The organism is Thioalkalivibrio sp. ALE23, assembly GCF_000378545.1.
In the GTDB taxonomy this organism is placed as follows: domain Bacteria; phylum Pseudomonadota; class Gammaproteobacteria; order Ectothiorhodospirales; family Ectothiorhodospiraceae; genus Thioalkalivibrio.
In genome coordinates this window covers 683,972-729,963 of record NZ_KB900031.1, presented here as the reverse complement: position 1 = coordinate 729,963, position 45,992 = coordinate 683,972, and the positions used below count along the sequence as shown (strand labels likewise).

48 protein-coding genes and 1 tRNA gene (1 of these 49 cut by a window edge) are annotated in these 45,992 nt (G+C 68.3%); 30 read left to right on the top strand and 19 right to left on the bottom strand.

Annotated elements, in window-relative coordinates; all coding sequences use genetic code 11:
* From F573_RS14760 to F573_RS0103640, 4 genes are all read right to left on the bottom strand, one after another.
* The coding region (locus F573_RS14760) for a helix-turn-helix domain-containing protein (RefSeq protein ID WP_155986640.1) at window positions 1-146 on the bottom strand (146 nt) is incomplete at its 3' end.
* Between the two features lie 132 nt (window positions 147-278).
* Entirely contained in the window at window positions 279-1,034 is a 756-nt protein-coding gene (locus F573_RS0103650) for a sulfotransferase family 2 domain-containing protein (RefSeq protein WP_019021493.1), read from the bottom strand.
* A 17-nt stretch (window positions 1,035-1,051) separates the two neighbouring features.
* Window positions 1,052-2,161 (bottom strand): glycosyltransferase family 9 protein, encoded by a 1,110-nt coding sequence (locus F573_RS0103645; protein ID WP_019021492.1) that lies wholly within the window; start codon window positions 2,159-2,161, stop codon window positions 1,052-1,054.
* On the bottom strand, window positions 2,151-3,182 hold the full coding sequence (locus F573_RS0103640; RefSeq protein ID WP_019021491.1) for a lysophospholipid acyltransferase family protein: 1,032 nt from the start codon (window positions 3,180-3,182) through the stop codon (window positions 2,151-2,153). Before F573_RS0103640 ends, F573_RS0103645 begins: the two co-directional genes overlap by 11 nt.
* A gap of 140 nt (window positions 3,183-3,322) precedes the next feature.
* Here F573_RS0103640 and F573_RS0103635 point away from each other — a divergent pair, with 140 nt between their 5' ends.
* Genes F573_RS0103635 through F573_RS0103625 form a run of 3 tightly spaced genes read left to right on the top strand, consistent with a single transcriptional unit; the run spans window position 3,323 to window position 5,747 of the window.
* Window positions 3,323-3,898 carry an SIS domain-containing protein gene (locus tag F573_RS0103635; RefSeq protein ID WP_019021490.1) on the top strand — a complete coding sequence of 192 codons (576 nt, stop codon included), beginning with the start codon at window positions 3,323-3,325 and terminating at the stop codon, window positions 3,896-3,898.
* Entirely contained in the window at window positions 3,895-4,467 is a 573-nt protein-coding gene (gene gmhB / locus F573_RS0103630) for a D-glycero-beta-D-manno-heptose 1,7-bisphosphate 7-phosphatase (protein ID WP_019021489.1), read from the top strand. Before F573_RS0103635 ends, gmhB begins: the two co-directional genes overlap by 4 nt.
* On the top strand, window positions 4,467-5,747 hold the full coding sequence (locus F573_RS0103625; RefSeq protein ID WP_019021488.1) for a 3-deoxy-D-manno-octulosonic acid transferase: 1,281 nt from the start codon (window positions 4,467-4,469) through the stop codon (window positions 5,745-5,747). The genes gmhB and F573_RS0103625 overlap by 1 nt, the downstream gene beginning before the upstream one ends.
* Window positions 5,748-5,993: 246 nt before the next feature.
* On the opposite strand, the gene msbA is transcribed toward F573_RS0103625, so the two are convergent.
* The gene (gene msbA / locus F573_RS0103620) at window positions 5,994-7,787 is read right to left on the bottom strand and encodes a lipid A export permease/ATP-binding protein MsbA (protein ID WP_019021487.1); all 1,794 of its coding nucleotides are present in this window, start codon (window positions 7,785-7,787) and stop codon (window positions 5,994-5,996) included.
* Window positions 7,788-7,892: 105 nt separating this feature from the next.
* Window positions 7,893-8,390 carry a SprT-like domain-containing protein gene (locus F573_RS0103615; RefSeq protein ID WP_018869792.1) on the bottom strand — a complete coding sequence of 166 codons (498 nt, stop codon included), beginning with the start codon at window positions 8,388-8,390 and terminating at the stop codon, window positions 7,893-7,895.
* A 140-nt stretch (window positions 8,391-8,530) separates the two neighbouring features.
* Between F573_RS0103615 and F573_RS0103610 the strand changes: the two genes are divergently transcribed.
* Window positions 8,531-8,977 carry a hypothetical protein gene (locus F573_RS0103610; protein ID WP_018869793.1) on the top strand — a complete coding sequence of 149 codons (447 nt, stop codon included), beginning with the start codon at window positions 8,531-8,533 and terminating at the stop codon, window positions 8,975-8,977.
* Window positions 8,978-9,045: 68 nt separating this feature from the next.
* On the opposite strand, the gene rnd is transcribed toward F573_RS0103610, so the two are convergent.
* From rnd to F573_RS0103585, 5 genes are all read right to left on the bottom strand, one after another.
* A complete protein-coding gene (gene rnd / locus F573_RS0103605) occupies window positions 9,046-10,206 on the bottom strand; it encodes a ribonuclease D (RefSeq protein WP_018869794.1) in 1,161 nt (386 codons plus the stop codon).
* Window positions 10,199-10,504 carry a DUF1244 domain-containing protein gene (locus tag F573_RS0103600; RefSeq protein ID WP_018869795.1) on the bottom strand — a complete coding sequence of 102 codons (306 nt, stop codon included), beginning with the start codon at window positions 10,502-10,504 and terminating at the stop codon, window positions 10,199-10,201. The genes rnd and F573_RS0103600 overlap by 8 nt, the downstream gene beginning before the upstream one ends.
* Window positions 10,505-10,585: 81 nt before the next feature.
* Window positions 10,586-11,077: a rod shape-determining protein MreD gene (mreD, locus tag F573_RS0103595; RefSeq protein WP_018869796.1), complete on the bottom strand. Its 492-nt coding sequence runs from the start codon at window positions 11,075-11,077 to the stop codon at window positions 10,586-10,588.
* Window positions 11,074-11,937: a rod shape-determining protein MreC gene (mreC, locus tag F573_RS0103590; protein ID WP_255349427.1), complete on the bottom strand. Its 864-nt coding sequence runs from the start codon at window positions 11,935-11,937 to the stop codon at window positions 11,074-11,076. Before mreC ends, mreD begins: the two co-directional genes overlap by 4 nt.
* A gap of 81 nt (window positions 11,938-12,018) precedes the next feature.
* Window positions 12,019-13,065: a rod shape-determining protein gene (locus tag F573_RS0103585; protein WP_018869798.1), complete on the bottom strand. Its 1,047-nt coding sequence runs from the start codon at window positions 13,063-13,065 to the stop codon at window positions 12,019-12,021.
* A 153-nt stretch (window positions 13,066-13,218) separates the two neighbouring features.
* Here F573_RS0103585 and gatC point away from each other — a divergent pair, with 153 nt between their 5' ends.
* The 4 genes from gatC to hslO all read left to right on the top strand — a co-directional run bounded on the left by gatC (window position 13,219) and on the right by hslO (window position 17,410).
* On the top strand, window positions 13,219-13,506 hold the full coding sequence (gene gatC / locus F573_RS0103580) for an Asp-tRNA(Asn)/Glu-tRNA(Gln) amidotransferase subunit GatC (protein ID WP_018869799.1): 288 nt from the start codon (window positions 13,219-13,221) through the stop codon (window positions 13,504-13,506).
* Between the two features lie 78 nt (window positions 13,507-13,584).
* Window positions 13,585-15,039, top strand: a complete 1,455-nt coding sequence (gene gatA / locus F573_RS0103575; RefSeq protein WP_018869800.1) for an Asp-tRNA(Asn)/Glu-tRNA(Gln) amidotransferase subunit GatA — start codon at window positions 13,585-13,587, stop codon at window positions 15,037-15,039.
* 11 nt (window positions 15,040-15,050) lie between these two features.
* A complete protein-coding gene (gatB, locus tag F573_RS0103570) occupies window positions 15,051-16,487 on the top strand; it encodes an Asp-tRNA(Asn)/Glu-tRNA(Gln) amidotransferase subunit GatB (RefSeq protein WP_019021486.1) in 1,437 nt (478 codons plus the stop codon).
* Entirely contained in the window at window positions 16,484-17,410 is a 927-nt protein-coding gene (gene hslO / locus F573_RS0103565) for an Hsp33 family molecular chaperone HslO (protein WP_019021485.1), read from the top strand. The genes gatB and hslO overlap by 4 nt, the downstream gene beginning before the upstream one ends.
* A 134-nt stretch (window positions 17,411-17,544) precedes the next feature.
* Here the strand turns inward: hslO and F573_RS0103560 are convergent, their stop codons facing one another.
* A complete protein-coding gene (locus F573_RS0103560) occupies window positions 17,545-18,291 on the bottom strand; it encodes a molybdopterin-synthase adenylyltransferase MoeB (RefSeq protein ID WP_019021484.1) in 747 nt (248 codons plus the stop codon).
* Window positions 18,292-18,448: 157 nt separating this feature from the next.
* Here F573_RS0103560 and F573_RS0103555 point away from each other — a divergent pair, with 157 nt between their 5' ends.
* Window positions 18,449-18,895, top strand: coding sequence for a hypothetical protein (locus F573_RS0103555; protein WP_019021483.1), 447 nt, complete (start codon window positions 18,449-18,451; stop codon window positions 18,893-18,895).
* A gap of 84 nt (window positions 18,896-18,979) precedes the next feature.
* Here the strand turns inward: F573_RS0103555 and prmC are convergent, their stop codons facing one another.
* The 3 genes from prmC to hemA are packed head-to-tail and all read right to left on the bottom strand — an operon-like array spanning window position 18,980 to window position 22,289.
* Window positions 18,980-19,846, bottom strand: coding sequence for a peptide chain release factor N(5)-glutamine methyltransferase (prmC, locus tag F573_RS0103550; protein ID WP_019021482.1), 867 nt, complete (start codon window positions 19,844-19,846; stop codon window positions 18,980-18,982).
* Complete coding sequence (gene prfA, locus F573_RS0103545; protein WP_019021481.1) at window positions 19,846-20,931, bottom strand: peptide chain release factor 1; 1,086 nt, start codon at window positions 20,929-20,931, stop codon at window positions 19,846-19,848. Before prfA ends, prmC begins: the two co-directional genes overlap by 1 nt.
* On the bottom strand, window positions 20,928-22,289 hold the full coding sequence (gene hemA / locus F573_RS0103540) for a glutamyl-tRNA reductase (protein WP_019021480.1): 1,362 nt from the start codon (window positions 22,287-22,289) through the stop codon (window positions 20,928-20,930). Before hemA ends, prfA begins: the two co-directional genes overlap by 4 nt.
* 157 nt (window positions 22,290-22,446) lie before the next feature.
* Between hemA and F573_RS0103535 the strand changes: the two genes are divergently transcribed.
* The 9 genes from F573_RS0103535 (at window position 22,447) to grxD (ending at window position 29,835) form a co-directional block, all read left to right on the top strand.
* Window positions 22,447-24,168 carry a tetratricopeptide repeat protein gene (locus F573_RS0103535; RefSeq protein ID WP_019021479.1) on the top strand — a complete coding sequence of 574 codons (1,722 nt, stop codon included), beginning with the start codon at window positions 22,447-22,449 and terminating at the stop codon, window positions 24,166-24,168.
* Window positions 24,169-24,173: 5 nt separating this feature from the next.
* The gene (lolB, locus tag F573_RS0103530; protein ID WP_196800557.1) at window positions 24,174-24,797 is read left to right on the top strand and encodes a lipoprotein insertase outer membrane protein LolB; all 624 of its coding nucleotides are present in this window, start codon (window positions 24,174-24,176) and stop codon (window positions 24,795-24,797) included.
* Window positions 24,797-25,672: a 4-(cytidine 5'-diphospho)-2-C-methyl-D-erythritol kinase gene (gene ispE / locus F573_RS14605; RefSeq protein ID WP_026300785.1), complete on the top strand. Its 876-nt coding sequence runs from the start codon at window positions 24,797-24,799 to the stop codon at window positions 25,670-25,672. Before lolB ends, ispE begins: the two co-directional genes overlap by 1 nt.
* A tRNA-Gln gene (locus F573_RS0103520) sits at window positions 25,663-25,737 on the top strand. The genes ispE and F573_RS0103520 overlap by 10 nt, the downstream gene beginning before the upstream one ends.
* A 121-nt stretch (window positions 25,738-25,858) precedes the next feature.
* Window positions 25,859-26,815 carry a ribose-phosphate diphosphokinase gene (locus F573_RS0103515; RefSeq protein ID WP_018869810.1) on the top strand — a complete coding sequence of 319 codons (957 nt, stop codon included), beginning with the start codon at window positions 25,859-25,861 and terminating at the stop codon, window positions 26,813-26,815.
* Window positions 26,816-26,944: 129 nt separating this feature from the next.
* A complete protein-coding gene (locus F573_RS0103510; RefSeq protein WP_019021477.1) occupies window positions 26,945-27,643 on the top strand; it encodes a 50S ribosomal protein L25/general stress protein Ctc in 699 nt (232 codons plus the stop codon).
* Window positions 27,644-27,666: 23 nt separating this feature from the next.
* Window positions 27,667-28,263 (top strand): aminoacyl-tRNA hydrolase, encoded by a 597-nt coding sequence (gene pth, locus F573_RS0103505; RefSeq protein ID WP_019021476.1) that lies wholly within the window; start codon window positions 27,667-27,669, stop codon window positions 28,261-28,263.
* Window positions 28,264-28,305: 42 nt separating this feature from the next.
* A complete protein-coding gene (gene ychF, locus F573_RS0103500; protein WP_019021475.1) occupies window positions 28,306-29,400 on the top strand; it encodes a redox-regulated ATPase YchF in 1,095 nt (364 codons plus the stop codon).
* 96 nt (window positions 29,401-29,496) lie between these two features.
* The gene (gene grxD / locus F573_RS0103495; protein ID WP_018869814.1) at window positions 29,497-29,835 is read left to right on the top strand and encodes a Grx4 family monothiol glutaredoxin; all 339 of its coding nucleotides are present in this window, start codon (window positions 29,497-29,499) and stop codon (window positions 29,833-29,835) included.
* A 63-nt stretch (window positions 29,836-29,898) separates the two neighbouring features.
* Here the strand turns inward: grxD and rnt are convergent, their stop codons facing one another.
* The gene (rnt, locus tag F573_RS0103490; RefSeq protein WP_018869815.1) at window positions 29,899-30,585 is read right to left on the bottom strand and encodes a ribonuclease T; all 687 of its coding nucleotides are present in this window, start codon (window positions 30,583-30,585) and stop codon (window positions 29,899-29,901) included.
* A gap of 229 nt (window positions 30,586-30,814) precedes the next feature.
* On the opposite strand from rnt, the gene aceE reads away from it, so the two are divergent.
* The 12 genes from aceE (at window position 30,815) to F573_RS0103430 (ending at window position 44,440) form a co-directional block, all read left to right on the top strand.
* Window positions 30,815-33,478: a pyruvate dehydrogenase (acetyl-transferring), homodimeric type gene (gene aceE / locus F573_RS0103485; protein WP_019021474.1), complete on the top strand. Its 2,664-nt coding sequence runs from the start codon at window positions 30,815-30,817 to the stop codon at window positions 33,476-33,478.
* 27 nt (window positions 33,479-33,505) lie between these two features.
* A complete protein-coding gene (gene aceF / locus F573_RS0103480) occupies window positions 33,506-34,870 on the top strand; it encodes a dihydrolipoyllysine-residue acetyltransferase (RefSeq protein WP_019021473.1) in 1,365 nt (454 codons plus the stop codon).
* A 16-nt stretch (window positions 34,871-34,886) separates the two neighbouring features.
* Complete coding sequence (lpdA, locus tag F573_RS0103475; RefSeq protein ID WP_019021472.1) at window positions 34,887-36,668, top strand: dihydrolipoyl dehydrogenase; 1,782 nt, start codon at window positions 34,887-34,889, stop codon at window positions 36,666-36,668.
* A 30-nt stretch (window positions 36,669-36,698) separates the two neighbouring features.
* On the top strand, window positions 36,699-37,691 hold the full coding sequence (locus tag F573_RS0103470; RefSeq protein ID WP_019021471.1) for an OmpA family protein: 993 nt from the start codon (window positions 36,699-36,701) through the stop codon (window positions 37,689-37,691).
* Between the two features lie 86 nt (window positions 37,692-37,777).
* The gene (locus F573_RS0103465; protein ID WP_019021470.1) at window positions 37,778-39,001 is read left to right on the top strand and encodes an argininosuccinate synthase; all 1,224 of its coding nucleotides are present in this window, start codon (window positions 37,778-37,780) and stop codon (window positions 38,999-39,001) included.
* Window positions 39,002-39,044: 43 nt separating this feature from the next.
* On the top strand, window positions 39,045-39,812 hold the full coding sequence (locus F573_RS0103460) for a VacJ family lipoprotein (RefSeq protein WP_019021469.1): 768 nt from the start codon (window positions 39,045-39,047) through the stop codon (window positions 39,810-39,812).
* On the top strand, window positions 39,809-40,327 hold the full coding sequence (locus F573_RS0103455; protein ID WP_019021468.1) for a hypothetical protein: 519 nt from the start codon (window positions 39,809-39,811) through the stop codon (window positions 40,325-40,327). Before F573_RS0103460 ends, F573_RS0103455 begins: the two co-directional genes overlap by 4 nt.
* Window positions 40,324-41,724 (top strand): UDP-N-acetylmuramate:L-alanyl-gamma-D-glutamyl-meso-diaminopimelate ligase, encoded by a 1,401-nt coding sequence (gene mpl / locus F573_RS0103450; RefSeq protein WP_019021467.1) that lies wholly within the window; start codon window positions 40,324-40,326, stop codon window positions 41,722-41,724. Before F573_RS0103455 ends, mpl begins: the two co-directional genes overlap by 4 nt.
* The gene (locus tag F573_RS0103445; protein WP_018869824.1) at window positions 41,721-42,356 is read left to right on the top strand and encodes a flavin prenyltransferase UbiX; all 636 of its coding nucleotides are present in this window, start codon (window positions 41,721-41,723) and stop codon (window positions 42,354-42,356) included. Before mpl ends, F573_RS0103445 begins: the two co-directional genes overlap by 4 nt.
* Window positions 42,353-42,955 (top strand): LON peptidase substrate-binding domain-containing protein, encoded by a 603-nt coding sequence (locus F573_RS0103440; protein ID WP_019021466.1) that lies wholly within the window; start codon window positions 42,353-42,355, stop codon window positions 42,953-42,955. The genes F573_RS0103445 and F573_RS0103440 overlap by 4 nt, the downstream gene beginning before the upstream one ends.
* A gap of 56 nt (window positions 42,956-43,011) precedes the next feature.
* Window positions 43,012-43,404 carry a thioredoxin gene (trxA, locus tag F573_RS0103435; RefSeq protein WP_018869826.1) on the top strand — a complete coding sequence of 131 codons (393 nt, stop codon included), beginning with the start codon at window positions 43,012-43,014 and terminating at the stop codon, window positions 43,402-43,404.
* 103 nt (window positions 43,405-43,507) lie between these two features.
* Window positions 43,508-44,440: an AEC family transporter gene (locus F573_RS0103430; RefSeq protein ID WP_019021465.1), complete on the top strand. Its 933-nt coding sequence runs from the start codon at window positions 43,508-43,510 to the stop codon at window positions 44,438-44,440.
* Window positions 44,441-44,443: 3 nt separating this feature from the next.
* Here the strand turns inward: F573_RS0103430 and F573_RS0103425 are convergent, their stop codons facing one another.
* The 3 genes in view from F573_RS0103425 to rapZ are tightly spaced (at most 4 nt apart) and all read right to left on the bottom strand, a layout consistent with a single transcriptional unit that may run on beyond the window.
* Complete coding sequence (locus F573_RS0103425; RefSeq protein WP_019021464.1) at window positions 44,444-44,716, bottom strand: HPr family phosphocarrier protein; 273 nt, start codon at window positions 44,714-44,716, stop codon at window positions 44,444-44,446.
* On the bottom strand, window positions 44,688-45,113 hold the full coding sequence (locus tag F573_RS0103420) for a PTS sugar transporter subunit IIA (RefSeq protein ID WP_018869829.1): 426 nt from the start codon (window positions 45,111-45,113) through the stop codon (window positions 44,688-44,690). The genes F573_RS0103425 and F573_RS0103420 overlap by 29 nt, the downstream gene beginning before the upstream one ends.
* A gap of 4 nt (window positions 45,114-45,117) precedes the next feature.
* Window positions 45,118-45,992: the 3' portion of an RNase adapter RapZ gene (rapZ, locus tag F573_RS0103415; protein WP_019021463.1), read on the bottom strand. 13 nt of this gene lie beyond the right edge of the window; the window shows 875 of its 888 coding nt (coding positions 14-888); the start codon falls outside the window, past its right edge — the gene reads right to left on this strand; it ends in the stop codon at window positions 45,118-45,120.

Genomic DNA, 45,992 nt, shown 5'->3' with positions numbered 1-45,992 from the left:
CCATCGCCGTTGCGCTTCAGCTCGCGACTGATCGTGCCCGGGCTGCGGCCCAGCGTCCGCGCAATCGCCCCCTGCGAGCGCCCCAGCCCGCGCAACGCACTGATCTGATATCGTTCTTCCTGGGTCAGCTGCCTGTAGTGCCTCATCGGTACGCCTGAATGGGTTTGGGGTGAGAGCCACCCATTCTACGGCGGCAGCTGGCCCACCCCTTCCGGGTTCAGGCGTTGCAGTTATTCTATGAATTCAGGTGTCGGTATATCCGTGCGGTCCGCCTCCCCTTAGGAAGATGGAAATGAGGTGTCGTCGTACTCCAGCTGGTCAAAGTCAACGCGGTAGATGCGGCGAACGATCTGAACGGCTTCGGTTGTATAGAATTCGTTGAGCTGTGAGGCTGCGCGCGTGGCTTTGTCCTTGTCCGAGGCGTAGGTCGCATGCAGGGCAGAGGGTAAGGGCTGGTTGGTGCGTTCCTGAAGTAGATGTCGGAGATCGTCCGCGAAATGTTCGAAACGGATGACCGTGTCATATAGGGTCGGCGGGAGTGCCATTAGTTTGATTTGCAGGTCCCAGTGGGGGTCTTTGGTTAGGCCGCCTTCATCGAGCCAGCGTAAGAAGGAGTCGAACCCCTCGGGTGTCAGGTCAAACTGACCATGGCGGTGTCTGAACCGTTCGTGGCGGAACTTTTCGAGGAATGCGGACAGGACTCGGGTATATGGGTTCCGTTTGACCGTGATGATTGAGTATTTTTCGAGATTTCGGTGGGCGCGCGCCTGGTTTTTGCAACCGAGGATGGGTGTGGTTTTTTTTATGGTCTTGTGATGAGGTGTCTGACCTGTCTCGAGTTCGGTCAGGATTCCGAGCGTGGTGGTGTTGGCATTCTTCTTGACCCGGTTGAAAAGGATCCCGGTCTTCGGGAAGACGGCAATGCGTTTCAAGCCAGCCGGGTTGACCCTGCGCCATCCGTATTTCTGACACATGGGCAGGTATGCGTGGGTGAGGACCTGCAGGTTCTCGATATTCCGCGTTACGAACGACATCCCTGAATGGTGTCGGCTCAGGGAGCGCTTGGCAAGATTTGGCTCGGACGGTTCGCCAGCAGGGCATCCAGGCGCTCGGTGACCTCGGCCACCGTGATGCGCTCCATCACGTCGGGTTCGCGCACGCGCCGGCCCCAGCGCAGGTCTTCGGGCGGCTTGCCGAACGCGGCCCGGCAGGCCTCGGGGTACTGGTTGACCACCCATTGCCGGCTGCAATAGGGGCCGGTGCGGTCGGGGTTCGAGCCGGCGTACAGGCCGATCACCGGGGTGCCGGTTGCGTTGGCCATGTGGGCGGGGCCGGAGTCGGGCGAGACCAGCACCTGCGCGCGTTCGAGCACGGCCAGCAGCTGCTTGAGGTCGGTCCGGCCGACCAGGTTGGTGACGGGGTGGCGGCATTGCGCGGCGATGGCCTCGCCGTATTCGCGCTCGAGCTGCGTGGGGCCGCCGGTCAGCACGATGCCCATGCCGTGGCGTTCGGCGGCGTGGTCGGCCACCGCCGCGTAGCGTTCGGGTGCCCAGTTGCGGAAATTGCGAAAGCGGGCGCTGGAGCACGGGTTGATGGCGAGCCAGGGTCGGTCCGCGGGCAGGTGCTCTTCGGCCCAGGCCCGGGCCTCCCGCGGCACCGGGATGTCCCAGCGCAGGATGCGTTCGCGCACGCCCAGTGCCTCGGCGAAGCCGAAGAAGCCGTCGAGCACGTGTTCTCGCGGGCGGTGGGCGATGCGGTGGCGGGTGAACAGCCACTGGAAGTCGCGCGCGCGCTGGCGGTCGAAGCCCAGGCGCAGACGCGCGGGGACCTGCAGGCCCAGCAGGCTGGCGCGCAGCGAGACCTGCATCTGCAGCAGCACGTCAAACCGGCGGCCGCGCAGGGCGCGGCGCAGGTCGCCGTAGGCGCGGCGGCCGCGGTTCTTGTCCACGACCACGAACTCGACCCCGGGCAGTCCTTCCAGCAGCCGGTGTTCCAGCCGCCCGATGATCCAGGTGATGCGGGTCTGCGGCCAGGCGGCCTGCAGGCTGCGCACCACCGGGACGACGTGGGTGCAGTCACCCAGGGCCGACAGCCGCAGCAGGCACAGCTCGTCCGGCGGGGCCTCGATCAGCGGGCGGTCGGCCGAGTACTCAGGAGGCATCGTCCGGGCCCTGTTCGCGGGCGGCCTTCTTGCGCTTTTTCTTCAGGGCCTTCTTTTTCTTGTTCTTCTGCCAGGGCATGCGCCCGATATGCTTGGTGTGCAGGCCCGGGTACGGGTCGGGTGCATCCTCGGGCTGGGTCTTGAACCGCCGATGGGCCCAGAAATACTGCTGCGGTGCGTGCCGGACGGCGTCTTCCAGCACCGCGTTCATGCGTGCGGCGTCGCGGGCGCGATCCTCGCTCGGGTAGTCCTCCAGCGGTGGCCCCACCACGAACTCGTAGCCGTCACCGGCGTCGTTCACGTAATAGAACATCGGCAGTACGCGCGCCCGACCCATGCGCGCCAGGCGCGACAGGCCGGTGGTGGTGGAGGCCTGCATGCCGAAGAACGGGGCGAACACCTGCTCGGTGCGCCGCATGTTCTGGTCGCCGGCGTACCAGATGGTCCCGCCCTTTTTCAGCTTGCGCAGGATCCCGCGGATGTCGTCCTTGGAGATCACGCGTTCCAGCTTGCGCTCGCGACCGGAGCGCAGGGCGCGTTCCAGCACCGGCTTCTTGTCCATCGGCTTGTAGATCGCGGCCATGGGTACCTGCGCGCCGAACAGCCGACCGGCCATCTCGATGCAGGAGAAATGCCCGGACAGCAGGATCACCGGGTCACCGGCGTCGTGCGCCGCCTCCAGGTGCTCCATCCCGTGGAAGCGGCACGGCACGCGGTCCACCGCCGGTCCGCCGAACCAGCCCAGTGCCACCTCGGCCACCCCGCGACCGGTGTAGCCGAAGTTGGCGCGCACCCAGCGTTCGCGTTCTTGCGGGGCGAGGTCCGGGAAACACAGCTCGAGGTTGCGGCGCACCACGTAGCGCCGGTCCCGCGCCAGGTAGTAGAGCAGGTGGCCCAGCCCGGTGCCCAGACGGATCGCCAGGCGCCAGGGCAGGCGGGCGAGCAGCCACAGCAGGGCGACGGCCAGGGCCTGTCCCCAGTTGGCCGGATGCCAGGCTTGTTCGCGGCGTTGCGATGTCATCGTTGGTCGAAGTCGGGTGTCGGGTAGATAATGTTGCGCATTGTACATTCGGGACCGCCGGGACGGGGCGTCGCCGGTGGCCGTCTCCGGGGTCGCCCCCCGAAAGTGAGGAACGCGTGCAGGAAGGGATCGCAGCAGAGTTGCAGGCCGCCAGCCGGCTTTTCGGACAACTGGCCGAGGATGCGGAATTCCTCGGGGAGGTGGAGGCCGTCGCGCGGCGCTGGCTGGCCAGCCTGGATGCCGGCGGCCAGATCCTGCTTGCGGGTAACGGCGGCAGTGCGGCGGATGCCCAGCACATCGCGGCCGAGATCGTGTGCCGTTACCGCGTGGTGCGGCCGGGCGCGGCGGCGGTTGCGCTGACCACCGACACCTCGGTGCTGACGGCCATCGCCAACGACTTCGGTTACGAGCAAGTATTCGCGCGGCAGGTCGAGGCGCTGGGGCGCCCCGGCGACGTACTGGTCGGCTTCACCACCTCGGGCGAGTCCCCCAATGTGCTGCGCGCGCTGGAAACCGCCGGGCGCCAGGGCCTGACCACGGTCGCGCTGACCGGTGCGCGGGGGCTGCCCGCCGGTCCCACGGTGGACCATCTGCTGGCGGTGCCGGACGCCGCGACCGCACGGGTGCAGGAGGTGCACGGGCTGATCGGGCATCTGTTGTGCGCCGTGGTGGAAGATGCCCTGGTCGCCCGCGCGCAGGGCGACGCGGCGCCGTGAGCCGGCCGGCGCTGTTCCTCGACCGTGATGGCGTGATCAACGTGGATCACGCCTATGTGTACCGGCCCGAGGACTTCGATTTCATGCCCGGGATCTTCGAGCTGGTGGCCCGGGCCGGTGCCGCCGGCTACCCCGTGGTGGTGGTCACCAACCAGTCCGGCATCGGTCGCGGGTACTACGGCGAGGACGACTTCGAGCGGCTGACGCAGTGGATGCGGGCCCGTTTTGCCGAGCGCGGCGGACGTCTGGATGCGGTCTATCACTGCCCGCACCATCCGCGCGATGCGCTGGAGCCCTGGCGGCGCGACTGCCCGGACCGCAAGCCGGCCCAGGGCATGCTGTTGCGGGCGCGGGACGCGCTGGACGTGGATCTGGCGCATTCGGTGCTGGTGGGGGATCGTCCCTCCGACCTGGAGGCCGCGCGCCGTGCCGGGGTGGGAACGCGGCTGCTGTTCGCCCCGGAGACCCCGGATGCGGATCAGGCCGCCGCGCTGCAGGCGGATCCGCAGGCACGCCGGATCCGTTCCCTGCAGGAGGCGGCGGCGCTGCTGGAGACGGAACGCTCCTGATGCGGCGCGCCGGTTACGCGGTCCTGTCACGCCTGCTGGCGCCGGTCATGGGCGCGGTCCTGTGGCGGCGTGCCGTGCGCAACCACGTACCCGCGGCGCGCCGCCTGGAATGGTTGGGCCGGGGTGCCGCGCCGCCGTCGGGGGCATGGTGGGTGCATGCCGCCTCGGTGGGCGAGGTGGAGGCCGCCCTGCCGCTGATACGGGGGCTGCGCGAGCGATTCCCCCGGGTGTCCGTGCTGGTGACCACCACTACGCCCGAGGGTGCGGCGCGGATCACCGCGGCGGGCATCGAGAACGTCCACCACCGTTTTCTGCCGCTGGATCTCCCCGGCGCCGTGCGGCGCTTCGTGGCCGCGGCCCGACCGCGTGCCGGGGTGATCGTGGAGACCGAACTGTGGCCGCATCTGTTCGCGGCCTGCGAGCGCGCCCGGGTGCCTCTGGTGCTGGCCAGCGGTCGGCTCTCGGATCGTGCGTTTCGGCGTTATCAGGGCCGGCAGCCGCTGATCGGGGAGGTGCTGGGCGTGCCGCGGCGGATCCTCGCGCAGGATGCCGCTGCGGCGGAGCGCTTTCGCATCCTCGGCGCGCCGCCGTCGCGGGTCGAGGTGGGCGGCAACCTGAAGTTCGATCGCGATCCGCCTGCGGGCGCCGAGGGGGGCGCGGCACTGCGCGCCGCCCTGTGGTCCGCGGAGGTGCCGGTGTGGGCGGCGGTCAGTACCCGCGAGGGCGAGGACGAGGCCGTGCTGGCGGCCCATGCCGCCTTGCGCCGGCGCCATCCGGACGCGCGGCTGATCTGGGTGCCGCGTCACCCGCAGCGTTTCGATGCCGTGGCGCGGGCGGCCGCGGACGCGGGCCTGTCGGTGGCGCGACGCTCGCTGCTGGCGGACGCGCCCGGCCGCGCGGACCGCGAGGCCGACGTGCTGCTGGGGGATACCCTCGGCGAGATGGGGCTCTATCTCGCGGCGGCCGACGTGGCCTTCGTCGGTGGCAGTCTGGTGCCACTGGGCGGACAGAACCTGCTGGAGCCGGCGGCCCTGGGGCGACCGGTGCTCACCGGTGCGGACGTGTCGAATTTCGCCTCCGTCGCCCGCGCCCTGGATGCCGTGGATGCCCGCATCGAGGTCGCCGATGGCGACGCGCTGGGCGCGGCACTGGCCGAACTGTTCGACGCCCCGGAACGAGGGCGGCGCATGGCCGCGGCCGGCCAGGATGTGGTGGCCTCCGGGCGTGGCGCCGTGGCGCGGGTCCTGGACGTGCTGGAAGAGACGGCGGCGACCGGCTGATTGCGGGCCGGGGCCGCGCGGCTCCCTGGCACAGAACCTGCCGATCGGTTATGGCCGGATCGAGGGCGTCCACCGGCCATGTTCGCGTGCGAGCACGCTCCCACCTTTCTGTTCGCATCACCCCGCCCGTGGAAGCGTGCTCGCACGCGAACCGACAGGGCCCGGGTCACTCCCCGGAACCGCCGGATGACTCACTCTCCGGGCGCATCCGTTTGAATCGCAGCATCTCCGGTCACCGCCGGAAGATCACTCTTCGGGGCCGGCCTGTTCCTCCTCGCCGAACTGGCCCTTCTGCAGCGCGGCGTAATGCCCGCCGGCCTCCATCAGCTCGTTGTGCGTGCCGGATTCCACCACCCGGCCGTCGTCCAGCACCAGGATGCGGTCGGCGTCTTCCACCGTGGACAGGCGGTGCGCGATCACCAGGGTCGTGCGCCCGCGCATCAGCTGTTCCAGGGCGTCCTGGATCTTCTGCTCGGACTCCGAGTCCAGCGCCGAGGTGGCCTCGTCGAGGATCAGTATGGGTGCGTCCTTGAGCAGGGCGCGGGCGATTGCCAGCCGTTGCCGCTGCCCGCCGGAGAGCATCACGCCGTTCTCGCCCACCACGGTGTCGAAGCCGTCGGGCAGGTCGTCGATGAACTCCAGGGCGTTGGCCGCGCGCGCAGCCTCGTGCAGCTCCTCGGCGGAGGGTTCGCGCGCCAGGCCGTAGCCGATGTTGTTGGCCACGGTGTCATTGAACAGCACCACCTGCTGGCTGACCAGCGCCATCTGCCCGCGCAGGTCGCGCAGTGGATATTCCCGCACCGGGTGTCCGTCCAGGCGCACCTCGCCGTGCTCGGGCTCGTAGAAGCGCGGGACCAGGCTTGCCAGGGTGCTCTTGCCGCTGCCGGAACGTCCGACCAGGGCCACGGTCTGCCCGGGCCGGATCTCCAGCGAGATGTCGCGCAGCACCCAGTCCTCGGTCTGGGGATAGCGGAACCAGACATGGTCGACCTCGATATGTCCCTCGGCCCGTTCCAGGCGGCGTTCGCCGTGATCCGGCTCCGGGGCGGTATCCAGTACCTCGAACACGCTCTCGCCCGCGGCCAGCGCCTTCTGGATCTCCGAGTTGACCTTGACCACCCGCTTGAGCGGCGGAAGCAGCAGGAGCATGGCCGCGATGAACGAAATCATGCCCCCGGGGGTGATGGTTTCCATCACCATGTCCATGGTGGCGAGATAAACGATGATCGCGAGCGCGATGACCGCACCGAACTGTGACAGGGGCTGGCTGGCGGCCTCCACCGTCTTGTAACGCATGAACTGGCGGTGGTGGCGGTCATTGATCTTGCGAAAGCGGTCGGATTCATAGTCCTCGGCGCCAAAGATCTTGACTTCCGAATGTCCGCGGATGCTGTCCTCCGCAACCTGGGCATAATCCCCCACCGAACGCTGCATGCGCCGGCTGAACTTGCGAAAACGCTTGTTGGCCCCGCTGATGACCAGGGCCACCGCCGGCGCCAGCCCGAACACGATCAGCATCAGCCAGCCACTGAGCCAGGTCATGTACATCAGCAGGAACAGGATGGTGAAACTGTCCTTGACCAGGATCAGGATCGCCTTGGAGGCCGCGGCACTGATCTGATTGACGTTATAGGTCAGCTTGGCCAGCAGGGTGCCGGAGGAATGGCGGTCAAAGAACCCCGCCGGAAGTCGCAGATACTGATCGAATACCGCCTGCCGGATGTCCTTGACCACTTTGCGCCCGACCCAGGCCACGGTGTACTGCGCGGCAAAGGTGGTGAACGCATAGAAGAAAAAGATCCCGACCAGCCCCAGCGGGACCCAGATGCGGGCATCGGGGTCCTGTTCGATGAACGTGCCATCCACCAGCGGCTGGATGATCCAGGCGAAGGCGGCCTGTCCGGCGGCGGCCAGGATCATCGAGATGATCGCCACGATCCCCATGCGCCAGTAGGGCTTGATGAACTCGAAGATGCGGAGGAACAGGCGCCAGGATTCGCCGGCGCTGGGGTGGGTGGCGTCGAGGGCTTTTCTCTTCATGCGATTGCGGGGTCCTGGTCGGAACGCCGGCTGCGGGATTGGCTGCGAAACCGGGCAGGCATGATAACAGACTGCCGCGGCACGGCTGCGGAGTCCGTGGGCTCGTTATTCGGCCGGGCGCAGCCAGCCCCCGCAATGCCGGCACTGGTAGCGATACCCCTTTTTCTGGATCAGGGCATGTCGTTGCGGACTGAGCGCGTGGTGGGTGCAGTCGCAGATATAAGCATAGGTTCGTTGCCGGCGTGCGGGTGTGAGCGGGGTGGCATGCCGCACCCGCGGTGCCACCCCCAGGTGATGCATGATGGCCTGCCATTCCGCGCCGTGCGGACGGACCCGGCGTCCGCGATAAAGGACATGGACCGCGGCGTGGGCGACTTCGTGTGCAATGGTTTCCGGGAAATGCGTATTCCAGTCGCGTACAAAAGCCTCGGGATTGAAACGGATGGCTGGATGGCCGCGGTGGACCCGGAACTGACCGGCGGCGCGGCCGCGCAGATCAAAAAGAACCGCCGGGGTGGAAGACGCCGGGTGGCCGGTGGCCTCGATATAAAAGGAACGCGTGCGTCGGCAAATGCGGTCGCGGGTTTCAGGGTCGAGATTCATGCGATGTTTTGGTTTTGCGCCGGGTTTCGTGGCATATTTGTCAAAAGATGGATCGAACGCAACATTTTGTGCCTGTGGCCCGCTCCGGTATGTAAGTCCTCCGGAGCGGGCAGAGAACGAAACGAACAATGGAGAAAAGTATGACCGTGGATGACAAGAAGGCCTCCGAACTCTCGGCCGAGGAACTTTATGCCCTGGCGCGCGAACGCGAGCGCGAGGAAGAGGAACGCAAGGAAGCCGAGCGCAAGGAAAAACGCGAGGCGCTGAAAGAAAAGCGCCGCGAAATGCTCGCCCGGCACAAGGCCGAACTGCGCGAAATCGATCGCCAGATCGAGGAACTGGGCGGGCGCGTCGGGGGCAGGCGGAAGGCCTCGTCCGCACGCGGCGGGCGTCGCGGCGGCGGTGGTTCCATCAGCCAGAAGCTGTGCGACATCGTGGCCTCTCAGCCCGAAATGAGCGTGAAGGACATCAAGGCCGAGGCCGAGAAGGCCGGGCTGGATACCCGCAACATCAGCCAGACGCTGGCCTACCTCAAGCGTCAGGGTCGTCTGACGTCGCCGCGTCGCGGCGTTTACAAGGCCGCCTGAGAAAGGGGCACCCGGGAGCGGGCGGTCCGCCCCTCCCCCTCCCGTCCCGCGGGGGAAAGCCGACGGCCTCATCCGGCCGTGGATTTCAGCTCGAGTCCGTTTGCGGGGTCGCGTGACAACGCGGTTTCGCCGTTCAGCCAGCGCTGGATCTCGGCGCCCGCCACGTGATGGCGCCAGCCGCTGCCGAGGCGGCTGTCTTGCGGGCGTCCGCGCACCAGTTCCACAACATCCTTGCGCTGGGCGATGGCCGCGGGCGTGATCTCCTGCCGGCGGGCGAGTTCGCGCAGCAGGGCCATGGCCATGTCGGCGAGCACCTCGTCGGCCTCGGACAGCGGCTTCTGCTTCGGCAATGCCGGCCATTCCGACTGCGGACGTTCGCGTCCTGCCCGAATCGCCTCCAGCAGGCCCTGTACCCGGTCGTCGTTCATGCCCGAGGGGAAACCGCGCAGCCCGCGCAGTTGTGCGGTCCCTGCGGGTGCCCGGCGGGCGATCTCCAGCAGCAGGTCATCGCTCAGGACCCACTTGCGCGGCCGGTCGCTGCTCTGCGCCGTGCGTTCGCGCCAGGCGGCCACGGTCTGGAGTACGGAGAGTTCGCGCGGTTTCAGACGCTTGTGGCCGGAGACCCGGCGCCAGGCTGCTTCCGGATCGGCGCGGTAGGCCTCGGGATCGGCGAGGGCATCCATCTCCGGCTGCAGCCATTCCAGGCGCCCGCTGCTTTCCAGGTCCGCGTGCATCTGCTGGTACAGGGCCGCGAGATAGCGCACATCGTCGGCAGCATATGCCAGCTGTTCCGAATCCAGCGGACGGCGCGACCAGTCGGTGCGGGTCTGGCTCTTGTCCAGTTCGTGGTCCAGCACCGCGCGGACCAGATTGGCATAGCCGACCTGATCGCCGTGACCGAGCATCGCCGCGGCAATCTGGGTGTCGAAGGCCGGTGCGGGTACGTCGCCGGTCTCGCGCAGCAGGATTTCCATGTCCTGCCAGGCGGAGTGAAACACCTTGGTGACGGAACGGTCGTGCAGCAGCGGGGCCAGCCGTTTTACGTCCAGCGCCAGCGGGTCGATGCTGGCGATGTGCTCCGGGGTGGCCGCCTGGATCAGGCAGAGCTTCGGGTAGTAGGTCTTTTCGCGCAGGAACTCGGTGTCCAGCGCGATCCACGGGGCACCCCGGACGGCCTGCAGGAATGCCTGCAGTGCCTCCGGGGTATCGATCAGGCCATGATCATGCATGGTCGTCGTCGGGGCGGTTCTGTGCGAATGCCTCCAGCTGCTCGTTGCTGGCCGGTTTCTGATACCGCTCCTTCCACTCGGCGTAGGGCATGCCGTAGACGATCTCGCGGGCGGCCTCGTAGTCAATGGACTCGCCGCGTTCCTCGGCGGCCGCGACATACCATTTGGACAGGCAGTTGCGGCAGAAACCGGCGAGGTTCATCAGATCGATGTTCTGCACGTCCTTGCGCTCGTCCAGATGCTGCAGCAGCCGCCGGAAAACCGCGGCCTCGATCTCGGTCTGCTTGTTCGGGTCCATGGGGCCTCCGAAGGGGTCACGACTGAATGGCCGGGAGAGTATGCCGCAGCCGGCCTTCCGGGTGCGATGGCCACGGGTGGATCAGGTCAGGTGCAGCAGCCAGCGCTTGCGCACGTCGCGCAGCAGCACGAAGATCAGCGGCCATATCAGAGCGCTGCTGAGCACGGGCGCCCAGTACCACGGGGTGCCCGGCGGCAGGCCGGCCAGGCCCTGCGGCCACAGGGCGGTGAGCTTGTACAGGGCGATCAGGCCGGTGACCACGATCATCTGCTGCCACAGCGGATAGACCCGCAGGCGTGAATGCAGCTGGATGGTGAGGTAGGCCACCAGGGCCATCGCAACGGCATTCTGGCCCAGCAGCTGGCCCTGCAGGACATCGAGCAGCAGACCGGCGCCGAAAGCCGTGAACACCCCGACCCGCTGGGGGAAGGCCATGGCCCAGTAGATCAGGACCAGCGCTACCCATTCGGGTCGCAGCAGCGCGAGGCCCGCGGGCAGGGGCACGATCGCCAGCGCGAGGGCCGCCAGCAGGCTCAGCGGGATCGGCCAGGGAACGCCCGTGCCGCCACTCATGGCGCCGGCGCGGATTCGGTTGCGCTTTCGGCGGGCAGCGGCGTGGGGATCGCGTTGCGTTCGCGGTCCTGCATCCACAGCAGCAGCACCTCGCGCGAGCGGTCCAGCGCGGCCAGCGGTTCCGCCTCAATGGCGAGAAAGGGCTCGCCCGGCGGGCGTTCCACCGAGGTGACGCGCGCGACCGGGTAATCCGCAGGAAAACGACCGCCCAGCCCCGAGGTCAGCAGCAGGTCACCCTCCTCGATGTCTTCCTGTGGCGGGACGTGGCGCATGTGCAGGCGCTGGGGGTTGCCGGTGCCGACGACGATGCCGCGCAGGCCGGTGCGGGCGCTGACTACCGGCAGGGCATGTCCGGGGTCGGAGATCAGCAGGGCCGTGGCGCTGGAGTATTCGGCGGAGAGGATCTGACCGACAACGCCGTCGGCGTCGATCACCGGTTGTCCGGCATACACCGCATCGCGCTGTCCCTTGTCGAGCACGATCTGCTGGCGGAAGGGGTCCAGGTCCACCGCAAGGATCTGCGCGACCTGGACCTCCTCGTCCGCCTGACGGGCGGTGTTGAGCAGGGCGCGCAGGCGGTCGTTCTCCGCTTGCAACGCCTCGAAACGCAGCTGGCGGGCGCGCAACTCGCTGTTCTCGCGCCGCAGGATGCGGTTCTCCACCACCAGATCCTCGCGGCTGGAGAACGATTCCAGCACCCGTGAGCCCGCGCGGATGGGCGCATCCACCGCGACCTGGATCGGGTAGGCCACGGTCGCGAGCACGCTGCGCACCGTCTGCAGTTCGTTCAGGCGGTGGTCGAGCACCATCAGCGCGATCCCCAGCAGGACCACGAACAGCAGACGCAGCGTGGGCGAGATGCCCAGTCTGAACAGCGGCTTGCTTATAACCGAACCTCCGGAACGCGGGGCGACTCCCGGGGACGAGCCCGGGACCGGAGTTTACTCCATGGAGAGGAAGTCGACCCGCTTCTCGTCGAGCATTTCCAGGACCCGGCCGCCTCCGCGGGCGACGCAGGTGAGGGGGTCGTCGGCCACGACTACCGGAATGCCGGTCTCCTCCATCAGGAGACGGTCGATCTGCTGCAGCATCGCCCCGCCGCCGGTCAGCACGATGCCGCGTTCCGCGACATCGGAACCCAGCTCCGGCGGGGTCTGTTCCAGCGCCGTGCGCACGGCCGAGACGATCCCGTACAGCGGATCCTGCAGGGCCTCGAGGATCTCGTTGGAATTCAGGGTGAACGAGCGCGGCACGCCCTCGGACAGGTTGCGGCCCTTGACCTCGATCTCCAGCAGCTCCTTGCCCGGATAGGCCGAACCCACCGCATGCTTGATGCGTTCAGCCGTGGCCTCGCCGATCAGGACGCCGTAGTTGCGGCGCACGTAGGCCATGATGGCCTCGTCGAAGGTGTCGCCGCCGATGCGCACCGACTCGGAATAGACGATCCCGTTCATCGAAAGCACGGCGACCTCGGAGGTGCCGCCGCCGATGTCCAGCACCATGGAGCCGACCGCCTCGTCCAGCGGGATGCCGGCACCGATCGCCGCGGCCACCGGTTCCTGCAGCAGGTAGACCTTGCGCGCCCCGGCGCCAAAGGCGGATTCGCGGATCGCGCGGCGCTCCACCTGGGTGGCGCCGCAGGGCACGCAGACCAGCACCCGCGGGCTGGGGCGGAAGATCCGCCGTTCGTGCACCTTCTTGATGAAGTACTGCAGCATCTTCTCGGTGGTGGTGAAGTCGGCGATCACGCCGTCCTTCATCGGCCGGATGGTCACCACGTGCTCCGGTGTGCGCCCGAGCATCTTCTTGGCCTCGATGCCGACGGCCTCGATCGAACGCGGTCCCCCGGGGCCCCGGTCCTGACGAATGGCCACGACGGAGGGTTCGTTGAGCACGATGCCCTGGCCGCGCATGTAGATCAGCGTATTGGCCGTGCCGAGGTCGATGGAGATGTCGTTGGAGAACAGCCCCAGGAGGCGTTTGAGCATGGGGTACGAACCTGCTTGCATGGTCGGCGGGAAAGCCACGGACTCTAGCAACCGCCCCGGGTTTGGGCAAGGTCGGGGTTGTGGTAAGTTTGCGCTCCGTCTCAGCGTATCCCTGAGTGTTTCGTTATCGCCCGCAGCGAGGGTCCGCAAGCCATGTCCGTAGACACCGAACACGTCCAGCGCATCGCCGAGCTTTCGCGTCTGGCGATGGATGACGACCAGGCCCGCGAGTTTGCCGGCGGGCTGAGTGACATCTTCGACTTCGTCGAGCAGCTCGACGGCGCCGACATCGAGGGGGTGGAGCCGATGGCCCATCCGATGGACGCGGCCCAGCGCATGCGCCCGGACGCGGTCACCGAGCCCGACCGGCGCGACGACTACCAGGCCATTGCCCCGGCGGTGGAAGGGGGGCTCTACCTGGTGCCGCGCGTCATTGAATGACGCGTCATCCGCCGAATCGCCTGCGGCGCGCCCTGTGCGCCGCTTTCAGCCACGCTTGAAGGAAAGAGTCCCGAGTCCATGACCCAGGAAACCCTCTCCGACTGGGTACGCAAGCTGCGCGCCCGAGAGATCAGCTCGCGCGAGCTCACCCGCCTGTACCTGGACCGCATCGAGCGTCTGGATGCGGATCTCAACAGCTTCGTCACCGTGACCGCCGATTCCGCGCTGGAGCAGGCGGACGCCGCCGATGCGCGTCTGGCGAAAGGCGAGGAGGCTCCGCTGCTGGGCGTGCCGGTGGCGCAGAAGGACATCTTCTGCACCCGCGGCGTGCGCACCGCCTGTGGCTCGCGCATGCTGGACCCGTTCGTCTCGCCCTACGACGCCACGGTGGTCGAGCGCATGCACGCCGCCGGCGCGGTGATGCTGGGCAAGACCAACATGGACGAGTTCGCCATGGGTTCGTCCAACGAAACCAGTTTCTACGGTCCGGTGCACAACCCCTGGGACACCGCGCGGGTCCCGGGCGGCTCCTCGGGCGGTTCCGCGGCCGCGGTGGGCGCGCGTCTGGTGCCCGGCGCGACCGGTACCGACACCGGCGGTTCCATCCGCCAGCCGGCCGCGTTCTGCGGCATCACCGGGCTCAAGCCGACCTACGGCCGGGTCTCGCGCTACGGCATGATTGCCTTCGCCTCCAGCCTGGATCAGGGCGGGCCGATGGCGGCCTCGGCCGAGGACTGCGGGCACATGCTCAATGCCATGGCCGGGTTCGACGAGCGCGACTCGACCAGCCTCGAACGCCCGGCCGAGGACTTCACCGCAGCGCTGGACGCCGACCTCACCGGGCTGCGCATCGGTCTGCCGCAGGAGTTCTTCGGCGAAGGCCTGGATGACGGCATCCGCGCCGTACTGGACGAGGCGATCCGGGTGCTGCGCGAACGAGGCGCCGAGATCCGCGAGGTCAGCCTGCCCAACAGCCACCTGTCGGTGCCGGCCTACTACGTGGTGGCCCCGGCCGAGGCCTCGTCCAACCTGTCGCGCTTCGACGGCGTGCGCTACGGCTATCGCTGCGAGGATCCGCAGGACCTGCTGGACCTGTACACGCGTTCGCGCGGCGAGGGCTTCGGCGCGGAGGTGAAGCGGCGCATCATGGTGGGTACCCATGTGCTGTCCGCCGGCTACTACGACGCCTACTATCTCAAGGCGCAGAAGGTCCGCCGGGTGATCGCCGACGACTTCCGCCGGGTGTTCGCCGACGTCGATCTGCTGCTGGGCCCGACCACGCCGGAACTGCCGTTCGAGCTGGGGGCCAAGAGCGCCGACCCGGTCAAGATGTACCTCTCGGATATCTACACCATCGCCGCCAATCTGGCGGGGCTGCCGGCGATGTCGCTGCCGGCGGGCGAGGTGCAGGGGCTGCCGGTCGGGCTGCAGCTGATCGGCAACTATTTCGACGAGGCGCGCATGATCGGCGTCGCACACCAGTTTCAGCAGGAGACCGACTGGCACGCCCGCGTGCCGTCGGCCTTTGCCTGAGGGGTCGCAGCATGGAATGGGAAACCGTCATCGGGCTGGAGATTCACGCCCAGCTCAATACCGTCTCCAAGATCTTTTCCGGGGCGCCCACCGCCTACGGCGCCGAGCCCAACCGTCAGGCCTGCCCGGTGGACCTGGGCATGCCCGGCGTGCTGCCGGTGCTCAACCGCGGGGTGGTCGAGCGCGCGGTGATGCTGGGCCTGGCGATCGACGCCGAGGTGGCCGGCCGCTCGGTCTTTGCACGAAAGAACTACTTCTACCCGGACCTGCCCAAGGGCTACCAGATCTCGCAGTTCGAGCTGCCGATCGTAGCCAGCGGGCATCTGGACATCGAGCTGGAGGACGGCACCACCAAGCGCGTCGGCGTGACCCGTGCGCACCTCGAGGAAGACGCCGGCAAGAGCCTGCACGAAGGCTTCGAGGCGATGACCGGCATCGATCTCAACCGCGCCGGCACCCCGCTGGTGGAGATCGTCTCCGAGCCGGACCTGCGTTCGGCGAAGGAGGCGGTCGCCTACATGAAGAAGCTGCACTCGCTGGTGCGCTACCTCGACATCTGTGACGGCAACATGCAGGAGGGCAGTTTCCGCTGCGACGCCAACGTCTCCGTTCGCCCGAAGGGGCAGGCGGAGTTCGGTACCCGCGCGGAGCTGAAGAACCTCAACTCCTTCCGCTTCGTCGAGCGTGCGATCAACTTCGAGATCGAACGCCAGATCGACGTGATCGAGGGTGGCGGCCGCGTGGTGCAGGAGACCCGGCTGTACGATCCGGACCGCGACGAGACGCGTTCGATGCGGACCAAGGAAGAGGCCAACGACTACCGCTACTTCCCCGATCCGGACCTGCTGCCGGTGGAGGTCGATCAGGGCTTCATCGAGGAGATCCGCGGTCGCCTGCCGGAGCTGCCCGACGCCAAGCGCGAGCGTTTCGTGCGCGAGTACGAACTGCCGGAATACGATGCCGGCGTGCTCACCGCGACCCGCGAGATGGGGGATTTCTACGAAGCGGTGGTGCGGGGCTGCAATGCGCCCAAGCTGGCCGCCAACTGGGTGATGGGCGAGTTCTCCGCCGCGCTCAACCGCTCCGAGGTGGAGCTCGCCGAGGCCCCGGTGGATGCCGGGGCGCTGGCCGGGCTGCTGGCGCGCATCCAGGACGAGACCATCTCCGGCAAGATCGCCAAGGAGGTGTTCGAGGCGATGTGGAACGGCGAGGGCGATGCCGACAGCGTGATCGAGGCCAAGGGGCTCAAGCAGATCACCGACACCGGCGCGATCGACGCCATCATCGACGAGGTGATCGCGAACAATCCCAAGCAGCTCGAGCAGTACAAGGGCGGCAAGGACAAGCTGTTCGGCTTCTTCGTCGGCCAGGTGATGAAGGCCACCCAGGGCAAGGCCAACCCCGCCCAGGTCAACGAGCGGCTGAAGGAACGCCTGGATCAGGCATGAGTGAGGCGGGCATGGGCGCGGCATCCGCGCGCGAAGCCGATACCCTGCACCGCTTCATGCTGGAAAACACCGGGGTGCGCGGCGAATGGGTGCACCTCGACCGGGCATGGCAGGCGGTGCTGGAGCGCCACCCCTACCCGCCGGTGGTGCGCGACCTGCTGGGACAGGCCTGTGCCGCGGTCACCCTGGTCGCCGCCACGCTCAAGTTCAAGGGCTCCCTGATCCTGCAAGTCACGGGTTCCGGGCCGCTGCACATGCTGGTGGCACAGGCCGACGGGCAGGGCCATCTGCGCGGCGTGGCCCGTTATCACGAGACCCCGCCGGAGGACGGCACGCTGGACGCGATCCTGGGCGAGGACGCGCGGGTGATGATGACCCTGGACCCCGGGGACGGCGGCGAGCGCTATCAGGGCGTGGTGGAGCTGCGCGGGCAGACCCTGGCCGACGCCCTGGACGGGTATTTCGAACAGTCCGAGCAGCTCCCCACGCGGGTCTGGCTGGCCGCCGACGGCCAGCGCGCCGCGGGCATGCTGCTGCAGGGGCTGCCGGATGACAGCGGGCAGCCGCTGTCGCGCGACAGCGAGGACTGGAACCGCGCGACCACCCTGGCCGAAACCACCACGGCGGCCGAACTGCTGCAGCTGGACGCCGGCTCGCTGCTGGGCCGGCTGTTCGCCGAGGAACGCGTGCGCCTGTTCGACGGCTCCACGGTGGAATTCCACTGCCACTGTTCGCGTGAGCGCGTGGCCACCACCCTGCAGAGCCTCGGGGTGGACGAGATCCGCTCGATCCTGGCCGAACAGGACCGCATCGAAGTCACCTGCGAGTTCTGCAACGCGCAGTACGTGTTCGATGCGGTGGATGCCGAGGCCCTGTGCCGCCCCGACAGCGCGCGGCCGCCGGGGTCCGATACCTCGCAATAGGGCCGCATCGGCCAGGGGGCTGGCCTCCTACGGGGGATCTCCGCAGACCGGGTAAATCCCTGTGGGAGGCCGGCCCTCCGGCCGATCGGGCGTCCGGGCTGTCTCCGGCGCCGAATCGGCCAGGGGCTGGCCTCCTACGGGGGATCTCCGCAGACCGGGCAGGCCGGGTCGCGCTGCAGGCCGATCTCGCGGAACTGCATGTGCAGGCCGTCGATCAGCAGCAGGCGGCCCGCCAGGGTCGGCAGGCCGGCCAGCAGCTTGAGGGCCTCGGTCGCCTGCAGGCTCCCGACCACTCCCGGCAGGCTCGCCAGCACCCCGCTGGTCGCGCAGGTGTCCTCGTCCGCCCCTTCGTCGCCGTACAGGCAGTGGTAGCAGGCCGCCTGCGGGTCGCGGAAATCGAAGGTGGTGAGCTGGCCCTCGAAGCGGATCACCGCGCCGGAGACCAGCGGCGTGCCGGCGGCCACCGCCGCGCGGTTGATCGCGCCACGCGCGGCGAAATGGTCGGTGCCGTCCAGCACCACGTCGGCCCCGGCGAACAGCGCGCGCATCGCGTCGGCGTTCAGCCGTTCGGCCCGGGTCTCCACCTGGCAGGCGCTGTTCAACGCCGCGAGGCGCCGCGCACCGGAGGCGACCTTGTCCGCGCCCACGTCGGCCTCGCCGTGCAGGATCTGGCGCTGCAGGTTGCTGGTCTCGACGTGATCCGGGTCCACCAGGGTCAGCCGGCCGACCCCGGCCGCCGCCAGGTAGGCCGCTACCGGCGAACCCAGCCCGCCCACGCCCATCACCACCGCATGCGCCCGGCGCAGGCTTTCCTGGCCCTCGACCCCGATACCGGGCAGCATGATCTGGCGTGCGTAGCGCAGGAGCTCGTCGTCATTCATGGGTGGATTGTAACTCCGTCACATGGCCGCGCGGACCGCGTGCCGGAACTGCGGCGGACTTCACGCAACGCGGCAGGCGGTTCAAGGGGGGTTCAGTCGGGAGAGCTAGTCTGGTTCCCGGCAATCCGGCCAGAAGAGAAAGGGAAGGAGGCGTCCCATGAACCCCGAACAAAAATCCATCCTGCAGCGTCTGACCGCCGTGGTCGTGCCCGCCGCACTGCTCGCCTTTGTGGTCGTGGCACCGGCCCAGGCCGCGACACCGGTCAAGGGGGCATCCGGCGGGGCCACGCTGCAGTTCTCGGTCGAGGGCCTGCAGGAGGTCCGCCATGATCGGCGCTCGGGCAAACGCGGTTACAAGCACAAGCGCGGGCATCCCGGGAGTCGTGGCCACAAGCACAAGCGCGGGCATCCGGGCGCGCGCGGTCACAAGCATTCCCGGCGCGGTCATTCGCGCGGGCGTGGACCCGGCCACCGCGGCGCGGAACGGCACTACCACCATCACTACTACGGTCGTTCGCACCGTTCGGGGCCGCGGGATCGTGGTGACCGGCGTCCCTCCGGCAGCATCCACCTCAAGCTGCCACTGCCGCTGCCGCGTCCGTGATGTGCCGTCGGGCCGCTCGCCGGTCCGGAGCATGGCACGCAGGGCCCCCGGTGCATGCGCCGGGGGCCTCGGCATGTCTGTCAGTCAGCGCCGGGCCCGCAGGCGGGCTCCGGTCACGCGGGGATGACCGGCGGTGTCCGGCCAGGTCGTGATGTCCGTCCACGGCCCGATCTCCAGTCGTGCCCGTACCGCCCGCTCCTGGTCGAATCCGTGTTCCAGCAGCAGCCAGCCGTCGTCCGTCAGGTGATCGGGTGCGGTGGCGATCAGTTCATGCAGGTCCGCCAGACCTGCTTGTGCGGCGACCAGCGCACCGCGTGGTTCGAAACGCAGGTCGCCGCGTTGCAGATGCGGGTCGTCGGGGGCGATGTACGGCGGATTGGAGACGATCAGGTCGAAGCGCGCGGAGGCTGCCAGCGGTTGCAGCCAGGCCCCGGCGAAGAAGCGGATGTCCAGATCCAGTTCGCGGGCGTTGGCGCGGGCGCGGGTCAGGGCGTCGAGGCTCGTGTCGCTGGCGAAGCCGTCGACCCCGGGCCGTTCGGCCTTGAGCGCAAGGATGATGGCCCCGGAGCCGGTGCCCGCGTCCAGCACCCGGGGGTGTTTTTCCGAAGCCGCGTCGATGGCCCCCAGCGCGGCCTCGACCAGCACCTCGGTCTCGGGGCGCGGGATCAGGCAGGCCGGGGAGACCCCCAGATCCAGGGTCCAGAAGCCGCGCCGGCCGAGGATGTGGGCGATCGGTTCGCCCTGCAGGCGGCGCCGGCACAACGCCTCGGCCGCGGCTGCCTGCGTGGGGCCGGGGGCATCGCCGCCGCGCGCGATGAGTTGCGCGGTGCTCAGGCCGGTGGCCATGCCGAGCAGCAGGCGTGCCTCCAGGCCGGCGGCCTCCACGCCGGCCTCCTGCAGCCGGTTGCGCAGGCTGGCCAGCAGGGCGTCCAGCGTGGCCGGGTGGTCCATCAGGCGTCGGCGAGGGAGGCGAGCTGTTCCGCCTGGTGCTCGTGGATCAGCGGGTCGATCACCGGGTCGAGGTCGCCGGCCATCACCTGCTCCAGCTTGTACAGCGTCAGATTAATGCGGTGGTCGGTGACCCGCCCCTGGGGGAAGTTGTAGGTGCGGATGCGTTCCGAGCGGTCGCCGCTGCCCACCAGACCCTTGCGCTCGGCGCTCTGGGCCTCGGCCTGCGCGGCGCGTTCGTCCTCGTACAGCCGCGCGGCGAGGAAGTTCATCGCGCGGGCGCGGTTCTTGTGCTGGGAGCGCTCTTCCTGGCATTCGACCACGATGCCGGTGGGCAGGTGGGTCAGGCGCACGGCGGAATCCGTCTTGTTCACGTGCTGGCCGCCGGCACCGGAGGAGCGGAAGGTGTCCACGCGCAGGTCGGCCGGGTTGATCTCCGGCATCTCGACCTCCTCCAGTTCCGGGAGGATCGCGACCGTGGCCGCCGAGGTGTGGATGCGGCCCTGGGATTCGGTCTCGGGGACGCGCTGCACGCGGTGGGCGCCGGATTCGAACTTCAGCCGCGAATAGGCCCCCTGGCCGGCGAGGCGGGCGATCACCTCGCGGTAGCCGCCGTGTTCGCCCTCGCTGGCCGACAGGATCTCCAGCTGCCAGTGGCGCTGTTCCGCGTAGCGGCTGTACATGCGCAGCAGATCGCCGGCGAACAGTGCGGCCTCGTCACCGCCGGTGCCGGCGCGGATCTCGAGGAACACGTTGGCGTCGTCGTGCGGATCCTTCGGGATCAGGTGGCGGTAGAGTTCGGCCTCCAGTTCCTCGTTGCGTGCACTGAGGGTCTCGATCTCGCCCTCGGCCATCGTGCGCAGTTCGGGGTCGTCGTCCTCCAGCATCGCGCGCGCTTCCTCCAGCGCGGCGCGGTTTTCGTTCCATGCCTTCCACGCCTCGGCCACCGGTTCCAGCTGGCTGTATTCCTGCGACAGCCGGCGCAGCTGCTCGGGGTCCTCGGCGGCATCGGGCGTGGCGAGCAGGCCGGCGATCTCGGCGTGGCGTTCGGCCAGGCCCTCCAGTTTGGCGCGAAAGGAATCCTTCACGCGTCGTCCCTGGTGTCGTCGGGTTCCGCGCCGTGGTCATGCCCCGGGGCATGACCGTGCTCAGGCCCTTGATCACGCCCGCGGTCATGTCCGGGGTCGTCCTCGCGTTCGGGCAGCTGGAACAGCTGATGCGCGGCCTCCAGCAGGCGGGCGTCGCCCTCGTGGGCCGCAGTGTTGAGACTCTTGCAGGGGTGGTGCATCAGCTTGTTGGTGAGGGTGTGCGCCAGCCAGGGCAGGACCTCGTCGGGCGAGCGCCCGGCGCGGATCATCGCCAGGCCGCGCTCCACGGTCTCGTCCTTCACCGTCTCCGCGCGTTCGCGCAGCTGACGGATGCTGTCGATGGAGTCGCGCGCGCGCAGCCAGCGCATGAACTCGCCGGCGCGCTGGTTGATGATCTCCTCGGCCTGTTCCGCGGCGGCCTGACGCGAGGCCATGTTGTCGTCGATCACTTCCTGGAGGTCGTCCACCGTGTACAGGTAGATGTCCTCCAGCTGGCCGACTTCGGGTTCGATGTCCCTCGGGACCGCGATGTCGACCATGAACATCGGCTTGCGGCGGCGCTTGCGCAGCGCACGCTCCACTGCCCCCTTGCCGAGGATCGGTACCGGCGCGGCGGTGGAGGAGATCACGATGTCGGCCTCCGGCAGGCGTTCGCCCAGATGGTCCAGGCCGATGGGCTCGCCGTCGAAGCGTTCGGCCACGCTGCGCGCGCGTTCCTCGGTCCGGTTGGCCACGATCACCCGGCCGATACCGAGGCCCCGCAGGTGCTGCAGGGCCAGTTCGATGGTCTCGCCGGCGCCCACCACCATCGCGGTCAGTGGCTTGAGGTCGCCGAAGATCTGCCGCCCCAGGGACACCGCGGCGAAGGCCACCGAGACCGCGCTCTGGCCGATCGCGGTCTCGGTGCGCACGTCCTTGGCGGTGGCGAAGGCGTGCTGGAACAGCCGCTCCAGCGACAGTCCGAGGGTGCCGGCGTCATGGGCGTACTGGTAGGCGGTCTTCATCTGGCCGAGGATCTGCGGTTCGCCCAGCACCATCGAATCCAGACCACTGGCGACCCGCAGGGTATGGCGTACCGCCGAGCCGTCGTGGTGCAGGTAGAGATAGGGCCGCAGTTCGGCGCGGTCGATCCCGTGGTAGCCGCCCAGCCAGTCCACCACTCGGTGTTCGCTGTCTTCCCCGCTCTCGCGGAAATAGACCTCGGTGCGGTTGCAGGTGGAGAGGATCGCACTCTCCGGCAGCCGCACGCCGGAGCGCAGCGAATGCAGCGCATCGTCCAGTTCGTGCTGGCTGACCGACAGCCGCTCGCGGATCTCGACCGGCGCCGTCTTGTGATTGATTCCGAGTGCGAAGAGCATAACCTGCGTATTGTGCCGCAAAACGTCCCCTGCGGGTCAGTAGTGTACGCGGTGAAAGGGTTCGGTACAGTGCGCAGGAATCCGGATGCCGGGCCCGAAGGAACCTGGCGCGGCCCGGTGCCGTCTCACTGAAAGCTGACATGCATGGAAAGCCTTTATGACCCGAACCCTGCTGGCCGCGGCCGTTGTCCTCCTTGTCAGCGGCTGTGCGCACCATTCGCTCGGTGCCGGCGAGCCGCTGGAAACCGACGCCCCGGAGATCGTGACCCTGCCCGAGAGCGGATTGCAGGAGGATCCGGAGGCGGCGCTGATGTTCAGCGTGCTTGCCGGCGAGATCGCCGTGCGTTCCGGGCAGACCGCCGATGCGGCGGCCTTCTACGGTGCGGCGGCGGCGCTGAGCCACGACCCGGAGATCGCCGAGCGGGCCACCCGCATTGCCCTGTTCGCGCGGGATCGTGAGCAGGCCCTGCGTTCCGGGGAGCGCTGGCTGGCCCTGTCGCCCGAACACATGGAGGCGGTACAGATCGTTGCGCTGCTGCGCATCGACGCCGGGCAGGTCGAGGCCGCCGCGCAGCTGCTGGATGAATTGATGCAGCGGCGCGCGCGGGAAGGTGCCAGTCCCTATTCATCGCTGGCCTCGCTGATGGTGCAGGCCGACAACCGGGACCACGCGCTGGAGACCCTGGACCACCTCGCCACGCGGCGGGCAGGGGATCGCGACACCTGGCGAGTGTATGCCGAACTTGCGCTGCGGTTCGACGCGACCGGGGCGGCCCTGCAGGCCACCGAGCGGGGTCTCGAGCAGCATCCCGACGCCATCAGCCTGTACCTGTTGCGGGCACAGGCCCTGGAGCGAGACGAACGCGGGGACGAGGCCCTGGCCCTGATGCGCGAGGCCGTCGCCGCCCACCCGGACAGTCGCGACGCCCGCATCGGTTACGCCCATGCGCTGACCGACCATGCCGACGACGACCGGGGCCCGGAGGAGATCGCGCGGCTGGCAGAGCTGGCCCCCGACGACCACGAGGCCCGCCTGACGCTGGCCCTGCTGAGCCTCGAGAGCGGCTGGAACGAGGCCGCGCGCGAGCAGCTGGAGGCCCTGGATGCCCGCGGCATGCGCGAGAACGAGGTGGCCTATTATCTGGGCCGTCTGCACGAACTGGAGGGGGATGCGGACCGGGCCAGGACATTCTTCGAGCGGGTCGGCGAGGGCGAGTTTCGCGCGGATGCGCGGCTGCGCCTGGCGGCCCTGACTCTGCGCGAAAACGGTGCCGGGGCGGCGCGCGCTGCGTTCGACGAACTGCAGACGCACGACGACGCCGACGTGGCGCGCGAGGCCTGGGTCGTGGAGGTCAACACCCTGCGCGAGGAAGAGGCCTACGAACGTGCGCTGGAACGCGCCAATGCGGCCCTGGATGCCTTCCCGGAGGAGAGCGACCTGCTGTATCTGCGCGGGCTGATCCACGAGCGCCTGGACCGGGTGGACGCGGCGCTGCAGGACTTCCGCACGATCCTTGACAACGAACCGGACGATGCCACGGCGATGAACGCGCTCGGGTACACCCTGGCCGACCGGACCGACCGCTACGAGGAGGCCTACGAGCTGATCACGCAGGCCCTCGAGCAGCGTCCCGATGACGCAGCCGTGGTCGACAGCTACGGCTGGGTGCTCTACAGGCTCGGGCGGCTGGACGAGGCCGAGGAACAGTTGCGGCGGGCCTGGAGCATGATGGAGGACGGCGAGATCGCCAGTAATCTGGCCGTCGTGTTGTGGGAGCAGGGCGAGCGCGACGAGGCGCGCGATCTGCTCGAGAAGGCGCTGGAGCGCGAACCCGGACACGAGCGGCTGCAGCGGGTCCGGCGCGAGCTGCTCGAATGAGTCGAATGAGGGGGTCGGGTGTGCGCGCGGCACTCGCGCTGATGACCGTAATGCTGCTCGCCGGGTGTGCCGCCCTGCCCGAGGTGGACCGGGGCGACGCCGCGCAAAGGGCCTTCGAGGAGCGCAGCGAGAGGCTCGCCGCCATCGAAACCTGGCGCCTGGTGGCCCGCCTGGGGCTGGATACCGAGCGTGAATACTGGTCCGCACAGCTCAACTGGCGGGTGCAGGGGGGTACGCATATCCTCGATCTGTCCGGTCCGATGGGACGGGGTGGCGGTCGATTGACCCTCGCCGAGGGGCAGCCGGCGCGGCTGGTGACGCGCGACGGCCAGCATCACAGCGCGCGCGATCCGGATGTCCTGGCGCAGCGTCTCACCGGCGATGCGATTCCGGTGTCGGGGATGGTCTACTGGGTACGCGGGCTCCCGGACCCGGCGCATGCCTACGAGCGCGAAGTGGATGCCGAAGGGCGTCCGATCCGCATCCGTCAGGCCGGCTGGGAAATCGAATACGGCGAGTACGAGGAATTCGACGGCGAGTCCCTGCCGGTGCGCATGGAGCTGCAGCGCGATGCGCTCACGCTGCGCGCCGTGATCCGCCAGTGGCAGATGGGAGACGGATCCGCCTGATGGACAAGCTCTTTGCGCAGATCTTCCCCGCGCCCGCGAAGATCAACCGCTTCCTGCACATCACCGGTCGGCGCACGGACGGCTACCACGAGCTGCAGACCGTGTTCCAGTTCATCGATCTGGAGGATCGGCTGCGCTTCGAGCCGCGCCCCGGCGGGGAGGTGGCGATGGCCTCCGCGGATGCGGTGGACGGGTCGGAAAACCTCTGCGTGCGCGCCGCCCGCATGGCCTTTGCGGCCGCCGGCCGGCACGAGGGGGTGACGATCCACCTCGACAAGCGCCTTCCGGTCGGTGGCGGGGTGGGCGGAGGCAGCTCCGACGCCGCCACCACCCTGGTTGCGCTGAATCATCTGTTCGAGCTTGGCCTGGACGAATCAACGCTGGCCGACCTCGGCCTGCGTCTCGGCGCGGATGTGCCGGTCTTCGTGCGCGGCCTTGCCGCATGGGCCGAAGGCGTGGGCGAAACCCTGGTCCCGGTGCGGCCCGACTGCCCCTGGGCGCTGCTGATCGACCCCGGTGTCCCGGTCGCCACCGGAACCATGTTCGGATCAGGAGAATTGACACGCGACTGTCCCACCGAGAGAATTTCGCACGCGGTCGACGGCGCGGCATTTGGAAACGTCTTCGAACCGGTGGTCCGGACGCGCTATCCGGACATCGCCCGGGCGCTGGACTGGCTGGGCTCGCAGACCGACCGGGCCCGCCTGAGCGGAACCGGCGGTTGCGTGTTCGGACTGTTTCGCGACCGCGCCGAGGCCGAGAGGGCACGCGAGGAGCAGCCGCTGCCCTGGAGCAGCCGGGTCACCCGGCTGCGCAACGAGTCGCCCCTGCGGGCGTGGTTGCCCGAGTCGGGCCGCCATTCTACTGGGCCGTAGCCAAGCGGTAAGGCAACGGGTTTTGATCCCGTCATGCGCAGGTTCGAATCCTGCCGGCCCAGCCATACAATCGCCCCGCGCCGAAGGCGAGGGGCCATATTCCCGAACCCCGGCCCCGGCCGGGGTTCCTTACTGGAGACCGCGCCATCCGGGCGCGGTTCCGCACCACCCAGACCGGGACAAGTCGTGGTCGACAAGAGTCGCATGATGATCTTCGCGGGGAACGCCAACCCGCGACTGGCACAGGGCGTTGCCGAGCACCTCGGCCTGCCGATGGGGAAGGTGACCGTCGGCCGGTTCAGTGACGGCGAGGTCCAGGTCGAGATCCTGGAAAACGTGCGCGGACGCGACGTCTTCCTGATTCAGCCCACCGGGCAGCCCACCAACGAGAACCTCATGGAGCTCGTGATCATGGTGGATGCCCTGCGCCGCGCTTCGGCCGGCCGCATTACCACGGTGATCCCGTATTTCGGCTATGCCCGGCAGGACCGCCGGGTGCGCTCGGCGCGGGTGCCGATCTCGGCCAAGGTCGTGGCCAACATGATCGAGGCGGTGGGCGCCGATCGCGTGCTGACGATCGACGTTCATGCCGATCAGGTCCAGGGTTTTTTCAACGTTCCGGTGGACAACATCTATGCCTCGCCGGTGCTGCTGGGCGATGTCTGGCGGCACGTCTCCGGCGACCTGACGGTGGTCTCGCCGGACGTCGGCGGGGTGGTGCGCGCCCGCGCCATCGCCAAGCGGCTGGACGATGCCGACCTGGCCATCATCGACAAGCGCCGTCCGCGCGCCAACGAATCCGAAGTGATGCACATCATCGGGGACGTGCGCGGCAAGTCCTGCATCATCATCGACGACCTGGTGGATACGGCCGGCACGCTGTGTCAGGCAGCGAAGGCGCTGAAGCAGCATGGCGCCTCCTCGGTCAGCGCCTATGCCACGCACCCCGTGCTTTCCGGCGCGGCGATTGATAACATAAACGGTTCGGCGCTGGACGAGCTGGTGGTGACCGACACCCTGGCCCTCCAGCCCAACGCGCAGGCCTGTCCGAAGATCCGGCAGCTTTCGGTCGCGGAGATGCTCGCGGAGACCATCCGCCGCATCAACCGCGAGGAGTCCGTGAGCTCGCTGTTCGTGGACTGAGCCCGGGCCGGCGGAACCCGGCCTGCGTCGCCGGCGGTCGCCGGCTGCCCCGAATCCGGGAGGAAGGGCCTCCCGCTTTACGCCTCACCTGGTCGCGGGTGGGGCGCGTTCATTCTGGAGAACGTCATCATGAGCATGAGTTTTACCCTTGAAGCCGAAAAGCGTGACGAACAGGGTTCGAGTGCGAGCCGCCGCCTGCGTCGCGCCGGCAAGCTGCCCGCCATCCTGTATGGCGGCGAAGATCCTGCCGTGCCGATCACGCTGGATCACAACGCGATGGTTCACAACCTGAAGGAAGACGCGTTCTATTCGCACATCCTGACGGTCAAGCTGGGCGGCCAGTCGCAGAAGGCCATCCTGCGGGACGTGCAGCGCCATCCGTTCAAGCCCACCATCTACCACGTGGACCTGCTGCGCGTGAGCGCCAACCAGCCGATCCGCGTGAACGTGCCCATCCACTTCCTCAACGAGGAGACCTGCAAGGGCGTGAAGCCCGGCGGCGGCATGATCAACCGTCAGGTCAACGAGATCGAGGTCGAGTGCCTGCCGGACGATCTGCCGGAGTCGATCGACATCGACATGACCGACGTCGACGTGGGCGAGACGCTGCACCTGTCCGAGCTGAAGGGCAATCTGCCGCAGGGTGTCGAGATGGTCGCGCTGATGCAGGGCGACGAATACGACTACGCGGTCGTGACCGTGCAGCTGCCGCGTTCCGCCAAGGGTGGCGGTGGTGGTGGCGCGGCTGCCGCCGAGGGCGCCGAAGGCGAGGAAGGTGGTGACGAGGCCGCGGGCGAGGAAGCCGGCGGCGAGGAAGACAACGGCTGAACGCCGCGGTCACGACCTCCCGCATGACCAGCCGACCTGCGCCGATTCGCCTGGTGGTCGGGCTGGGCAACCCGGGCCCGCGTTACGCCGAAACCCGGCATAACGCGGGCTTCTGGTTTGTGGATGCCCTGGCCCGTGATCATGGTGCCCGTTTCCGTCCGGAGAACCGCTTCGATGGCGAGGCCGCCCGGCTGACCCTCCCCGAAGGTGATGCCTGGTTGCTCAAGCCAATGTCCTTCATGAACAAGAGCGGCCTGCCGGTGCGCAAATGCGCCGATTTCTATCGCATCGCTCCGGAGGAGATCCTGGTCGTCCACGACGAGCTGGATCTCGAGCCCGGCGTGGTCCGCCTGAAGCATGGCGGAGGGCATGGCGGGCACAACGGTCTGCGCGACCTGCACCGGCACCTGGGCGGCCCCGCCTACTGCCGTCTGCGCGTCGGTATCGGTCATCCCGGCGAACGCGACCAGGTGGTCCCGTTCGTGCTGGATCGTCCCGATCGCGATGCGGCTCGGGCGATCGGCGAGGCACTGGACCACGCGGCGCGCGAGATCCCGGCGCTGCTGGCCGGGCGCTGGGACGAGGCCGTGCGCCATCTGCACGGTCGCGGTTCCGGCTGAGTCCGCACCGAGCCCGCACCGAGTTACATCCGAGGAAATCCCATGAGTCTGAAATGCGGCATCGTCGGCCTGCCCAACGTCGGCAAGTCGACCCTGTTCAACGCCCTGACGCGCGCGGAGATCGCCGCGGAGAACTACCCCTTCTGCACCATCGACCCCAACGTTGGCGTGGTGGAGGTGCCGGATCCGCGGCTGGAGAAACTGGCAGCGCTGGTGTCGCCGGAGCGGGTCCTCCCGACGACCGTGGAGTTCGTCGACATTGCGGGGCTGGTGTCCGGGGCGGCTCAGGGCGAGGGGCTGGGCAATCAGTTCCTCGCGCATATTCGCGAGACCGATGCCATCGCACAGGTGGTGCGCTGCTTCGAGGACGATGACATCGTTCACGTATCCGGGCGCGTGGATCCGCTGGCGGACATCGAGACCATCAGCACCGAGTTGATGCTGGCGGACCTGGAGACCGTCAACAAGGCCCTCACGCGCCTGACTCGGGCCGCCAAGTCCCAGGACAAGGAAGCCATCGCCCGGCTGCAGGCCGCGGAGAAGGTCGCCGAGGGGCTGGGCGAGGGCATCCCGGTGCGTGCCCAGGCGCTGGAGCCGGAGGAGCTCGAGCTGCTGCGCGATCTGCACCTGCTGACCATCAAACCGCTGATGTATATCGCCAACGTGAATGAAGCGGGGCTGGCCGAGGACAACGAGCAGGTGCGCGCGGTGCGCGAGAAGGCCGCCGAGGAGGGGGCGCAGGTGGTCAGCGTGTGCGCTGCCATCGAGGCCGAGATCGCGGTGCTGGAACCTGACGAGCGCGCCGAGTTCCTGGCCGATCTGGGTCTCGAGGAACCCGGTCTCGACCGCGTGATCCGCACCGCCTACGAGCTGCTGGACCTGCAGACCTTCTTCACTGCCGGGGAGAAGGAGGTGCGCGCCTGGACCGTGCGTCGGGGGTCCACCGCGCCGCAGGCCGCGGGCGTGATCCACACCGATTTCGAGAAGGGTTTCATCCGCGCCGAGGTGGTCGGTTACACCGACTATGTGGAGCACGGCGGCGAGCAGGGTGCCAAGGATGTCGGCAAGTGGCGGCTCGAAGGCAAGGAATACGTCATGCGCGAAGGGGACGTTGTACATTTTCGCTTCAATGTCTGAGTATAATACTCGGACTTTGTCGCGGGGGCGGCCCTGCTGCGCCCGGCACGTTTCCTTATCGCAATCACCCATCAGGCCCGTATCAGGAGTACAGCAATGGATGTAATGGACCGTATCCGCCAGCAGGTGGAAGAGAACCCGGTCGTGATCTTCATGAAGGGGAGCCCGCAGTTCCCGATGTGCGGCTTCTCGAGCCGCGCGGTGGAGGCGCTGAAGCGCTGCGAGCGCGAGTTCGGCTACGTCAACGTGATCGCCGATCAGGAGGTCATGCAGAATCTGCCGCGCTTCGCCGACTGGCCGACCTTCCCGCAGGTCTACATCGACGGCGAGCTCGTCGGCGGCTGCGACATCACCCTGGAGATGTTCGAAAGCGGCGAGCTGAAGAAGATGGTCGACGAGGCCCACGACAAGCACGCCCAGCGCAACGCCGGCTGAAGCGCCCGGCCCGCGGCGTGCCCGGCCCGTCATCGCGATCGCGGTGGCGGGCCTTTTTTGTGGTCAGCTGCCGGGCGGCAGCTCCTCGGGGTCGGGCAGCTGCAGCGCGGCCTGCGGCACGCCGATGTGGTCCTGCCAGTGGTTGGCGACCGCGCAGAACAGGTCGGCGGTCTTTTCGGCATCGAAGGCCGCGCTGTGAGCGGAATCGTTGTCCCACTCCAGCCCGGCGGCGCGCGCCGCGCGCGCGAGTACGGTCTGGCCGTAGGCCAGTGCGGCCAGCGAAACGGTGTCCAGGCTGCTGAACGGGTGGAAGGGGTTGCGCTTGATCCCGCAGCGGTCCGCCGCCTTGTGTACGAAGCCCAGGTCGAAATGGGCATTGTGTCCCACCAGGATCGCGCGCTTGCACAGGTTCAGCTTGACCTCGCGGCGCACCTCGCTGAACAGTCGGCCCATCGCCTGATCTTCCGGCCACGCCGCGCGCAGCGGATGGTAGGGGTCGATCCCGTTGACCTCCAGCGACTTCGGATCCATCTCCGAGCCTTCGAACGGACGCACGTGCAGACTGACGGTATGGGCGCGCTCCAGGCGATCCTGCTCGTTGCGGCGCAGGAAGACCGCGGCCACCTGCAGCAGGGCGTGGCGTTCGCAGTCGAACCCCCCGGTTTCCACATCGACGACCACGGGCAGGAAGCCGCGGAAGCGGTGGGCCATGGGGCGGTGCGACGGATCGAGCTGGGCGGGTGCGGCCATGCGGTTACCTTGGTTCGAATCGATTTCGGGAAGATCTTTGCGTATCCCGCCCGTTTTGCGGGAGATCGGCGCCATAGAACGCTTTCGCTTGACCTGTTGGCAACACAGTCGGGATACTTGCGCCTTTCTGTCCGCCCGGGCCGCGGCATGGTAGCAGAACCGCCCTGCGCCCGGTGGCACGGCCCCGCGCCCGCGAACCGTTTCCCAACCCGTTTTCAGGGGTAGACGCATGGACCTGAACGCCATCCCGAACGACATCGATCCGCAGGAAACCCAGGAGTGGATCGACGCCCTTGCCTCCGTGATGGAGGCCGACGGGCCCGAACGGGCGCACGCCCTGCTGGAGGCCCTGGTGGACAAGGCCCGGCGCAGCGGTGCCTATCTCCCGTACTCGGCCAACACCGCCTACGTGAACACCATCCCGCCGCACCTCGAGCCGGTATACCCCGGCGACGGCGCGCTGGAACACCGCATCCGCTCCTACATCCGCTGGAACGCGATGGCGATGGTGGTCAAGGCCAACCGGGTGTCGCCGGAACTGGGTGGTCACATCGCGTCCTTCGCCTCCGGGGCCACGCTCTACGACGTCGGCTTCAACCATTTCTGGCGCGCCCCGTCGCACGAGCACGGCGGTGATCTGGTGTTCGCTCAGGGGCACTCCTCGCCGGGGATCTACGCCCGTGCCTTCCTCGAAGGTCGCCTGACCGAGGAGCAGCTGGATCATTTCCGCCGCGAGGTGGACGGCAAGGGGCTGTCCTCCTACCCGCATCCCTGGCTGATGCCGGACTTCTGGCAGTTCCCGACGGTGTCCATGGGGCTCGGCCCGATCATGAGCATCTACCAGGCACGATTCATGCGCTACCTGCAGGATCGCGGGCTGGCGCAGACGGAGAACCGCCGTGTCTGGAGTTTCGTTGGCGACGGCGAGGTCGACGAGGCCGAGACCATGGGGGCGATCACCCTGGCCTCGCGCGAGAAGCTCGACAACCTGACCTGGGTGGTGAACTGCAATCTGCAGCGCCTGGACGGTCCGGTGCGCGGCAACGGCAAGATTGTGCAGGAGCTGGAGGCGATCTTCCGTGGCGCCGGCTGGAACGTCATCAAGGTCCTGTGGGGGCGCTACTGGGAGCCGCTGCTGGCCAAGGACACCGACGGCCTGCTGCAGAAACGCATGATGGAGGCGGTCGACGGCGACTACCAGAACTACAAGGCCAACGACGGGGCCTACGTGCGCGAGCACTTCTTCGGCAAGTATCCGGAGCTCAAGGCGATGGTCGCCAACATGTCCGACGAGGAGATCTGGCGCCTGAATCGCGGCGGTCACGACCCGGTCAAGGTCTACGCGGCCTACAAGGCGGCCATGGAGCATACCGGGCAGCCGACCGTGATCCTGGCGCACACCGTCAAGGGCTACGGCATGGGGTCGGCGGGCGAGGCCCAGAACCGCACCCACAGCCAGAAGAAGATGGACACGGAGGACATGAAGCACTTCCGTGACCGCTTCAACATCCCGCTGTCCGACGAGCAGGTGGAACGGGCCGAGTATCTCAAGCCGGATCCCGACTCCGAAGAGATGCAGTACATGCACGAGCGGCGCAAGGCGCTCGGCGGTTACCTGCCGCAGCGCCGGCACATGACCACGCCGCTGGAGGTCCCCGGACTGGACGCCTTTTCCGGGCTGCTGGAGGACTCCGGCGATCGCGAAATGTCCACCACCATGGCCTTCGTGCGCATGCTGCAGATCCTCGCGCGCGACAAGAAGATCGGGCGGCACGTGGTCCCGATCGTCCCGGACGAGGCGCGTACCTTCGGCATGGAAGGCCTGTTCCGCCAGCTGGGTATCTATTCCTCGGTCGGTCAGCTCTATGAGCCGCAGGACAAGGACCAGGTGATGTATTACAAGGAGGACAAGGGCGGCCAGATCCTGGAGGAAGGGATCAACGAGGCCGGCTCGATCTCCTCCTGGATCGCCGCCGCGACGTCCTACTCCACCCACGGCGTCGCGACCATCCCGTTCTACATCTTCTATTCGATGTTCGGGTTCCAGCGCATCGGCGATCTGATCTGGGCCGCCGGCGACCAGCGGGCGCGCGGTTTCCTGATCGGCGGCACCGCCGGCCGCACCACCCTGGCCGGCGAAGGGCTGCAGCACAACGACGGCCACAGCCACATGATGGCGGCCAACGTGCCCAACTGCATCGCCTACGATCCGACGTTCGCCTACGAGCTGGCGGTGATCGTGCAGGACGGCATGCGGCGCATGTTCCGCGAGCAGGAGAGCGTCTTCTACTACATCACGGCGATGAACGAGAACTACCATCAGCCGGCGATGCCGGAGGGCGCCGAAGAGGGCATCCGCCGTGGCCTGTATCGTTTTCAGGCCGGCGGACGCAAGAAAAAGAAGGTCCGCCTGCTGGGTTCCGGTACCATCCTGCGCGAGGCGATCGAGGCCGCGGCGCTGCTGGAGCAGGACTTCGGTGTGTCGGCCGAGGTCTGGAGCGCGACCAGTTTCACCGAGCTGGCGCGTGACGGTCGCGACTGCGAGCGCCACGCCCGGCTGCATCCGGACGCGAAGCCGCGTCGCAGCTGGGCCGAGCAGTGCCTGGGCGGTTCCGAGGCGCCGGTGGTCGCGGCCACCGACTACGTGTCGAACTTCGCCGATCAGATCCGTGCTTATGTGCCCGCCGACTATCGCGTGCTGGGCACCGACGGTTTCGGCCGTTCGGACCTGCGCTCCGCGCTGCGGCGCCACTTCGAAGTCGACCGCTACCACATCGCGGTGACCGCGCTGAAGGCCCTGGCCGATGCCGGGACCGTCGAGGCGAAGACCGTCCGCGAGGCGATCGACAAATACGAGATCGACACCGATCGTCCCAACCCCCTGCAGGCCTGAGGCCGGCGTCCCGAGGCAGGAGCAGACATGAGCGACACGATTACGGTTGAAGTCCCCGATATCGGTGACTTCAAGGACGTCGAGATCATCGAGGTACTGGTCAAGCCGGGTGACACCGTGGCGCCCGAGGACCCGCTGATCACCCTGGAGTCGGACAAGGCCTCCATCGAGATCCCGGCACCGCAGGGCGGTACCGTGCAGGGCATGAAGGTCAAGGCCGGGGACCGCGTCTCGCAGGGGGATGCGATCCTCGAACTGGCCCCCGCGGACGAGGCTGCCGCCAGTGGTGCCGCGGAAGCTCCGGCGGAGGCCGCCGCCGAGCCGGCCGCCTCCGCCGGAGGCGAAGAATCGGCACCCGCGGCAGCGGCCAGCGCGCCGGATACCGGGTCCGCGCCGGCCAGGGCATCGGCCGGCGACTCGGGTGGTACCGGCGGGCAGGGCGGCCAGGGTGGCCCGCGGCCATCGCCCACCGCCCATATCGAGAACGAGTCTGCGTTCCGTCGCGCCCATGCCTCGCCCGTGGTGCGCAAGTTCGCGCGCGAGCTGGGTGTGGACCTGTCCAAGGTCGAGGGGAGCGGTCGCAAGGGGCGCATCCTGCGCGAGGACGTGCAGGCCTTCGTCAAGCGCGCGCTCAGCCAGCCCGCCGGTTCCGGACTGGGGGTCGAACCCATGCCGGAGATCGACTTCTCCGAGTTCGGTCCGATCGAGACCCAGCCGCTGTCGAAGATCAACCGGCTCACCGGCCAGAACCTGCATCGCAACTGGGTTACCGTTCCGCACGTGACGCAGTTCGACGAGGCCGACATCACCGAGCTGGAGGACTTCCGCAAGTCGCTGAAGGCCGAATACGAGAAGCAGGGGATCAAGATCACTTTCCTGCCGTTCCTGATGAAGGCGGTGGTCTCCGCGCTCAAGGAATACCCGCGCTTCAATGCCTCGCTGGACGCGACCGGCGAGAACCTGGTGATCAAGCAGTACTACCACCTGGGCGTGGCCGTGGATACGCCGGATGGTCTGGTGGTTCCGGTCGTGCGTGACGTGGACCGCAAGAGTCTGGTGGATATCGCCTCCGAACTGATGGACCTGTCGAAGCGGGCGCGCGAGAAGAAACTCAAGCCCGCCGACATGCAGGGCGGCTGCCTGACCATCTCCAGCCTCGGCGGCATTGGCGGTACCCAGTTCACGCCCATCGTCAATGCCCCGGAGGTCGCCATCCTCGGGGTGTCGAAGGCTTCGATGCAGCCGGTCTGGAACGGCGAGGAATTCGAGCCGCGTCTGGTGCTGCCGATGGCCCTGTCCTACGACCACCGGGTGATCGACGGGGCCCTGGGCGCCCGCTTCACCACCACGCTGAGCGCGCTGCTGTCCGACATGCGGCGCATGCTGCTGTAATCACCGGAGCTTTGTCATGAGTCAGACCACCACCGTCGAAGTCCCGGATATCGGCGATTTCAAGGATGTCGAGATCATCGAGGTCCTGGTCCAGCCGGGCAGCACCATCGCCCCGGAAGACCCGCTGATCACGCTCGAATCGGACAAGGCGACCATCGATGTCCCGGCACCGCAGGCGGGTACGGTCAAATCCGTGCACGTAAAGACCGGCCAGCGGGTGTCTCAGGGGGATCCGATCCTGGAACTGGAGGCCGGTGCGGAGGCCGGGAACAGCGAGGCTTCGTCCGCCCGGGCGGAGGATACCGAGGCGGCGTCCGCGGAACCCGCCGGCGCGGCCGGGGCGTCCTCCACCCCGGCGCCGCAGGCCGCGGCCGACCCGAACACCGACAGCCAGTGCCAGGTGCTGGTGCTGGGCTCCGGCCCCGGCGGCTACACCGCCGCGTTCCGCGCCGCGGACCTGGGCCTGGATGTGGTGATGGTCGAGCGCTATCCGCAGATCGGCGGGGTCTGCCTGAACGTCGGCTGCATCCCGTCCAAGGCGCTGCTGCACGCCGGCGAGGTGCTGCACGAGGCCGAGCGCTTCGCCGCGCTGGGCATCAAGTTCGGCGAACCGGAGATCGACCTCGACGGCCTGCGCGGCTACAAGGACAAGACGGTCAAGAAGCTGACCGGTGGCCTGAAGCAGCTGGCCAAGCAGCGCAAGGTGCGCGTGGTGCAGGGCGTCGGCGAATTCACCGGGGCCCACAGCATCGCGGTCGAGGGGGATGATGGCCGCGAGGTGATCGGTTTCGAGCACGCGATCATCTCCGTCGGCTCGCAGGCGGTGAAACTGCCCGGCTTCCCCTGGGACGACGACCGGGTGATGGACTCCACCGATGCGCTGGATCTGGCCGACATCCCCGAGCGCATGCTGGTGGTCGGCGGCGGCATCATCGGCCTGGAGATGGCCTGCGTGTACGAGTCGCTGGGCACGAAGGTCACGGTGGTGGAACTGTCCGATACCCTGATGCCGGGGGCGGACCGCGACATCGTGCGCCCGTTCGAGAAGCGCGCGAAGAAGCGCTTCGAGAACATCTTCCTCAAGAGCAAAGTGACCGGGGCCGAGGCCACCGAGCAGGGCATCGTCTGCCGTTTCGAGGGCGAGGCCAAGGGTCTGCCGGAAGAGGGCACCTTCGACCGCGTGCTGGTCGCCGTGGGGCGCAGCCCGAACGGTGCGAAGATCAACGCCGAGGCCGCCGGGGTGCAGGTCAGCGAGCGCGGCTTCATCGAGGTCGACAGCCAGCAGCGCACCAATGTCGAGCACATCTTCGCCATCGGCGACGTGGTCGGCCAGCCGATGCTGGCGCACAAGGCGACCCACGAGGGCAAGGTCGCGGCCGAGGTGATCGCCGGGCACAAGGTGCATTTCGACGCGCGCGCGATCCCGTCGGTGGCCTATACCCACCCGGAGGTCGCGTGGATGGGGGTGACCGAGGAGCAGGCGCAGGCCGACGGCATCGAATATACCAAGGGTGTGTTCCCCTGGGCCGCCTCCGGCCGGGCCATCGCGCTGGGCGCCGAGGACGGCATGACCAAGCTGCTGTTCGATGCCGAGGGCCGGGTGATCGGCGCGGGTCTGGTGGGGCCCTCCGCCGGTGATCTGATCGGCGAGGCGATGCTGGCGCTGGAGATGGGCGCGGAGATGGAAGATATCGGCCTGACCGTGCATCCGCATCCGACGCTCAGCGAGACGGTGGCCTTTGCCGCCGAGGCCGCGCACGGCTCGATCACCGATATCCTGCCGCCGAAGAAGGGTTAGAGGCGGGTGCGCCGCGAGTCACGTCCGGGGTTGCCGCGGGTCGCCGGGCGGCTGGCGGCCTGGCTGACCGGCGCCGCGCTGGTCCTGCTGGCCGCTCCGGCGCCGGGCGGCACGCTGTATCAGGAGACGCTCGAGCGCTCGGACTGGACCCGCGTCGAGATCGACGACCTGTGCCGCCTGGAACAGCGGGTGCGCCACGGCGGTTCGCTGCAGTTCGAGACCCGTCCCGGTCTGGCGGTCCGCGCGTTCTGGGATCCGCCCTATCCCATGTCCGGGCGCTCGCAGGCGCCGCTGGAAACCGGGGCACCGGAATGGCTGCCCGGCGACGGCCCGGCGCCATTGTCGCTGATGCTGCGGGCGGGCCCGGACGACCGCTTCCGTGTGTCGGACGAACGCGTGCAGGCCCTCAAGGCCCGTTTGCTCGCCGGCCATGATGTGCGCATCGGGTTCCCCGACGGCGAGGACATCGTGCATTTCCGTGGCATCCGTTTCGGCCGCCGGGTCGAGGGATTCCGCATCTGTCAGGCGGAGCAGGGTATGGCCGAAGGGGCCCCGGAGGCCGGTGACGGAACGGCACGCGAGCGCTGGGTGGTCTATTTTGATTCCGGGCGCACGGCTCTGGACGGTGAGGCCCGGGCGACGCTGGACCGGGTGGTGGCGGCCCTGGACGGGGTCGAAGGACCGCGTTTGCGGGTGATCGGCTTGACCGATGCCGAAGGCCCGGACAGAGTGAACCGGCGAATCAGCCAGCAGAGGGCCGAAACCGTGCGTGACGCGCTTGGCGAGTCCGGCCTGGGCGAAGCCGACATCGAAATCGAGGCCGGGGGCGTCGCTCCCGGGGTCGAGGACGAGTCACGCGATGCCCGTCGCGCCGAGATCTGGTGGGTGGGCGAGCGCGACAGCAGCGGCTCCGGGGCTCCGGGTGAGGATCCGGCACCGGAGGCTGCCGGTGACGCCGACCCCGCACGGGATGACCCGGCCGCTCCGCAGCCGGTGGAACCCGGGGACGGTACGGCCTGGTAGCCGTACCCGCCGCCATGGCTTGATAGGCCCGGCCGACTGGCCGGCGTAAACATTGATTCAGTGTCTTTCCCAAGGATTGCATGCCCATGAGTTCGAACATCAAGCGCGTCGTCCTCGCCTATTCCGGCGGTCTGGATACCTCGGTCATCCTCAAGTGGCTGGAGGAGCAGTACGGCTGCGAGGTCATCACATTCACTGCCGACCTGGGCCAGGGCGAGGAGGTCGAACCGGCCCGCGCCAAGGCCGAGGCCCTGGGGGTGAAGCAGATCTACATCGAGGACCTGCGCGAGATCTTCGTGCGCGACTATGTCTTCCCGATGTTCCGCGCCAACACGGTCTACGAGGGCGAGTACCTGCTGGGGACCTCCATCGCCCGACCGCTGATCGCGCGGCGGCTGGTGGAGATCGCCGAGGAGACCGGCGCCGACGCGATCGCCCATGGCGCGACCGGCAAGGGCAACGATCAGGTGCGCTTCGAGCTCGGGGCCTACGCGCTCAAGCCGGGGATCGAGGTGATCGCTCCGTGGCGCGAATGGGACCTCAATTCGCGCGAGCGCCTGATGGCGTACGCCGAACAGCACGGCATTCCGGTGGACTATGCCCAGGCCGGCAAGAAGTCCCCGTACTCGATGGACGCCAACCTGCTGCACATCTCCTACGAGGGCGGTCCGCTGGAGGATCCGTGGACCGACTCCGAGGAGGACATGTGGCGCTGGTCGGTGTCGCCCGAGGCCGCGCCGAACGAGCCCGAGGTCCTCACCATCGGTTTCGAGAACGGTGATCCGGTCTCCATCAACGGCAAGCAACTCTCGCCGGCCGCGCTGCTGTCGAAGCTGAACGAGCGCGGCGGGGCCCATGGCATCGGTCGGCTGGATATCGTCGAGAACCGTTATGTCGGCATGAAGTCGCGCGGCTGCTACGAGACCCCGGGCGGTACCATCCTGCTGCGTGCGCGCCGCGCGCTGGAGTCGATCACCCTGGATCGCGAGGCCGCCCACCTGAAGGACGAGCTGATGCCGCGCTACGCCAGCATCATCTACAACGGCTACTGGTGGAGCCCCGAACGGCGCATGCTGCAGGCGGCGATCGACGAGTCCCAGGGCGTGGTCAACGGCGAGGTGCGCCTGCGCCTGTACAAGGGCAACGTGATGGTGGCCGGTCGCCAGTCGCCGGACAGCCTGTTCGACGAGTCCATCGCGACCTTCGAGGACGACGCCGGCGCGTACGACCAGAAGGACGCCGAAGGCTTTATCCGGCTCAACGCGCTGCGCCTGCGGATCGCGGCCAGCCGCAACCGCAGCGGGACCTGAGGTCATGGGCTTCCCGGGGCGTCCGCGAGGGTCGGCGCGGGGCATGCTGCGGTGGCTGGTCGTGCCCGGGCTGGCGCTCGGTCTGCTGCTCGGCCTGGCCGGCTGCGCCAGCGTACCGTCCGAGGACCGCCATCCGGATGATCCCTGGGAGTCCTACAACCGCGCGATGTTCGCCTTCAACCAGGAGGTGGACCAGGCGATCCTCAGGCCCACGGCCGTGCAGTACCGCCGCCTGCCCGACCCGGTGCAGACGGGCGTCGGTAATTTCTTCTCCAACCTCAACGACGTGACGGTCCTGTTCAACAACCTGTTGCAGGGCAAGCTGCACGCCGCGGCCTCGGATACCAGCCGGCTGATGTTCAACACCACGTTCGGTCTGGCCGGCCTGATCGACGTCGCCTCGCCGATGGGACTGGACAAGAACAACGAGGATTTCGGCCAGACCCTCGGTGCCTGGGGCGTGCCGTCCGGGCCCTATCTGCAGCTGCCGCTGCTGGGGCCCAGCACCGCGCGGGATGCGCCCGCCCGCCTGGTCGACAGTCAGACCGATCCGCGCAACGTCCGCAGCGTCCGGCGCGATCGCACGCCGCTGTGGGTCGGCCTGGTGGTGGTGGACGTGGTCGACATGCGTGCGGGGCTGATCGACACCGAGGCCATGATCGACCAGCTTTCCGATGACCCCTACATCGCCATGCGCAGGGCGTATCTGCAGCGGCGCGATTTCCTCACCGGTGGCGCCCAGGCCGACGAGCAGGCCGAGGAGATGCTGGACGAGCTTGAGGCTCTGGAAGCCATGGAGGCCGGGGAGTGAACGGCCTGCTGGTCATGCTGGACATCCTGCGCGCCCGCCGCGGACCGCAGGACCTGCCGGCGGATCCCGCGCTCGCGGTGTTCTGGATCGGGGTCGCGGTGGCCGTGGGGCTGGCCATCGGCGTGCCGATGTATGGCGCGACTGCGGCCCTGGTCATGAATCTGGTGGATGTGGCGGTGCTGTTCGGCTTCGTGGCCCTGGCACTGCGGTTTCAGGGCTTTGTCGGGCGCCAGGTGCAGACCTTTACCGCGATGGTGGGTACCGGGGCGATCCTCGGGCTGCTGATGGCGTTGCTGACGCTGGTCGCTCCGATTGATCCGGAGGCCGGGGAGGCCCCGCCGCTGGCGGTACTGGGCATGTTGCTCCTGCTGGGCTGGTTGCTGTTCGTGTATGGCCATATCCTGCACCAGGCCCTCGAACTGTCGAACCGCATGGCGGGGGTCGTGATCGCGCTGGGGTTCGTCCTGATCTCGTCGGTGATCACCCAGGGCGTGGCCGGGGCGGTGACGGCATGAACCGCTCCGCCGATCTGCACATCCTCGGGATCGGCGGGACCTTTATGGGCGGGCTGGCGCAGCTGGCGCGCGCCCGCGGCTATCGCGTGAGCGGGGCCGACGCGCAGACGCTTTATCCCCCCATGAGCGAGCAGCTGGCGGCCGCGGGCATCCCTTACCACGCGGGTTACGAGGCCGAAGCCCTGCCCGAGGACGTCCCGGTGGTGGTGGGCAACGTGATGACCCGTGGCACGCCCGCGGTGGAAGCGATGCTGGACCGCGGGCAGGCGTACACCTCCGGTCCCCAGTGGCTGGCGGAGCACGTGCTGCACGACCGCTGGGTGCTGGCGGTCGCGGGGACCCACGGCAAGACCACCACCAGCTCGCTGCTGGCCTGGATCCTGGAATACGCCGGCATGGCGCCGGGGTTCCTGATCGGCGGGGTCCCCGGCAACTTCGGCGTGAGCGCGCGTCTCGGCGATTCGCCGTTCTTCGTGATCGAGGCGGACGAATACGACAGTGCGTTCTTCGACAAGCGCGCCAAGTTCGTCCATTACCGACCACGGACCCTGGTGCTGAACAACCTCGAGTACGATCACGCCGACATCTACCCGGATCTGCAGGCGATCGAGCGTCAGTTTCATCATCTGGTGCGCACCGTGCCGGGCCAGGGCAAGATCCTGATGCCCGCCGGGGACGCCGCGCTGGAACGCGTGCTGGAGTCCGGCTGCTGGACACCGGTGGAGCGGCTCGCGACCGGCGAGGATGGCCCCGCAGACTCGCCGGTCGCGCTGAGCGCTCGCTCGCTGTCTGCCGACGGGCGCTGCTTCGAGGTCCTGGAAAACGAACAGCCGTGTGGTCGCGTTGAATGGTCGATGTGCGGTCGGCACAACCAGGCCAATGCCCTGGCGGCGCTGGCCGCGGCCCGCCACGCCGGCGTGCCGCTGACCACCGGGCTCGCGGCGCTGCCGGAGTTTCGCGGGGTCCGTCGACGCCAGGAACTGCGCGCGGAGATCGCCGGGGTCCGGGTCCTGGATGACTTCGCCCATCACCCCACCGCCATCCGCATGACCCTCGAGGGTCTGCGCGGCGGACTGGACGAGGGCGGGCGCCTGCTGGTGGCGCTGGAGCCCCGGTCCAACACCATGCGCATGGGGGTGCACGCGGGTGCGCTGGGCGATGCCCTGGATCGCGCCGACGGCGTGCACCTGTACCGGCCACCCGACCTGGACTGGGCCATCGGTCCGCTGCGCACCCGCCTGGAAGAACGCCTGACGGTGGCGGCGTCGGTGGATGAGCTGCTGCAGGGGCTGCTGGACGGCCTGCGACCCGGCGACACCCTGGTGATCATGAGCAACGGCGGTTTTGGCGGGCTGCATCAGCGCCTGATCGACCGCCTGCGGGAGGAGCGGTCATGAGTCGGCGCATCGCCCTGGCCCTGACCGGCGCGTCGGGGGCTCCCTATGGCCTGCGCCTGCTGGAGTGTCTGGTGCAGGCCGGGGTCGAAGTGCATCTGATGGTGTCGAAGCCGGGGCAGGTGGTGCTCGGGATGGAGACCGACCTCGGCGTGCCCGGGCGGCCGGCGGAGATCGCCCGGTTCTTCAGTGAACGCTACGCTGCCGCGCCGGGTCAGATCCAGTGTTACGGCCCGGATCAGTGGACCGCCCCGGTGGCCAGCGGCTCGGCGGCCCCCGAGTCCATGGTCGTGTGCCCCTGTACCACGGCCACGGTCTCGGCGGTGGCGACCGGGGCCTCGCGCGGGTTGATCGAACGCGCCGCCGACGTGGTCCTGAAGGAGCGCCGCCGCCTGATCCTGGTGGTGCGCGAGACCCCGTTCTCCGAGATCCATCTGGAGAACATGCTGCGCCTGACCCGCATGGGCGCCGTGGTGATGCCGGCCAATCCGGCGTTCTACCATCGCCCCGAAGGTCTGCAGGACCTGATCGATTTCATGGTGGCGCGGGTCCTGGATCACCTGCAGATCGAGCACGCACTGGGTCCCCGCTGGGGGGCCGGGCATGGCCAAGCCGGAGAGGACGGCCCCGAATGAAGACGCTTCCGCTGTTTCCGCTGAACACCGTACTGTTCCCGGGTGGTCTGCTGCCGTTGCGGATCTTCGAAACGCGCTATCTCGACATGGTGCGTGGCTGCCTGCGCGACGACAGCGGCTTCGTGGTGGTGGCGATCGAGCCGCCCGCCGAGGGCGAAGAGCCGCCGGACGAATCGGATCCGACGGTGGGGTTCCATGCAGTGGGCACCGAGGCGCGCATCATCGACTGGGACCAGCGCTCCGACGGTCTGCTGGGGATCCTCGCCAAGGGGGCGCAGCGCCAGCAGATCCACAACCCGCGGCGCGGAGATGACGGACTGTGGCTGGGCGAGGTGGAGCCGCTGGACGAATGGCCGGCGGTCAGCCTGCCGGTGGACTATGCATCGCTGGCCGATCTGCTGGAGCGTCTGCTGGATCAGCTGGGCACGCCCTGGTCGCACCTCGAACGGCACCTGGATGATTCGGCCTGGGTGGCCGGGCGGCTTGCCGAGCTGCTGCCGGTGGATCTCGGGATCAAACAGTCGCTGCTCGAATCCGATGATCCGATCGATCGTCTCGAGCGTCTGCGGGCGGCCATGCTCGCGCAGTCGTCTCCCTGACAGCATCCGGGCGGCCTGTTAAGGTAAAGGGCCGTAATTTCAAGCCGGAGCCGATCATGGCCGTTCAGGAACTCACGCAGGACAACTTCGAATCCACCATCACCGGGAATGACATCGTCATCCTGGATTTCTGGGCGCCGTGGTGCGGCCCGTGCCAGCAGTTCGCGCCGACCTTCGAGGAAGCCTCGAACAAGCACGACGACGTCGTCTTCGCCAAGGTCAACACCGACGAGGAGCAGGGCATCGCCGGGGCCTTCCAGATCCGGTCCATCCCGACCCTGATGATCTTCCGCGAGCAGGTCATCGTGTTCTCGCAGCCCGGCGTGCTGTCCGCGGCGCAGCTGGACGAGGTGCTGGGCAAGGTGCGCGAGCTGGACATGGAGGCCGTGCGCGCCGACATCGAAAAGCAGCAGCAGGAACAGGAGCAGCAGGCCGGCGGCAACGCCTGAGTCCGGCACCTGCCGCAATAACCTGAGCTCCCGCGGCCCGTTCCCGGGCCGCTCCGTCCGCCACTCGAACCGACCCTGACAAGCCGACGAGGTCCCTCCCCCCGTGTTCAGCGTGATGACCCAGATGGGGGCCCTGATCGTTGCCGGGGTCGGCTGGCGGATCCTGCAGCCCGGCGGTCTGGATGCCGAAACCACCCGCCGGGTCCTCACCACGCTCGTCTATTACCTGCTGCTGCCCGCGCTGGTGCTGCAGGTCCTGTGGACCGCACCGCTGGGTCTGGACTCGGTCCGCATCGCCCTGGTCGCCGGGGCGACGGTCCTGATCACCCTGGCCGTTACCGCCGGTGCGTGCCGAGCATGCACTGCCGACCGCGCCGCGGTGGGCGCGATGCTGCTGGCCGCTGCCTGGCCCAACGCGACCTATCTGGGCCTGCCGATCCTCGACAGTCTGTTCGGCGAGGCGGGGCGCGCGGTGGCCATCCAGTACGACCTGTTCGCCTGCCTGCCGCTGGTGCTGACCCTGGGCGTGGTTCTCGCGCGCCGTTACGGCGACGGTCGCATGCCGGCGGTGCATCCGTTGCGTGGCCTGTTGTCGGTGCCGTCGATCTGGGCCGCCCTCGCCGGTGTCACCCTGAACCTGGGCGGGGTGCCGCAGACGGTCTGGCTGGAGGAGTGGCTGGGACTGCTGGCGGATTCGGTGTCGCCGCTGATGCTGTTCGCGCTGGGCCTGGCACTGGTGTTCCACCGCTTTCACGGGCGCGACGCGCGGCCGCTGGCGGTCGTTGTGGGGATCCAGCTGCTGCTGGCACCGGCGGTGGCGCTGGGGCTGGTGTGGCTGCTGGGGATGGAGGGGATCCCCGCGACCGGAACGGTGCTGGAGGCGGCCATGCCGGCGATGGTGCTGGGGCTGGTGTTCTGTGACCGCTTCGGGCTGGATACGGGGCTGTACGCGGCCGCGGTAACCCTGACCACGGCCCTTTCGCTGGTTACCCTGCCGCTGTGGTTCGCCCTGGCCGGCGGTCTTCTGGGGGGATGAGCCTCAGGATTCCTCGCCGAAGCGGTCCGCGACCAGCTCGGTCAGGGCATCCAGCGCCGCCTCGGCATCCTCCGCGCCGTCGGTCCGGATGGTGATCTCCGAGCCCTGGGCGGCGGCCAGCATCATCACCCCCATGATGCTCTTGCCGTTCACTTCCTGATCGTTGCGGGCGACGGTGACATCGGCGGTGTACTGACTGGCGAGGCTGACGAACTTCGCGGCGGCCCGGGCATGCATGCCCAGCCGGTTAACGATGGGAACTGCGCGCTGCGGCATCGCTGGATTCCTGGTCGCAGAGAAGGATTCCGTCATGGCCCCCGGACAGCGCCTTGTTGACCAGTTCGCTCAGGGGCAGATGGCGGTAGTTGAGTACGCGGACGAGCATCGGCAGGTTGACGCCCGCGATCACGCGCGCGTTGTGTCCGCGCGCCACGCGGCTGGCCACGTTGGCCGGCGTGGAGCCGAACATGTCGGTCAGGACCAGCACACCGGCACCGCTGTCGAGGGTCTCCATGCGGGCGCGCGCCTGCGCCTGGATATCGTCCGGATCGTCGCTTTGCGACATCGCCATGGACTCGCAGTCCTCGGGCAGGTCTCCCAGCATGCTCTGCGCGGTCTGCAGGAGTGTATCGCCCAGGTTTTGATGCGTGATCAGGATCAGACCGACGCCCATGGAACTACTCCGTTTCAGGGGAGAGAGAATCGAGCTCGCGATGACGGGTGCTAACAGTAACATGTTCCCGTTCGCGCCACGCAGCCGCCAGCCGTTCCACAAGGTAGACCGAGCGGTGGCGCCCGCCGGTACAGCCGATGGAGACCGTGGCATAGCTGCGATGGTCCGCCACCAGCCGCGGGATCCAGGTGTCGAGAAAGCCGTGGATGGAGTCGAACATCGCCCCGACCTCGCCATGGCTGTCGAGGAAATGCGCTACCGCCGGATCCAGCCCGGTCAGTGGCGCCAGTTCGCGCTCGTAGTAGGGGTTGGGCAGACAGCGCACGTCGAACACGAAATCGGAATCCAGCGGCGAGCCGTGCTTGAAGCCGAAGGACTGGAACAGCAGCGACAGGCCGGCGGTCTCGCGGCTGCCGACCCGGGCCCGGAGCGTGCGCGCGAGGTCGTGCATCGACAGCCGGCTGGTGTCCACGGTCAGGTCGGCTTCTACCGCCACGTGCCCCAGCCAGGTCCGTTCCATGCCGATCGCTTCCACCAGCGGGATGCCATCGCGTGCCAGCGGATGGCGTCTGCGGGTCAGGTGGTAGCGACGCAGCAGGACCTCGTCGGAGGCATTGAGGAACAGCACCTCGACCTCCAGGCCCGATCCACGCAGCTCGCCCAGCAGTTGACCGAATCCGCTGAGGGCGTCGAGGCCCGAACGGACGTCCACGCCCACGGCCAGATGGCGGTCACCGCCGGTGTCGTAATGGCCGCTGCGGACCTTCTCCACCAGTTCCGGCAGCATCGGCAGCGGCAGGTTGTCGACACAGAAGTAGCCGGCGTCCTCCAGGGTATGCAGGGCGACGGTCTTGCCGGAACCCGACAGACCACTGACCA

Excerpts from the sequence above, each read along its gene's own strand:
- F573_RS0103650 (WP_019021493.1), bottom strand. The coding sequence starts at position 1,034 with ATGTCGTTCGTAACGCGGAATATCGAGAACCTGCAGGTCCTCACCCAC.
- F573_RS0103645 (WP_019021492.1), bottom strand. The coding sequence starts at position 2,161 with ATGCCTCCTGAGTACTCGGCCGACCGCCCGCTGATCGAGGCCCCGCCG.
- F573_RS0103640 (WP_019021491.1), bottom strand. The coding sequence starts at position 3,182 with ATGACATCGCAACGCCGCGAACAAGCCTGGCATCCGGCCAACTGGGGA.
- F573_RS0103625 (WP_019021488.1), top strand. The coding sequence starts at position 4,467 with ATGCGGCGCGCCGGTTACGCGGTCCTGTCACGCCTGCTGGCGCCGGTC.
- msbA (WP_019021487.1), bottom strand. The coding sequence starts at position 7,787 with ATGAAGAGAAAAGCCCTCGACGCCACCCACCCCAGCGCCGGCGAATCC.
- F573_RS0103615 (WP_018869792.1), bottom strand. The coding sequence starts at position 8,390 with ATGAATCTCGACCCTGAAACCCGCGACCGCATTTGCCGACGCACGCGT.
- F573_RS0103610 (WP_018869793.1), top strand. The coding sequence starts at position 8,531 with ATGACCGTGGATGACAAGAAGGCCTCCGAACTCTCGGCCGAGGAACTT.
- rnd (WP_018869794.1), bottom strand. The coding sequence starts at position 10,206 with ATGCATGATCATGGCCTGATCGATACCCCGGAGGCACTGCAGGCATTC.
- F573_RS0103600 (WP_018869795.1), bottom strand. The coding sequence starts at position 10,504 with ATGGACCCGAACAAGCAGACCGAGATCGAGGCCGCGGTTTTCCGGCGG.
- mreD (WP_018869796.1), bottom strand. The coding sequence starts at position 11,077 with ATGAGTGGCGGCACGGGCGTTCCCTGGCCGATCCCGCTGAGCCTGCTG.
- F573_RS0103585 (WP_018869798.1), bottom strand. The coding sequence starts at position 13,065 with ATGCTCAAACGCCTCCTGGGGCTGTTCTCCAACGACATCTCCATCGAC.
- gatC (WP_018869799.1), top strand. The coding sequence starts at position 13,219 with ATGTCCGTAGACACCGAACACGTCCAGCGCATCGCCGAGCTTTCGCGT.
- gatA (WP_018869800.1), top strand. The coding sequence starts at position 13,585 with ATGACCCAGGAAACCCTCTCCGACTGGGTACGCAAGCTGCGCGCCCGA.
- gatB (WP_019021486.1), top strand. The coding sequence starts at position 15,051 with ATGGAATGGGAAACCGTCATCGGGCTGGAGATTCACGCCCAGCTCAAT.
- hslO (WP_019021485.1), top strand. The coding sequence starts at position 16,484 with ATGAGTGAGGCGGGCATGGGCGCGGCATCCGCGCGCGAAGCCGATACC.
- F573_RS0103560 (WP_019021484.1), bottom strand. The coding sequence starts at position 18,291 with ATGAATGACGACGAGCTCCTGCGCTACGCACGCCAGATCATGCTGCCC.
- F573_RS0103555 (WP_019021483.1), top strand. The coding sequence starts at position 18,449 with ATGAACCCCGAACAAAAATCCATCCTGCAGCGTCTGACCGCCGTGGTC.
- prmC (WP_019021482.1), bottom strand. The coding sequence starts at position 19,846 with ATGGACCACCCGGCCACGCTGGACGCCCTGCTGGCCAGCCTGCGCAAC.
- hemA (WP_019021480.1), bottom strand. The coding sequence starts at position 22,289 with ATGCTCTTCGCACTCGGAATCAATCACAAGACGGCGCCGGTCGAGATC.
- F573_RS0103535 (WP_019021479.1), top strand. The coding sequence starts at position 22,447 with ATGACCCGAACCCTGCTGGCCGCGGCCGTTGTCCTCCTTGTCAGCGGC.
- lolB (WP_196800557.1), top strand. The coding sequence starts at position 24,174 with ATGAGGGGGTCGGGTGTGCGCGCGGCACTCGCGCTGATGACCGTAATG.
- ispE (WP_026300785.1), top strand. The coding sequence starts at position 24,797 with ATGGACAAGCTCTTTGCGCAGATCTTCCCCGCGCCCGCGAAGATCAAC.
- F573_RS0103510 (WP_019021477.1), top strand. The coding sequence starts at position 26,945 with ATGAGCATGAGTTTTACCCTTGAAGCCGAAAAGCGTGACGAACAGGGT.
- pth (WP_019021476.1), top strand. The coding sequence starts at position 27,667 with ATGACCAGCCGACCTGCGCCGATTCGCCTGGTGGTCGGGCTGGGCAAC.
- ychF (WP_019021475.1), top strand. The coding sequence starts at position 28,306 with ATGAGTCTGAAATGCGGCATCGTCGGCCTGCCCAACGTCGGCAAGTCG.
- grxD (WP_018869814.1), top strand. The coding sequence starts at position 29,497 with ATGGATGTAATGGACCGTATCCGCCAGCAGGTGGAAGAGAACCCGGTC.
- rnt (WP_018869815.1), bottom strand. The coding sequence starts at position 30,585 with ATGGCCGCACCCGCCCAGCTCGATCCGTCGCACCGCCCCATGGCCCAC.
- aceE (WP_019021474.1), top strand. The coding sequence starts at position 30,815 with ATGGACCTGAACGCCATCCCGAACGACATCGATCCGCAGGAAACCCAG.
- aceF (WP_019021473.1), top strand. The coding sequence starts at position 33,506 with ATGAGCGACACGATTACGGTTGAAGTCCCCGATATCGGTGACTTCAAG.
- lpdA (WP_019021472.1), top strand. The coding sequence starts at position 34,887 with ATGAGTCAGACCACCACCGTCGAAGTCCCGGATATCGGCGATTTCAAG.
- F573_RS0103465 (WP_019021470.1), top strand. The coding sequence starts at position 37,778 with ATGAGTTCGAACATCAAGCGCGTCGTCCTCGCCTATTCCGGCGGTCTG.
- F573_RS0103460 (WP_019021469.1), top strand. The coding sequence starts at position 39,045 with ATGCTGCGGTGGCTGGTCGTGCCCGGGCTGGCGCTCGGTCTGCTGCTC.
- mpl (WP_019021467.1), top strand. The coding sequence starts at position 40,324 with ATGAACCGCTCCGCCGATCTGCACATCCTCGGGATCGGCGGGACCTTT.
- F573_RS0103445 (WP_018869824.1), top strand. The coding sequence starts at position 41,721 with ATGAGTCGGCGCATCGCCCTGGCCCTGACCGGCGCGTCGGGGGCTCCC.
- F573_RS0103440 (WP_019021466.1), top strand. The coding sequence starts at position 42,353 with ATGAAGACGCTTCCGCTGTTTCCGCTGAACACCGTACTGTTCCCGGGT.
- trxA (WP_018869826.1), top strand. The coding sequence starts at position 43,012 with ATGGCCGTTCAGGAACTCACGCAGGACAACTTCGAATCCACCATCACC.
- F573_RS0103425 (WP_019021464.1), bottom strand. The coding sequence starts at position 44,716 with ATGCCGCAGCGCGCAGTTCCCATCGTTAACCGGCTGGGCATGCATGCC.
- F573_RS0103420 (WP_018869829.1), bottom strand. The coding sequence starts at position 45,113 with ATGGGCGTCGGTCTGATCCTGATCACGCATCAAAACCTGGGCGATACA.